This window comes from Lactobacillus sp. ESL0259, from assembly GCF_003693045.1.
In the GTDB taxonomy this organism is placed as follows: Bacteria; Bacillota; Bacilli; order Lactobacillales; family Lactobacillaceae; genus Lactobacillus; species Lactobacillus melliventris.
Genome location: NZ_REHP01000003.1, coordinates 1 through 57671 on the forward strand (window position 1 = coordinate 1; position 57671 = coordinate 57671).

At 36.5% G+C, this 57671-nt stretch carries 57 protein-coding genes and 1 other annotated feature (1 of these 58 running past the window's edge); of the genes, 36 read left to right on the plus strand and 21 right to left on the minus strand.

The window, feature by feature from the left end:
* Window positions 1-180: 180 nt before the first annotated feature.
* The 3 genes from htpX to F5ESL0259_RS00735 form a co-directional block, all read right to left on the minus strand.
* Window positions 181-1077 carry a zinc metalloprotease HtpX gene (gene htpX / locus F5ESL0259_RS00725; protein ID WP_122025507.1) on the minus strand — a complete coding sequence of 299 codons (897 nt, stop codon included), beginning with the start codon at window positions 1075-1077 and terminating at the stop codon, window positions 181-183.
* 16 nt (window positions 1078-1093) lie between these two features.
* Window positions 1094-1654: a LemA family protein gene (locus F5ESL0259_RS00730; protein WP_110445437.1), complete on the minus strand. Its 561-nt coding sequence runs from the start codon at window positions 1652-1654 to the stop codon at window positions 1094-1096.
* 107 nt (window positions 1655-1761) lie between these two features.
* Window positions 1762-2862, minus strand: a complete 1101-nt coding sequence (locus F5ESL0259_RS00735; RefSeq protein ID WP_122037147.1) for an SLC13 family permease — start codon at window positions 2860-2862, stop codon at window positions 1762-1764.
* A 188-nt stretch (window positions 2863-3050) separates the two neighbouring features.
* Between F5ESL0259_RS00735 and F5ESL0259_RS00740 the strand changes: the two genes are divergently transcribed.
* The 4 genes from F5ESL0259_RS00740 to F5ESL0259_RS00755 all read left to right on the plus strand — a co-directional run bounded on the left by F5ESL0259_RS00740 (window position 3051) and on the right by F5ESL0259_RS00755 (window position 6769).
* On the plus strand, window positions 3051-3410 hold the full coding sequence (locus tag F5ESL0259_RS00740) for an iron-sulfur cluster biosynthesis family protein (protein WP_046324134.1): 360 nt from the start codon (window positions 3051-3053) through the stop codon (window positions 3408-3410).
* Between the two features lie 177 nt (window positions 3411-3587).
* On the plus strand, window positions 3588-3728 hold the full coding sequence (locus F5ESL0259_RS00745) for a hypothetical protein (RefSeq protein WP_090094091.1): 141 nt from the start codon (window positions 3588-3590) through the stop codon (window positions 3726-3728).
* A gap of 117 nt (window positions 3729-3845) precedes the next feature.
* The gene (locus F5ESL0259_RS00750) at window positions 3846-4763 is read left to right on the plus strand and encodes an HNH endonuclease (protein ID WP_122037148.1); all 918 of its coding nucleotides are present in this window, start codon (window positions 3846-3848) and stop codon (window positions 4761-4763) included.
* Between the two features lie 47 nt (window positions 4764-4810).
* On the plus strand, window positions 4811-6769 hold the full coding sequence (locus tag F5ESL0259_RS00755; RefSeq protein ID WP_158595978.1) for a BspA family leucine-rich repeat surface protein: 1959 nt from the start codon (window positions 4811-4813) through the stop codon (window positions 6767-6769).
* Window positions 6770-6883: 114 nt separating this feature from the next.
* On the opposite strand, the gene F5ESL0259_RS00760 is transcribed toward F5ESL0259_RS00755, so the two are convergent.
* Window positions 6884-8407: an SLAP domain-containing protein gene (locus F5ESL0259_RS00760; protein WP_122037150.1), complete on the minus strand. Its 1524-nt coding sequence runs from the start codon at window positions 8405-8407 to the stop codon at window positions 6884-6886.
* 178 nt (window positions 8408-8585) lie between these two features.
* Here F5ESL0259_RS00760 and F5ESL0259_RS00765 point away from each other — a divergent pair, with 178 nt between their 5' ends.
* The gene (locus F5ESL0259_RS00765; protein WP_122037151.1) at window positions 8586-10424 is read left to right on the plus strand and encodes a BspA family leucine-rich repeat surface protein; all 1839 of its coding nucleotides are present in this window, start codon (window positions 8586-8588) and stop codon (window positions 10422-10424) included.
* A gap of 65 nt (window positions 10425-10489) precedes the next feature.
* Here the strand turns inward: F5ESL0259_RS00765 and F5ESL0259_RS00770 are convergent, their stop codons facing one another.
* Window positions 10490-12007, minus strand: coding sequence for an SLAP domain-containing protein (locus F5ESL0259_RS00770; RefSeq protein ID WP_122037152.1), 1518 nt, complete (start codon window positions 12005-12007; stop codon window positions 10490-10492).
* A 207-nt stretch (window positions 12008-12214) separates the two neighbouring features.
* A complete protein-coding gene (locus tag F5ESL0259_RS00775; protein ID WP_122037153.1) occupies window positions 12215-13738 on the minus strand; it encodes an SLAP domain-containing protein in 1524 nt (507 codons plus the stop codon).
* A gap of 162 nt (window positions 13739-13900) precedes the next feature.
* Between F5ESL0259_RS00775 and F5ESL0259_RS00780 the strand changes: the two genes are divergently transcribed.
* The 3 genes from F5ESL0259_RS00780 to F5ESL0259_RS00790 all read left to right on the plus strand — a co-directional run bounded on the left by F5ESL0259_RS00780 (window position 13901) and on the right by F5ESL0259_RS00790 (window position 17643).
* A complete protein-coding gene (locus F5ESL0259_RS00780; RefSeq protein ID WP_122037154.1) occupies window positions 13901-15223 on the plus strand; it encodes a replication-associated recombination protein A in 1323 nt (440 codons plus the stop codon).
* Between the two features lie 321 nt (window positions 15224-15544).
* A complete protein-coding gene (locus F5ESL0259_RS00785; protein WP_046324141.1) occupies window positions 15545-16624 on the plus strand; it encodes an AEC family transporter in 1080 nt (359 codons plus the stop codon).
* A gap of 20 nt (window positions 16625-16644) precedes the next feature.
* Window positions 16645-17643 carry an NAD(P)-dependent oxidoreductase gene (locus tag F5ESL0259_RS00790; RefSeq protein ID WP_046324142.1) on the plus strand — a complete coding sequence of 333 codons (999 nt, stop codon included), beginning with the start codon at window positions 16645-16647 and terminating at the stop codon, window positions 17641-17643.
* 43 nt (window positions 17644-17686) lie between these two features.
* Here F5ESL0259_RS00790 and F5ESL0259_RS00795 read toward each other — a convergent pair whose 3' ends face one another.
* Both F5ESL0259_RS00795 and F5ESL0259_RS00800 read right to left on the minus strand, forming a co-directional pair.
* Entirely contained in the window at window positions 17687-18373 is a 687-nt protein-coding gene (locus F5ESL0259_RS00795; protein WP_122037155.1) for a response regulator, read from the minus strand.
* A gap of 1 nt (window position 18374) precedes the next feature.
* Window positions 18375-19970, minus strand: a complete 1596-nt coding sequence (locus tag F5ESL0259_RS00800; protein ID WP_122037156.1) for a sensor histidine kinase — start codon at window positions 19968-19970, stop codon at window positions 18375-18377.
* A gap of 169 nt (window positions 19971-20139) precedes the next feature.
* Between F5ESL0259_RS00800 and F5ESL0259_RS00805 the strand changes: the two genes are divergently transcribed.
* Complete coding sequence (locus F5ESL0259_RS00805; RefSeq protein WP_147446411.1) at window positions 20140-20511, plus strand: hypothetical protein; 372 nt, start codon at window positions 20140-20142, stop codon at window positions 20509-20511.
* A 69-nt stretch (window positions 20512-20580) separates the two neighbouring features.
* On the opposite strand, the gene F5ESL0259_RS00810 is transcribed toward F5ESL0259_RS00805, so the two are convergent.
* On the minus strand, window positions 20581-20982 hold the full coding sequence (locus tag F5ESL0259_RS00810) for a hypothetical protein (RefSeq protein ID WP_122025529.1): 402 nt from the start codon (window positions 20980-20982) through the stop codon (window positions 20581-20583).
* Between the two features lie 215 nt (window positions 20983-21197).
* Here F5ESL0259_RS00810 and F5ESL0259_RS00815 point away from each other — a divergent pair, with 215 nt between their 5' ends.
* Window positions 21198-22100 (plus strand): alpha/beta fold hydrolase, encoded by a 903-nt coding sequence (locus F5ESL0259_RS00815; protein WP_158595980.1) that lies wholly within the window; start codon window positions 21198-21200, stop codon window positions 22098-22100.
* A gap of 64 nt (window positions 22101-22164) precedes the next feature.
* On the opposite strand, the gene F5ESL0259_RS00820 is transcribed toward F5ESL0259_RS00815, so the two are convergent.
* The 3 genes from F5ESL0259_RS00820 to F5ESL0259_RS00830 all read right to left on the minus strand — a co-directional run bounded on the left by F5ESL0259_RS00820 (window position 22165) and on the right by F5ESL0259_RS00830 (window position 25586).
* Window positions 22165-22914: an amino acid ABC transporter ATP-binding protein gene (locus F5ESL0259_RS00820; RefSeq protein ID WP_122037159.1), complete on the minus strand. Its 750-nt coding sequence runs from the start codon at window positions 22912-22914 to the stop codon at window positions 22165-22167.
* Complete coding sequence (locus F5ESL0259_RS00825) at window positions 22914-24539, minus strand: ABC transporter substrate-binding protein/permease (protein ID WP_122037160.1); 1626 nt, start codon at window positions 24537-24539, stop codon at window positions 22914-22916. Before F5ESL0259_RS00825 ends, F5ESL0259_RS00820 begins: the two co-directional genes overlap by 1 nt.
* 414 nt (window positions 24540-24953) lie before the next feature.
* Window positions 24954-25586: a DNA-3-methyladenine glycosylase gene (locus F5ESL0259_RS00830; RefSeq protein WP_122037161.1), complete on the minus strand. Its 633-nt coding sequence runs from the start codon at window positions 25584-25586 to the stop codon at window positions 24954-24956.
* 44 nt (window positions 25587-25630) lie between these two features.
* On the opposite strand from F5ESL0259_RS00830, the gene F5ESL0259_RS00835 reads away from it, so the two are divergent.
* The gene (locus F5ESL0259_RS00835) at window positions 25631-25990 is read left to right on the plus strand and encodes a DUF488 domain-containing protein (RefSeq protein ID WP_122037162.1); all 360 of its coding nucleotides are present in this window, start codon (window positions 25631-25633) and stop codon (window positions 25988-25990) included.
* Between the two features lie 6 nt (window positions 25991-25996).
* Here the strand turns inward: F5ESL0259_RS00835 and F5ESL0259_RS00840 are convergent, their stop codons facing one another.
* The 3 genes from F5ESL0259_RS00840 to asnA form a co-directional block, all read right to left on the minus strand.
* Window positions 25997-26764, minus strand: a complete 768-nt coding sequence (locus F5ESL0259_RS00840) for a TerC family protein (RefSeq protein ID WP_122037163.1) — start codon at window positions 26762-26764, stop codon at window positions 25997-25999.
* A gap of 116 nt (window positions 26765-26880) precedes the next feature.
* On the minus strand, window positions 26881-27585 hold the full coding sequence (locus F5ESL0259_RS00845; RefSeq protein ID WP_122037164.1) for an NAD-dependent protein deacylase: 705 nt from the start codon (window positions 27583-27585) through the stop codon (window positions 26881-26883).
* Between the two features lie 121 nt (window positions 27586-27706).
* A complete protein-coding gene (gene asnA / locus F5ESL0259_RS00850) occupies window positions 27707-28720 on the minus strand; it encodes an aspartate--ammonia ligase (protein WP_122037165.1) in 1014 nt (337 codons plus the stop codon).
* Between the two features lie 59 nt (window positions 28721-28779).
* Window positions 28780-29018 (minus strand) — a binding site (T-box leader).
* A gap of 122 nt (window positions 29019-29140) precedes the next feature.
* Between asnA and F5ESL0259_RS00855 the strand changes: the two genes are divergently transcribed.
* Window positions 29141-29617, plus strand: a complete 477-nt coding sequence (locus tag F5ESL0259_RS00855) for a hypothetical protein (RefSeq protein WP_046324153.1) — start codon at window positions 29141-29143, stop codon at window positions 29615-29617.
* 28 nt (window positions 29618-29645) lie between these two features.
* Here F5ESL0259_RS00855 and F5ESL0259_RS00860 read toward each other — a convergent pair whose 3' ends face one another.
* Window positions 29646-29948 (minus strand): nucleoside triphosphate pyrophosphohydrolase, encoded by a 303-nt coding sequence (locus F5ESL0259_RS00860; RefSeq protein ID WP_046324154.1) that lies wholly within the window; start codon window positions 29946-29948, stop codon window positions 29646-29648.
* A gap of 136 nt (window positions 29949-30084) precedes the next feature.
* Between F5ESL0259_RS00860 and F5ESL0259_RS00865 the strand changes: the two genes are divergently transcribed.
* Window positions 30085-30726 carry a nitroreductase family protein gene (locus F5ESL0259_RS00865; RefSeq protein ID WP_122037166.1) on the plus strand — a complete coding sequence of 214 codons (642 nt, stop codon included), beginning with the start codon at window positions 30085-30087 and terminating at the stop codon, window positions 30724-30726.
* 48 nt (window positions 30727-30774) lie between these two features.
* On the opposite strand, the gene cls is transcribed toward F5ESL0259_RS00865, so the two are convergent.
* On the minus strand, window positions 30775-32238 hold the full coding sequence (gene cls / locus F5ESL0259_RS00870) for a cardiolipin synthase (RefSeq protein WP_370448794.1): 1464 nt from the start codon (window positions 32236-32238) through the stop codon (window positions 30775-30777).
* 17 nt (window positions 32239-32255) lie between these two features.
* Window positions 32256-33188: an alpha/beta hydrolase gene (locus tag F5ESL0259_RS00875; RefSeq protein ID WP_046324156.1), complete on the minus strand. Its 933-nt coding sequence runs from the start codon at window positions 33186-33188 to the stop codon at window positions 32256-32258.
* A gap of 69 nt (window positions 33189-33257) precedes the next feature.
* Between F5ESL0259_RS00875 and F5ESL0259_RS00880 the strand changes: the two genes are divergently transcribed.
* Window positions 33258-34061, plus strand: coding sequence for a ribonuclease H family protein (locus tag F5ESL0259_RS00880; RefSeq protein ID WP_122037168.1), 804 nt, complete (start codon window positions 33258-33260; stop codon window positions 34059-34061).
* 4 nt (window positions 34062-34065) lie between these two features.
* Here the strand turns inward: F5ESL0259_RS00880 and F5ESL0259_RS00885 are convergent, their stop codons facing one another.
* Complete coding sequence (locus F5ESL0259_RS00885) at window positions 34066-35031, minus strand: DUF1002 domain-containing protein (protein ID WP_122037169.1); 966 nt, start codon at window positions 35029-35031, stop codon at window positions 34066-34068.
* 138 nt (window positions 35032-35169) lie between these two features.
* Here F5ESL0259_RS00885 and F5ESL0259_RS00890 point away from each other — a divergent pair, with 138 nt between their 5' ends.
* From F5ESL0259_RS00890 to F5ESL0259_RS00915, 6 genes are all read left to right on the plus strand, one after another.
* Window positions 35170-36015, plus strand: a complete 846-nt coding sequence (locus F5ESL0259_RS00890) for a glycosyltransferase family A protein (protein WP_122037170.1) — start codon at window positions 35170-35172, stop codon at window positions 36013-36015.
* Window positions 36012-36668, plus strand: coding sequence for an alpha/beta fold hydrolase (locus F5ESL0259_RS00895; protein ID WP_122037171.1), 657 nt, complete (start codon window positions 36012-36014; stop codon window positions 36666-36668). The genes F5ESL0259_RS00890 and F5ESL0259_RS00895 overlap by 4 nt, the downstream gene beginning before the upstream one ends.
* A gap of 155 nt (window positions 36669-36823) precedes the next feature.
* The gene (locus F5ESL0259_RS00900; RefSeq protein ID WP_046324161.1) at window positions 36824-37804 is read left to right on the plus strand and encodes a ribose-phosphate pyrophosphokinase; all 981 of its coding nucleotides are present in this window, start codon (window positions 36824-36826) and stop codon (window positions 37802-37804) included.
* 140 nt (window positions 37805-37944) lie between these two features.
* Window positions 37945-38628 (plus strand): TetR/AcrR family transcriptional regulator, encoded by a 684-nt coding sequence (locus tag F5ESL0259_RS00905; RefSeq protein WP_122037172.1) that lies wholly within the window; start codon window positions 37945-37947, stop codon window positions 38626-38628.
* 11 nt (window positions 38629-38639) lie between these two features.
* The gene (locus F5ESL0259_RS00910; protein ID WP_122037173.1) at window positions 38640-39470 is read left to right on the plus strand and encodes a hypothetical protein; all 831 of its coding nucleotides are present in this window, start codon (window positions 38640-38642) and stop codon (window positions 39468-39470) included.
* A 49-nt stretch (window positions 39471-39519) separates the two neighbouring features.
* Window positions 39520-39993, plus strand: coding sequence for a nucleoside 2-deoxyribosyltransferase (locus tag F5ESL0259_RS00915; RefSeq protein ID WP_110445466.1), 474 nt, complete (start codon window positions 39520-39522; stop codon window positions 39991-39993).
* Window positions 39994-40054: 61 nt separating this feature from the next.
* Here F5ESL0259_RS00915 and F5ESL0259_RS00920 read toward each other — a convergent pair whose 3' ends face one another.
* Window positions 40055-41059 (minus strand): CAP domain-containing protein, encoded by a 1005-nt coding sequence (locus F5ESL0259_RS00920; protein WP_122037174.1) that lies wholly within the window; start codon window positions 41057-41059, stop codon window positions 40055-40057.
* A gap of 125 nt (window positions 41060-41184) precedes the next feature.
* Here F5ESL0259_RS00920 and F5ESL0259_RS00925 point away from each other — a divergent pair, with 125 nt between their 5' ends.
* From F5ESL0259_RS00925 to F5ESL0259_RS00995, 15 genes are all read left to right on the plus strand, one after another.
* Entirely contained in the window at window positions 41185-42207 is a 1023-nt protein-coding gene (locus F5ESL0259_RS00925; protein WP_122037175.1) for a helveticin J family class III bacteriocin, read from the plus strand.
* 167 nt (window positions 42208-42374) lie between these two features.
* On the plus strand, window positions 42375-43460 hold the full coding sequence (locus F5ESL0259_RS00930) for a D-alanine--D-alanine ligase family protein (RefSeq protein ID WP_110445481.1): 1086 nt from the start codon (window positions 42375-42377) through the stop codon (window positions 43458-43460).
* 25 nt (window positions 43461-43485) lie between these two features.
* A complete protein-coding gene (locus tag F5ESL0259_RS00935) occupies window positions 43486-44259 on the plus strand; it encodes a transcriptional regulator (RefSeq protein WP_122037176.1) in 774 nt (257 codons plus the stop codon).
* Between the two features lie 124 nt (window positions 44260-44383).
* A complete protein-coding gene (locus F5ESL0259_RS00940; RefSeq protein ID WP_122037177.1) occupies window positions 44384-45508 on the plus strand; it encodes a YibE/F family protein in 1125 nt (374 codons plus the stop codon).
* On the plus strand, window positions 45505-46275 hold the full coding sequence (locus tag F5ESL0259_RS00945) for a YibE/F family protein (RefSeq protein ID WP_122037178.1): 771 nt from the start codon (window positions 45505-45507) through the stop codon (window positions 46273-46275). Before F5ESL0259_RS00940 ends, F5ESL0259_RS00945 begins: the two co-directional genes overlap by 4 nt.
* Window positions 46262-47080, plus strand: a complete 819-nt coding sequence (locus F5ESL0259_RS00950) for an alpha/beta hydrolase (protein WP_122037179.1) — start codon at window positions 46262-46264, stop codon at window positions 47078-47080. The genes F5ESL0259_RS00945 and F5ESL0259_RS00950 overlap by 14 nt, the downstream gene beginning before the upstream one ends.
* Window positions 47081-47256: 176 nt before the next feature.
* Window positions 47257-47520 carry a hypothetical protein gene (locus F5ESL0259_RS00955; protein ID WP_122037180.1) on the plus strand — a complete coding sequence of 88 codons (264 nt, stop codon included), beginning with the start codon at window positions 47257-47259 and terminating at the stop codon, window positions 47518-47520.
* 180 nt (window positions 47521-47700) lie between these two features.
* On the plus strand, window positions 47701-48234 hold the full coding sequence (locus tag F5ESL0259_RS00960) for a hypothetical protein (protein WP_122037181.1): 534 nt from the start codon (window positions 47701-47703) through the stop codon (window positions 48232-48234).
* Window positions 48235-48361: 127 nt separating this feature from the next.
* On the plus strand, window positions 48362-50911 hold the full coding sequence (locus F5ESL0259_RS00965; protein WP_122037182.1) for a sigma 54-interacting transcriptional regulator: 2550 nt from the start codon (window positions 48362-48364) through the stop codon (window positions 50909-50911).
* Between the two features lie 191 nt (window positions 50912-51102).
* Window positions 51103-51510, plus strand: coding sequence for a PTS sugar transporter subunit IIA (locus tag F5ESL0259_RS00970; RefSeq protein ID WP_122037183.1), 408 nt, complete (start codon window positions 51103-51105; stop codon window positions 51508-51510).
* Between the two features lie 15 nt (window positions 51511-51525).
* Complete coding sequence (locus F5ESL0259_RS00975; protein ID WP_122037184.1) at window positions 51526-51990, plus strand: PTS sugar transporter subunit IIB; 465 nt, start codon at window positions 51526-51528, stop codon at window positions 51988-51990.
* A gap of 12 nt (window positions 51991-52002) precedes the next feature.
* Entirely contained in the window at window positions 52003-52770 is a 768-nt protein-coding gene (locus F5ESL0259_RS00980; RefSeq protein ID WP_122037185.1) for a PTS sugar transporter subunit IIC, read from the plus strand.
* Window positions 52760-53584, plus strand: a complete 825-nt coding sequence (locus tag F5ESL0259_RS00985) for a PTS system mannose/fructose/sorbose family transporter subunit IID (protein WP_187156878.1) — start codon at window positions 52760-52762, stop codon at window positions 53582-53584. The genes F5ESL0259_RS00980 and F5ESL0259_RS00985 overlap by 11 nt, the downstream gene beginning before the upstream one ends.
* Before the next feature lie 10 nt (window positions 53585-53594).
* The gene (locus F5ESL0259_RS00990; RefSeq protein ID WP_122037187.1) at window positions 53595-54500 is read left to right on the plus strand and encodes a serine hydrolase; all 906 of its coding nucleotides are present in this window, start codon (window positions 53595-53597) and stop codon (window positions 54498-54500) included.
* A gap of 94 nt (window positions 54501-54594) precedes the next feature.
* On the plus strand, window positions 54595-55089 hold the full coding sequence (locus F5ESL0259_RS00995; RefSeq protein WP_122037188.1) for a PTS sugar transporter subunit IIB: 495 nt from the start codon (window positions 54595-54597) through the stop codon (window positions 55087-55089).
* Between the two features lie 105 nt (window positions 55090-55194).
* Here the strand turns inward: F5ESL0259_RS00995 and F5ESL0259_RS01000 are convergent, their stop codons facing one another.
* Complete coding sequence (locus F5ESL0259_RS01000; protein WP_122037280.1) at window positions 55195-55551, minus strand: aggregation promoting factor surface protein; 357 nt, start codon at window positions 55549-55551, stop codon at window positions 55195-55197.
* A gap of 238 nt (window positions 55552-55789) precedes the next feature.
* Here F5ESL0259_RS01000 and F5ESL0259_RS01005 point away from each other — a divergent pair, with 238 nt between their 5' ends.
* A protein-coding gene (locus F5ESL0259_RS01005) for a M1 family metallopeptidase (RefSeq protein ID WP_122037189.1) crosses the window boundary here: on the plus strand, window positions 55790-57671 show its 5' portion. 650 nt of this gene lie beyond the right edge of the window; only the first 1882 of its 2532 coding nucleotides appear in the window; its start codon is at window positions 55790-55792; its stop codon lies beyond the right edge, outside the window.

The following is a 57671-nucleotide window of genomic DNA, read 5'->3' on the forward strand; positions in this document are numbered from 1 at the left end:
CCATCAATAGATCTATGTGATGTGATATGTAATTTCTCTTGAATTTCTTTTGTACTAAATCCTCTTTGATACAAATCTACTGCTTCTAATTTTGTTTTTAGTAAATATTTAGACATAAGAAAACCCCCGAATTGGAATCTTTGTCCAATTCTAGGGGTTAACTTCAAAAAGGTTGTTTTTTTACATTTTTTCTAAACGTTTGATTCTGTCCGCTGTTGGTGGATGGCTATCAAACAAATGGGTAAAACTGCGTTTTTTACGCATAGGATCTTCAATATACATTCCCGCACTGCTGGGATCAGCTTTTTTCATTGGTGCAGAGCCGTCAATTTTTTCAAGCGCCGAAATTAGCCCTTGAGGATTGCGCGTTAGCTCTACTGAAGAAGCATCAGCAAGGTATTCGCGGTTACGTGACAATGCCATTTGCGCTAAACTGGCACAAATAGGCCCCAAAATTAAGACAAACGCTATAGCTATTACCTTAAAAATGACAACGATAGTGCCACCACTATCATGATCACTATCACGATCATCATCAATCCACCAGATATAGCGGCTGGCAATCCCAGAAAGATAAGAAATGACTCCTACCAGCACTGCCGCGATAGTAGAAACTAAAATATCGTAGTTTCTGATATGAGAAATTTCATGACCCAAAACTCCTTCCAGTTCCTCCCGGTTCATCATATCGAGTAAACCTTGAGTAACTGCAACTGCTGAATGGTTCGGATCCCTTCCTGTCGCAAATGCATTAGGGCTGGCGTCATCAATAATAAATACCCGTGGCATGGGCACACGACCAACTAGTGCCATATCTTGCACAACGTGCCATAACTCTGGATTATCTTGTTCATGAACTTCTTGGGCATGATTGAGGCTCATAACCATGTTTGCCGGATTGGGCAAGACAATTAGCATGTAAATTATACTAAAAATCACTGCAATAACTAAACCTAAAATTGGTCTGTTGCTAAAAAGGTAGCCTAATCCCGCACCTACAAGTGCCAAGATAATAACAAACAATCCCATAATACCCACAGTTTTGCGCTTATTGCGGGCAATTTGTTGAAATAACATAAAACTGACCTAGTATTTAAAATTTTACTTTAGGTACTTCTTTTTCAGATTCACTGGTTTGCAAGTAGTCAACTTTCTTAAAACCATGAATGTGAGCAACAATATTGGAAGGAAAGGTTAAAAGTTTTTGATCGTATAAAGCAGCAGATGAATTATAAAGCTGCCTTGAATAGGCAATTTTATTTTCAGTATTAGTCAATTCCTCTTGCAATTTCAAGAAGTTTTGATTGGCTTTAAGGTCAGGATAATTTTCTGATAAGGCAAAGATGGACTTAAGCGCATCAGAAATTTGGTTAGAAACTTTTAAGGTTTGTGCATGGTCATCGCTGGGAATGTTAGTTAACTGATTACGCAGCTGCACAACGTTTTCCAGTGTTTCTTTTTCGTGTTTGGCATATCCTTTGGTGGTTTCGACTAAATTAGGGATCAAGTCATTACGCCGCTTTAATTGGACGTCAATTTGGCTCCAGGACTCATCGGTGTAAACCTTGGCTTTTTGTAAGCCATTGTATACCGCAATATAGATTGCAATTAATAAAATAATAATAATTACAATTATCCAAGTTAAACTGTTCATAGTCTTCCTCCTTATATATCTCTTAATTATAACTGATTAAGAGACTTTTGAGTATAAAAAAGGAGCTTATACTACCTTTCGTTAGCAAAGCTTTACTAAATTGATTATTAAATTAATAAAAGTCCCCAGCCTACAACTGTCAAGACCAGCAAACCTATGAACTGCATTACAGTCCATTTTTTGAAAAATTCTCCCCTTGAGACTGTCGCATTTTGGGTAAAAGTTTTGAGCACCAGCATATTTGCCATTGAACCAATCGGTGAACCAAAGCCACCTATATTGGAACCTAAAAACAATGCTTTAGCATAAGGGGTAAATTTACCAACTAAAATGGTTGCAGGAACATTACTGATAATTTGACTTGAAATAATTGACGTGAAGTAAGCTGAAGTTTCTGAATTGATCATTGTATGGATAATGCTGACGATCATCGGAATTTGTTGAATGTCACTAATGAAAATAAAGAAACACGTGAAAGTTAATAGTAGAGCAAAATCAACCTTAAGCAAGATTCTGGGGTTTATTAATAATGCCAGGATAATTGCAACAATTAGCGGAATTACCACATTAATAACTTTAAATACGCCCAAGAAGAATAGTGCAAACACTGCTGTAGTAATGATTGTTGGTCTTAAGCTGATATTAATCTGTTTAACATCCTGCCGCGGAATTTTTTTGCGGGGGATAAAGTGAAAAATAATCAGCGTAATAACCAGTGCCATTATTAAATAGGGCAAAGACCATGAAAAAAATTGGACAGCGTTAACAGAATATTTACTAACTAAAAAGATGTTATGAGGGTTACCCCAAGGAGTAAAGGCAGCCCCAATGTTTGCACCCATACCGATTAAAGTAACGGGTAAAATCTGGGGTAAATCACATCTCTTAGCAATATTCAAGTATAGGGGAATCAATGTAAGCGCTGTTATGTCATTGCCCAAAAACATTCCCGCGATAATTGCTAAAGCCGTAAATAAAATATTTAGTTTTTGCATATTATCAGCAATACTGGTCAGTTTATACGCGAGCACATCAAGGACGTGTAAGTAGGCGTATATTTGAATAATGATTAGCATCGCGGCGACTGAAAAGATCGTATGTAAGTTAATGTCTTCAAACCGCGGTCTAGCAAAAAAAAGACTGATAATCGTTATTACAAAAGTAATTTGCAGGATTTTATCGCTAAAAACCTTTTTCAAGACGGTCATAAAATGTCCCCTTTCACAAGTTATAATCATCTGTAATCGCTATATACATTTTGACCTTTTTTTCCCTTATTAGCAATAATAATTTTTTAGATTAAGGGATACTTTTACTATAAACATAATTTTTGACACTATAACTTAATATATCCTATACTTGAGAAAATTGCTAAGGATTAGGAGGAAATATTAAAATGAGTAATTCCGAAACAGTTAAAATGAACGTTAAATCAGGTGCTGCTGATAAAATTAAAAAGAGTGTAAAAGAGGGGCAAGTTGTTTTATTATCGTTAAACGACGGCTCTAATAAATACTCTAATATTGCTGGCAGTTGTGCTGCCGGAACCCGTTTTCAATTTGTGGTCTTGGATAAGCAAGATCCAGACTTTTCAATTAAAGTTGAAAATAATGCGGGCTTTGACTTATACACCAGTCCTGCAGAAATGCAATATTTAGGCAATAACTTGGTAGTTGATGAAAAGAATGCAGCAATCAGCTTAGCTGACGACAGTGGCGTGATTGATGCTGCTATGACCGTTAGTGAAAATAATTAGTGTGATAAACTGATAATATTTAGTAAATATTATCAGATTTTAAGCGGTTCCAAAGGAACCGTTTTTTGATATTAAAAATCACAGTAAAATGATCTAGTACGAGCAAATCTTGCTTCATTATAGCTTAAGTGGTAAACTATATGAGATTTTCGAAAATCTGAAAGGAAGTATAGTACTATGCGTAAAGGTGAGAATTACAACACCGGTTGTGAACCAAACCAAAGACCTAAGAACAAGAAAAACGGCAAGAAACGTGTTGCGCACGTGGCAGCAGTTGTTGCTTTCTTGAACAAGGCCAAAGCAGACGAAAATAAATAGTTTGTTTTTAAATAAGACTAAAAGGTGGATGACATTACGTCCACCTTTTTTTATTATCTTAAATTGAGTAGAATTGAGTTAAATATTAATGTCTTATTTTAAGGAGAACATTCAAAAGTGAAGTTTCAATGCAGTGCGTGCGGTTTGCGTATCAATGCCAAACATTTTAAACAAGCAGGTTTGGTTAATCCCAAGTTAACCAGTATCTGTGATCTGTGCATTCAAAGAGGAAAAGTGCCGGAGAATTTTGCCAATAGCGCAGTTAAAGTTTTCGCGCAATGCCTGCTGTTTACCTTTGTAGGTAAGGATGAAGACAGTGGCAATACTTCTTTTTTGGTAGCTAAAAATGACCTGCGCAAGCGCTATGAGGCCTTCATTCAGGATTATGACGGCAATGAATTAGCCCAGCAGCAACTAGCAACACATGATTTTAACCAGGCCGTAATTGACAGCGAGACGGGTCAAACTGACTTTGTGCCCAGCAGCGAGTTTACTTTTGCCGAAAACCTAAGTAAATTAGGCTTAAACGTCGACTTTAAGCTCAATGAAGTGGATTATATTGACCGTGAGCGTATACGGGCCAAGTACCATTACCGCTGCCAATATTGCGGCAGGCGCGGCCGCAGCGTCGATCACAAAGATCCAGTTTCACTGTCACATAATAATGATTTTGACAACCTGATTTTATCTTGCACGGAATGCAACCGTATTAAGTCCAACATGCCCTATAAATTATTTGTCAGTTTGAATAATGAAATTCCTGAAGTTAACCAAAAACTGGTCAAATATGAAGACGCTCTTGCTACTTTGAAGGGTGAATTTGAAGAAAGACGCCGCGAATTAGCCGCTAAAATGCACCTGAAAGGCGTTGTTAATGATCCTGAACTTGACCAGATTCGTAAGCAAAACAAAAAATTGCAGGATGCAATTGATAGCTTGGAGAGCGATTATACTGACTTGCGTTCTTTACGCGAGCAGCATTTTATGACTGGCTGGAAACTGGCGCAAGTAAACGCAAAAGAAGATATTATTTAGTTTTTAAAAGGCTTACAATGAAATTAAGAGCAAAAGGAGGTCAGAAAATGAAGTCAACTAAATTCAAGCAAAATATTTTAACAAAAATAGGCATCAGTATGGCTGCCGCAGTACTAGGCATGATGAATGGCGTTAATCTGGTGCAGAATGTTGTGGCAGCTTCTGCAGCACCTGCTGCTAAAGATCAAACTGCAAAAAAAGCACTGGCTGCAACCAGCACTAGCAATAATCAGCTAGGCTTTTGGACTGGAACGGATGGCAGCTGCACTTGGCAATATGATGTCCTTACTAATACGCTGACTATTAGTGGTGCTAAAGGAGCACAATTGTCAAGCACACCTTTTACTAAAGAATTCAAATGGGCTGGAAGTATTGAACATATCGTTTTTGAAAGTCCGTTTAAGTTGTCTGCAAATTCAAAAGAAAAATTTGCTAATTTGAGATATTTGTCTGATATTAAGGGTTTAGAGAACGCTGATACCAGTGAGGTAACCGATATGTCAGGTTTATTTGCCGGTGATATGAACCTTAATAGCTTAGATATTAGTAAATTTGATACCGGTAAAGTTACAGATATGAGTAACATGTTCTTTAAATTAGGTATGGATAATGCTACTGCTACAGCAATAGATTTGAGTAAATTGAATACCGCAAATGTAACCACTATGAACAGCATGTTTGCGGCGGCCAATTTTAAAAAGCTGGATTTAAAAAACTTTAATACTAGCAAAGTAACCGATATGGCAAATATGTTTTCCGGTACCAAGGCAGAAACGATTAATGTAGATAGCTTTGATACCAGTAAAGTACAAAATATGAGCGGAATGTTCAATAATTGCCTGATTAAACAGCTCGACTGCTCAGGCTTTAATACCAAAAACGTAACGGACATGAGCAATATGTTTTCTCATAGTATGGACATAACAACTCTAAACTTGAGCAATTTTAATACTAGTAATGTTCAAAATATGAAAGCTATGTTTTTTGGAGATTCCAATTTGACCAGTTTGGATTTGAGTAATTTTGATACTAGTAAAGTAACTAATATGTCAGGTATGTTTTCAAACGATACAGCATTAAAACAACTTAATTTAACGGGCTGGAATACTGCCAATGTTACTGATATGAGCACTATGTTTGCACGATTAAAAAATATGGTTAGCTTGGATATTAAGCACTTTAATACCAGCAAGGTAACTGATATGTTTGGCATGTTTGAGGGTGCTGAAAATTTAATTGATTTTGATATTAGTAATTTTGATACCAGCAAGGTCACTAGCACCAGCTATATGTTTTCTGGTATGAAAAAAATTACCAGCTTAGATTTAAGCCATTTTAATACTAAGTCCAATAAAAATTTGTCTGAAATGTTTAGTGATGATGACAACTTAAAGACGGTTAATTTGAAAGGCTGGAATACCAAACGGGTCAGGAGTATGAGTCGCATGTTTAAAAACGACCCGCAGCTGGTCAATATTAATTTAAGTCATCTTAAAACTAATAGTCTCACTGAAGCTTATGAGATGTTTAAAAATGATCGGAGTCTCAAAACTGTTGATTTACATAATTGGAACACCCGTAAATTAACTGAAGTAAGTGAGATGTTTGCTCAATGTCCTAATCTGACTAAAGTTAATTTACATGGCTGGCACATGCCTAAACTGATTGATGCGACTGATATGTTTATGCAGGACAAGAAATTAGCAGGGGTTGATCTGACTAATTTTAATATTCATAACAGCAGGATTTTAAATCAGGCAGGCAATCCTAAAGGATTTGCTGTGAAGCTGGGCCATTACCGTTTGCGTAAAAGTTCAGGTGTAGGTCAAGGATTTAAGCACATTCAAGCTGTAGGTAAAGGTACAATTAGAAATCCTAAAGGCAAAAAATATACTGCAAAGCAATTATTCAAGCTGTATAATCATTCTGCCAAAAAGAGCCCTAAAGAAACCTATGTCATGTATAACGGTAAAAAACCACAGTTACCAAAATCATTTCATTTTTGATCTTAAGTAAAATAAAAGGATTAGCTCATTGATATGATCCTCGAAATTATCTTAATTTGGGGGTCATATCACATTTTAGAACTAATCCTTTTTTGTTTGTCTTTCTAGTAAGCTTTAGGCGAATTCAGGGAAGTTTAAAGTTTTTATCTGTTTTTTAGTGGTTTTTAACAGCCAGATTGCCTGATCTACTTGCGCCAGCGTCGCTTTGCTCGACCGTAAGACAACAGCAGCATTAGCTAAAGCATAGTCATAGCTCTGCATAAGTCCATCATAGTGAACACTCTCGTTAATAGTTTGCTGTCCAGAAACAAAGTCTTTCTGGAGCTTCACTTTATCGCTGTCGGTTGCTACTTTTTGTTTCTGCTCGGCTGCTAACGAAGTGTTTACAGGAGAAAGTTTTATACCCCAGCTAAATTTCACATCACTTGCTTTGACGAAACTGTTAGCTGCTATTATTTTTTCACTGGTGGTGAGAATGGTTGGCCCATATTTTTTGTCAGTCGCCCGGGCCTTCAATTGTGTGCCATCATTATTGATAAGGGCTTTTCTATCTAAATTGTTACTCAGAAGGTGGTAATACAACTCAGCTTTGTTTGTAGCCGCATTCCAAATATAGAATAAGCCGTCAACATTAAAGTTAGACTGCTTTGCAGTGTTAAAACTAATTCCAACGGGTTTTCCTGTGGCGTCATAAAGCTTAACGTTTGCAGTAGTCTTTGCAGTAACAAAACTATAGGTTAAATCAGAGTAGTCAGTCGTTGGTAAGTAATTTCTCAGGTTGATACAGTTTTCATCTATGTATTCATTATGATGATTATGCAGGCGGAAAATATAGCCTTCAAAATCTTCTGCCCAAGGTTCAACGGCTAAATCAACTTTTATTTTCTGCCCCTTTTTTAAAATATGTTTGGTTTTCATTTCGTTTAAAGTCTGAGTGGCTGTCTTTTTAAGAACGGTGGCCGTTGTAACCCCATTGTAAGTTAAAGGATAACCATCTAAACTTGCCACATTATAGGCTTTGACATAGCGATTTTTACCAATGGCATAATAGTTTTTCCCTTTAATTTTTGTGAGTGGCAGATAGAAAATATGCTCATCGTTATCTGATTTAAAGTATTTACTATAATAGTATTTTGGTCTTGACTTAACTTGCTTAACTTTGCCTTGATATTTAACGATAGCTCGCTTAGGTAAAGTGTGGCCACTCTTGTTACCGGCTTTAGTATAAACAGCTGATTTTTGTAATAAAACTAATTTGCCCTTTTTACTGTTTTTACCGTTAACTTCCTTGACATCTGCGGCATTAATGTAGCAACCTTTACCAATATTATAGAATTTTTGGCCCTTAATTCTTTTAGTGCCGTAGTATTTCATAACATCTGCATTAAAGCTATAGATATACTTATAACCACTGGCATCATCTTCCGCATATGGCAAATATTTTTTCTTGTTTTTAATTTTATGACCATGTTTATTATAAAGATGGGCACCATAGATTAAAGTAATTTTACCCTTTGCGGTCTTTTTACTGCTTTTAGCAGCCGCTACTGTTTGTATTTGATCGTAATTTGCTAAAAGCGGAGTGACGACCAGTGTCAAAGCCGTGATCGCCAAACAGATTTTTTTGGTAAGTTTCATGATTTACCTCCTTACTAATCTTTCCTACTAAATTTATTATAACCTAATATAGGGGTAGTACTACATGTCTTACAGTAAAAGAATAACAGTCTGGCAAAGTTTAACTTAAGTTTTAAATTATTAATTAGATTTAAGCAAAATGCCCTTATAATAATGGTAAGAGAAAAGAGGTCACAAGATGAAGTTACCAAATTTAATCAAGTTTAAAAAAACTGGGATAGGTATTGCAACAATGGCATTAGGTTTAGTCGTAACGGTGCAAACTAACTTAAATGTAGCTGCAGCAGCAACTCCTACTGTTGTCCCAATTAGTGCGACAGGTTTGCCATCTGATGCCGGTCTTTGGACTGGCACTGATGGCAGCTGTACGTGGAAATACGACGTTATTAGTAGAACTCTACGGATTAGTGGCCCGCAAAAGAGCAGTCAATTATCCAGCACACCATTTTTAAAGCAGTTTAAATGGTCTGGTAATATTGAGCATATTGTGTTTGAAACACCGATTCAAATGGCTCCGAATTCGGCAGAAAAGTTTGCCGGTCTTGAGTATTTGGAGGATATTACAGGTCTCGACAAAGTTGATACTAGTCAAGTGACAAATATGGCTTTGCTTTTTACTAATGACAAAGCACTAGCTAAAGCTGATGTTAGTCACTTTGATACCAGCCAAGTGACTAGCATGGAACGAATGTTTGACAACACAGCCTTAACAGAAGTAGATTTGAGCAGTTTTAATACCAGCAAAGTCACTAATATGAGCGGTATGTTTAGAAACAGCCCGATGAAACATCTTAATCTGAAAAGTTTTGCTACCAGCCGAGTGACCAATATGGCAGAGATGTTTGCGGATAGCCATGTGGCAGAACTTAATCTGGCTAATTTTGATACTAGTAATGTCACTAACATGGCTGGTATGTTTGCTGGAATAAAAGTTCCTGAACTAAATCTTAAGCACTTTGATACCAGAAAAGTTAATAATATGTCCGATATGTTTTCCAGTACCCAAAATTTGTCAAGTCTTGATCTGAGTAATTTTGCTACCAGTCAAGTGACTAATATGGCGGAAATGTTTTCGGGCAGTAAAGTTATTCACTTAAGCTTGGCTAATTGGGACACCAAAAAAGTCACCAGTATGAAAAATATGTTTCAAGGGTGTTCTAACTTAACTAAACTTGACTTAAGTGGCTTTAATACTGGTAATGTTACAGATATGTCGGGGATGTTTGCAAAATTCGCTCACTTGGATCAGCTAAATTTCAGTCACTTTGATACGAGTAAAGTTAAAGATATGAGAGAAATGTTCGCTCACAATCCGGCTGTTGCTAGTTTGGATTTAAGTAGTTTTGATACCAGTAGCGTTACTAATATGATGTCGCTGTTTTCTGGAGACAGTTCTTTGACCAAACTCAATTTAACTGGTTGGAACACCAAGAACGTACGCTGGATGAATTATATGTTCAGTGGCAACAGCAGTCTAAAAGACATTGACTTGAGTCACTTTAATACTGCCAACGTTACTGATATGCTTAGGATGTTTAAGGGCGCAAAAAGTCTTGAGCAGCTTGACCTGCATACTTGGGATACCCGCCAAGTTACCAGGGTCAGCGAAATGTTTATGGACTGTGATAATCTTGTTTTTGTTGATCTGCGTGGCTGGCGATTACCAAAAGTGTATGATTCAACAGAAATGTTTGCTAATGATCAGAAGCTCGCTGGAGTTGATTTAAGCCATTTTAATATTCATAATAGTCAGATTTTGAAAAATGCTGGCAATCCCAAAGGCTTTGTTGTCAAGCTAGGACATTACCGGTTACGTAAGAGTTCGGGAGTGGGCAAAGGCTTTAAACATATTCAAGCAGTGGGTAAGGGCACAATTAGAAAACCTAAAGGCAAAAAATATACGGAAAAACAATTGCTAAAGCTGTATGACCATTCTGCTAAAAAGAGTCCTAAAGAAACTTATGTCATGTATAATGGCAAAAAGCCCCAACTTCCTAAAGGGTTTAAACTTAAGTAAATAAATGCAAAAAAAGCTAGTTCGTTTTAAGTACGAATTAGCCTTTTTGTTTTATATTAAAGAATTTAATCGCCCTGAGGGACAGACATAGTTGTCAGCTGCTCTTTTGCCGTTTTAACGTACCAGACAGCTTCATCTACCTGAGCGATAGTTGCTTTATCAGATCTTAACATAGCAGAAGCATTTCTTAAAGCACAATCATAATTAGACATAAGATCATCATAAGCGCTATTTTTTGCTATATCTTTTCCTTCATTAAAAAGTGTGAGCAGTTCCTGCTTGTCAACTCCTGTAGCAATCTTTTGCCCATTTTCAGCCTGCTCAATCGTATTCAGAGCTTTCAGCTTTAATCCACTAACGTATTTCACATCGTTTACCTTAATAAAGTTATTGCCATAAATTAGTGCTTGCTTTTTTGCAGGGTAAGTTGGCTCTGAATTTGGTGCTGGTATTGGCTGGCTGTCACCAATCACACTCTCGTTGCTGTAATTTAAACAATGATAAAACAATTCCGCCTTGTTTTCCTCGGGTACCCAGAGGTACATTAAGCCGTCAACTGTAAGATTACTGTATTGCGGCTTTATGATGCGTTTACCAATTGCCTTGCCAGATGTATCATAAAGTTCAACGCTGTTATTTGCTAGTGGAGTAACGTAGGTGTAAACCAAGTCACTATAATCAATAATAGGCAGATTTCTTTTCAGCTTAACATTGTCCTCATCAACATATTCATCCGGGTAATCATGTAATCTGTATATATAGCCCTCGAAGCCATCACTTTCATAAGGAATAACAGTTAAATCAAGTTTAATCTTTTGTCCCTTTTTGAGTTTGCGCTTTGCGGCAGAAAAATTTATTGTTGTAGTATAGGTTTTTTTAGTGACTGTGGCATTTACAGTGCCGTTGTAACGAGCAATGTGACCATTAATGTAACCGACATTGGCTGCCTTGATGTAGCGATTATGCCCTAAAGAATAATAATATTTCCCTTTAATTTTATAAGTAGGTATGTATCGGGGTTTGAAGTATCTGTCTATATCTTTAAGATAGTAAAAATATTTGGGTGTTTTAGTAGCAGTCTTAGCTTTTCCTTGATACTTGACAATTGCATTAGTTCTTAATTTCTTACCGGTTGCTTTGCCAGTCTTGGTGTAAATCAGTGAATTGTGATTTATTACTAATTTGCCTTTTTTAATATTGCGACCTTTTACTTCTAAAATTGCGACATTTTTAACGTAATAGTTATGTCCAAGGTTGTAAAATTTTTGCCCGTTAATTTTTTTAGTGCCGTAGTATGGATAACTGGTCCTGCCGTCACTATATTCATCAATTTCCATATCAGTAATCACGTACCCCTTGGGGTCAGCAGCAAAGCCGTTAGGAACGGTATAACCGTGATCAATATTCAATTTTATTTTATGGCCTGCTTGAGTATAAACATAATCGTTTTTAAGCAGCGTAACTTCTCCTTTAGGTTTCTGAGCAGCTTCTACTGTTTGGGAGTTAGCGGTATATGGTAATAATAGACTGCTGGCTAGAGTCAGTGCTGTTAAGCCAATGCCAACTTTCTTGAAAAATTTCATTTTATGACCTCGCAAAAAATTACTTAAGTTAATATCATTGTAACCTAAACTGCTGCTTAAAATTGTTTTATTATATAAATTACTTAAACTTTTGCGTAGTTTTCAATATTTTGGTAAGGGTAAAATGATTTTCAAAACATTCAATAAATTTAAGCAATAAAAATAGAGCTAATCCACCATAAAAGTGGACTAACTCTATTTTTTAATTTAACTCCATTCAGCGAAGTTTAAAGTACTTAATTGAATTTTGGTTGTGTCAAGTAGCCAAATTGCCTGTTTTACTTGTGCAATCGTTGCTTTTGGAGATTGTAAAACAGAAGAAGCAATCATCAAAGCATTATTATAATTACTTACTGCACTTTGTTGCTCACACTTAACATTCTTGTTATTCTTATTTTCCTCAAATTTTCTTTGCAATTCTTGCTTATCCTTATCTGTTGCTACTTTCTGCTCGCTTTCAGCGTCTTTAGCAGTATTGAGAGGGGTAAGTTTAATTCCACCGGCAAAAGTAACATCACTAGCTTTGACAAAACTGTTAGTATAGCGAATCTTATCTTCTGTCGATTCAATTAGTTTATTGTTTTTGTCAAGCTCTGGTTTTTTAAGATCAGTGCCGTCGTTATTAACGAAATAGCTTCTGTCTGTTCTGTAGGTTAAAAAGTGGTAAAACAATTCTGCTTTCTTTTCACTAGGTACCCATAAGTAATAAAGACCATCAACGGTCAAGGGGCTTTGATTACGATTCCTGTAACTGATGCCTGTTGTAGTGCCGTCAAAATTATAGAATTTAGTATTTGTCGTCGTATTAGGCTTTACATAGGTGAATGTAAGCTCATCGTAACTTGATGTTGGCAAATAGTTTCTTAATTTAATGTAACCTTGACCAACATATTCGTTAGGATAATCGTGCAGGCGATAAATATAGCCTTCAAAGTCTTCTGCCCAAGGTTGAACCGCTAAATCAACTTTAATTTTTTGACCCATTTTGAGAACGTGCTTAGTAGAATCATTGGTTAAAGTTTGAGTTGTCGTCTTTTTGAGAACAGTAGCATAGGTAACGCCATTGTACATAAGGGGATACCCATCTATACTATCAACGTTATTTGCTCTAATATAACGATTTTTCCCTATTGCATAACAGTCTTTACCATTAACAGTTGCTGTCGGCAAGTAATAAAAAGTTGCCTTTTGCTCAGAAACGTTAAATTTTGCAAAATAATATTTTTGATTAGATTGGGTTTGCTTAACCTGGCCCTGATAGTTAACGACTGATTTAACTGGTAGAGTCTTGCCTTTTAGTTTACCTGTTTTAGTATAGATCGCAGATCTGTGATTCAAAACCAGCTTACCAGTCTTAGAGCTTTTACCATTAACGTTATTAACATCACCGTCATTAATATATTCTCCTTGACCAATTTTATAGTATTTTTGCCCATTAATCATTATTGTGCCGTAATAATCTAAGGAGTCGACATCAAAAGAAGAAACATAGCAGAAACCATTAACGTCTGGTTCAATTACAGAATAATTCCCGTTTTTTCTTGCTTTAAGTCTTTGACCATATTGATTATATACGGGTGCGTCATTGACTAAAGTAATTCTGTTTTTAGCTAGTTTTTGTGCTTTTGGCGCAGCTTGCACTGTTTGAACATGATTTAGACTTGGCAGCAGCGGACTAATTGTCAACACTGTTGCGGCTAAGCCAATACCAACTTTCTTGAAAAATTTCATATCTTCACCTCATAATATACAAATTCTTTACTTATATCATTGTACCGCAAACTAGTTAATAAATTTATCTCAAACAAGCGTTCGATTATTTTTGCTTGCTAACAAATGCTTGTATAATTAGGTTAGTAAGTGTCTGAAAGTAAATAAAAAGAAGATGACATGATGAAGCAAGAATCTTTATTTGCAAATAATGGACAAAATGAACCTTTGGCTAACCGTGTACGTCCCCAAAACCTAGCTCAGTTTGTAGGGCAAGAACAGCTGCTGGGACCGGGGAAAATATTGCGGGAAATCATTGATAATGACCAAGTTTCTTCAATGATTTTTTGGGGACCACCGGGAGTCGGCAAAACGACTTTGGCGGAAATAATTGCCCGGCAGAGTAAGGCGAGTTTTTTCAACTTTAGTGCAGTTGACAGCAGTATTACTAAAATCCGCAAGATTATGAAGCAGGCTGAAGCAGAACACGAAGTAGGGCAAAAAACGCTGGTATTTGTAGATGAAATCCATCGTTTTAACAAAGCACAACAAGATGCTTTTTTACCCTATGTTGAACGTGGCAGTATCACGTTAATTGGTGCCACGACCGAAAATCCTTCCTTTGAAGTTAACTCGGCGCTGCTTTCACGCTGCAAGGTTTTTGTCTTAAAACCGCTTGAAGTCAAAGACATCATTAAGTTATTGCAAAATGCTTTGCATAACCCCAATGGCTTTGGTAAGTTAACCGTTAAAATCAGTGAGCAGGAGATTAAAGCCATTGCCAAATTTGCCAATGGTGATGCCCGGACGGCTTTAAACACGCTGGAAATGGCAGTCTTAAACGGCAACAAAAATGGTAATACAATCGCTGTGACTATGGATAGTCTGGGACAACTAATCACGCAAAAGTCAGTCTTGTATGACAAAGACGGAGAAGAACACTACAATATCATCTCCGCTTTGCATAAATCAATGCGTAACAGCGATGTAGATGCAGCGATTTATTGGCTGTCGCGGATGCTTGAAGGTGGAGAAGATCCACTTTATATTGCACGCAGACTAGTGCGCTTTGCCAGTGAAGACATTGGCTTGGCAGATACTAATGCACTGAATGTCGCGGTCAACGTCTTTCAGGCTTGCCAATTTATTGGAATGCCGGAATGTGATGTCCATTTGACGGAAGCTGTGATTTATCTGTCACTTGCGCCGAAATCAAACGCGGTTTATAAGGCTAGATTAGCCGCTGAAGAAGACGTTAAGAAGACAATTGATGAACCAGTGCCGCTGCAGATCCGTAACGCGCCGACTAAGTTGATGAAAGATTTGGGCTATGGTAAAGGTTACCAGCTGGCGCATTATGCTAAAGACAAGTTAACGACAATGAAAACTATGCCGCCAAGCTTGGCAGGCCACGAATATTATTTGCCAACCTCGCAAGGTCATGAAGACCGCTTTAAAAAGAGGCTGGAACAGATTAAAGAATGGCATAAAGAACACGATAATTAGCCTGAAACTTTTTCTAAAGTCTGGTTTCATTAGTTTAATTGCCAAAAGAATATGAAACGACGCTAAAATTGATTAGTTAGATTATAATGTGACACCGCTATTCAAGCATCGACTAAAAGCAGGCAAACCACAATTTGAATGGTTTGCCTGTTTGCTATGAATTCGAATTTGTCCTGATTTTGGGATTAACATTAGATGAGCAAGTCACAGCTTTTTAATTTACATAAGTTACAAAAGGTTACTTTAGTTTGATAAAGTTATTAATTTCACAAATAAGTAGTATTATCAATGTGAAAAGAATAACTAATAGGAGGAAATAAAATGAATATTGCGCAAGCAATCAAAGTAACCTTTTCGAATGTTGCGATTGTCAGTTCAATAACGTCAACAATTTTCATTATTCTATTGGGCTTTTACCTGCGTAAACGCGGTATTTTTACCGAAAAGTTTGGTAAAATATTGTCCAAAATAGTTTTGACAGTTGCGTTACCAGCATTGGCTTTTAACTCATTCATGCAACCAATTAGTAATGAAACTTTATCACAAGGGATGAATGTTTTAATCTGGGGAATTGTAATTTATATCATTTTGATATTCTTGACCCCGTTGTCTTATGTTAAATACCCTAAAGATAAAAGGGATGTTTTGGCAGTATTGACCACATTTGGTTCAACTACTTTCTTTGGTATTCCAATTGTAGGGGCAGTTTTTGGTCCTAAGGGTATCATGTACAGCTCTATCTTTAACATTGGTTACCGAATCTTTTTATATTCATATGCGTATATCAAGATGTCCGGACTCAAGATGAAGGCCAGCAACTTAAAGAAGATGTTTGTTAACCCAGTCGTAATTGCTACATTCTTGGGTTTGATTTTATGGTTATGCCAAAATTACGTACCTCAAGTAGCTGTTAAACAGGCAGTTAACGGTGTAATTAATGCCAATGCCCCAATAGTTCACGTTGCGTTTTACCGTATTGACCAAACCGCAATTTGGCTATATAAACCAATGCAATACTTAGCAAATCTGGCTTCACCTCTTGCTTGGTTATCAATCGGTTCTACTTTAGGTTCAACTTCATTCAAAGAAGCTGCTGCCAACAAGACTTCATGGTACTACAGTTTTAACAAGGTTATATTAGTGCCATTATTGAACTTACTGCTCCTAGTTATTTTATCTGTAACTAATATTTTACCTGTTAGCTACATTGCATTAGGAACAATTATCATCATGATGGCTACACCAACTGCAGCTGTTGCATCATCTTATGCAATCAGTTTTGACCGTGAGCCGGTGTTATCTTCTGATGCATCATTTATTTCAACAATTATGGCGGTTATTGCCATGCCAATATGGATCGCTTTTCTGGGCGTTCTCAGTCAAATTGGTATATTTCATTAATTAGGAGGGAAATTTTTAAAATGTTTAAAATAGTAGCCTATGGCGTTCGCGAAAATGAAGTTGATTATTTTAAAAAATTAAATAAATATAATTACGAATTGCAGCTGGAATCCGACATGTTAACCCATGATAATGTTGAAACGGCTAAGGGAGCAGATGCAGTTTTACTCAGAGCCAACTGTGTAGGTGATGCAACCAACTTAGCTAAATTCAACGAGTGGGGCATTAAATATGTTTTCACGAGAACAGTGGGATATAACCATATTGATCTCAAGGCCGCTAAAAAATATGATATGAAAGTTGCCCGTGTTCCGGCTTATTCACCATACGCAGTGGCTGAATTAGCTATGACTTTAGGAATGATGCTCTTTAGACATACCGCCTTAGCTACCACCTTGACTAATAAGGGAAACTTTTCAGTTTCGACTGCCACTTTTTCAGGTGAAGTTCATTCAAGTACAGTAGGTATCATTGGTACTGGTAGAATTGGAGCTACGGAAGCACAACTGTATCATGGCATGGGGACCAATGTTTTGGGCTATGATCCTTATCCGAGTGATTTTGCCAAACAATACGTAAAGTTTGTAAGTCAAGACGAATTACTAGCTCAATCAGACATTGTTTCAATTCATGTGCCTTATTTCCCAGGGCAAAATGATAATTTGATAGATGAAGCTTTTCTAGGTAAAATGAAGAACAATGCGGTTCTGGTCAATACTGCTAGATCGCAACTGGCTGATTACCCTGCTGTGATTAAGGCAATTAAAGATGGTCAAATTGCCGGCTTTGCCAGCGATGTTCTGCCTGATGAAGCAGAAGTTTTAGGCCATAATTATAATGGCAATATCACTAATGATTTAACCAGACAATTAACAGAATTGTATCCTAAGGTTTTATTAACACCTCATATTGGTTCATATACCAGTCCTGCTTTAACAGACATGATCAACGTCAGTTATGAGAACTTCCACCAGGTATTAGAGACTGGTCATACTGATAATGATGTGAAACTTGACTAAAGTTTATCTAATAAAAAACAAGCTACGACAATAGCTTGTTTTTTTATTTATTCAATTTGTATATTTTAATTGGTCGACCAACCTTTAAATAGTGCACTTTAGCTGAAAGCTTGCCGGTTCTTTCCAGATAGTCCAAATATTTTTTGGTAGTAATGCGTGATAATTTTGATTGTCGAGCTACATCTTGATTGGAAAATTCACCAGCAAGTTGGGAAATAGCAGTTTTAATTTTGGTTAAGGAAAAATCTGAAAGCCCTTTAGGCAACCCGGTCTCATCATTTAAGTTATTCATATCTTGGGTAATAAAAATATGATCAAGTTCACCTTGTGACACCGTGTTGTTTTTTTGCAATACTTCGTTATATTTTAAAAAATGTTCAATTGCCTCTTTAAAACGTTTAAAAGAAAAAGGTTTGAGCAAGTAGTCCAAAACACCATATTTTAAAGCCATATTGATGTTGGTACTGTCTTTGGCGGCAGAAAGCATAATGACATTGGGATGGAGATTATGCTGAATAAATTGTTCCAGTAATTCGGTGCCAGAAGTTTTAGGAAGGTAAACATCAAGCAGAATTAGATCAGGGTTGATTTTTTTAGTAATTGCTAGTGCCTTTTTGGCAGTAGCAGTTTGATAAACAGTCAGGTTTTCCGGCTTAATAATTCTCATTAAATATTGTTTGTTAATCGAGCTGACCATCGGGTCATCTTCAACTATTAAAATTGTTAACATTTTATTCCTTTTCGTTTTTTTCCTGCAAAGGCAATTCTATATAAAAATTGCTACCATGAGGTTTACAAGATGAAACTTCAAGATGGCCACTATAGGATTTAATGATTTGCAGCACCAGAATAAGCCCATAGCCGTGATCCTTGCCCTTAGTTGAATACTTCTGTTTAAATAAATGCTTTTTAACTTCACTTGAAATGCCAGTACCAGTATCAGCAACTTCAATAATTAAGACTGAGCTTTCACTATCGAAATTAATTGCCAAGGTGATTTTGCCGCTATCTTTAATTGCTGCAAGCGAATTATCAATGAGGTTGCCCAGTATTTTAATCAGGTCTAAATTTAATTGCTCAGTTACAACCTTTTGCGGTAAATTGGAGTCTGGCGTAATTTCCAAGTTGACTCTTTGCTCTTGCGCCTGGTTCATTTTTCCAGTTAAAAAGCCAACAAGCGCAGGGGATTCGAGCTGTTTATTCAGTTGACCAAATTCTTGCTGGTAATTTTGGTTTATTTTTGCAATGAATGAATTAACTTGATCATACTGCTTTAATTCAATCATGCCGTAAATTGCCTGCAATTTATTTAAAAATTCGTGTGACTGTGCCCTTAGTGACTGAATGTATTGTTGGCTGCCGGCAAGCTGTTCGGATAACTTCTGGTATTTGGACTGATCCTGCAGTAGAGCTACTTGACCAAAAATCTGCTTATGGTATACCAGCTGGCTGACCGAAACAATATATTCTTTAGCATTGATCAAGACAAGTTCATTTGTCTTAGGTAATTGTTGGCTGTCTGCAAATAATAAATCAATTAGATTTTTATCCAGGGCTTTTCCCACCATTAAGGAAGGGAAAGATTTTTTAGCCAAATAATTAGCTGTAATTAAAATTTTGTGATTATTTACAACAATAAGCGCTTCATCAATACTGTCATTAATAGCATATAATTCTGTGAGCTTAAATGCAATTTCGTTTGGTTCCATATCAAACAGCGTTTTTTTAATGCGTCTTGATATTAATAAAGCCAGCAGTATGCCAATTATTAATGAAACTAGAGAGCCAATTACAACTGATCTTTGGGCGACTCGAATAACTTTATTTATTGATTTGTCAGTGAGACCAACACAAACTATTCCGATTTGCTGCTTGTGTGCAAAAATCGGGCGGAAAATCCGGTAGCCAGTTCCCAAAACACCCATACGGTGAGAATAATGCGTCTTACCAGAACTTGATTTTTGAGCATCAGAAGGCGAACTGAATTTTTTGCCGATATGATTCTCAGAGGGATGGGAATAGCGGACGTAATTATTGTCAAGTATCACAATAAAGTCTACTTTAGTTTCTTTTTTAACTTGTTCGGCATATTTTTGGATCGGGTTATATGTTGTAGGTTTGACTTTTTTTCTTAAAGCAATTTGTACCTGCTCATTATTGGCGACAATTTTAGACACACTATTAATTTCTTCTTTGATGATTTGTTTTTGATTTTGCGCTACTTTGTATGAGGTGATGGTTCCAGCAGTTAGAATAAAAACAATGGTGGTAAAGAAAACCAGAAAAATAGTTTTTGTTTGCAGCGTAAAACGTGTTTTTTTAAACATATATCTGCCTTTGATATTGGATAACTTAATATCTCTTTCATACAGCTGAGACCCCTTAATTATTATTAGAATAATATTTTTGATAAAATCACATTTTACTTATACTATAAAATATGATAAAATGATTAAAATAAATTAGAAGAGAAAGGCTGTGGGAAATGAGATGAAAATGAAATTAGCAAGAGTTGCTTTACTGTGGTTGTGTATAATTGAAATGGAGGCTTTTTTCTCCAATAAGCCGAATTATAACTTAATATGGTCAATTAGTGCATTCATCATAACAATAATTGCTACGGCTTGCTTTGAAGTAAAAGAAGAAACATTTACTAAGCAAGTCGAAAATGATTTATTTTATTTTATGGCATTACAAGGTGCACCTATTAGTTTTGAAACTTTATATTTGTTGAATATGACAGATGAACAAGAAGATCACCCATTATTGATACTCTTAATTATTGTATTAAATCTAATCTGTGTGATTTTATTTGACTATTTAATAAATCGGGCTAAATTTTACCAAGCTGAAGGTAAAAATGAATAAAATTTAACAAGATTTGAGTACCAGGCAACTATACTGCTTGGTATTTTTTCTAGCATAAAGTACGTTAGACTATTTGATAGTCCCTGGCTTTATTTCTGGCTTATTCGAAAACTTTTCAATACTAATCAGCTTTTTCTTTAGTTTAGAGTGAAACAAGTATGAACCTTTATTTGATAAAAAAGCGACACCATTCTCTTTACCATTATTTGCTTTTAAGCTAAACACACTGTCACTTATGCGTTTATATGTGCCTCTTTCAAATTGATGTCCGTCGACATTTATAGCATATTCGGGGTCCAAACCAAACGAAATTTCCACATGAGGATTGGAAGGATTTAGTGGCATTGCATTATTAGTAAAACCCCCAAATACAGTGGGCGGGTTTCTAGTATCATAGAGCAAAAAGCCTAAAGTGATAATAAATAAGAATCCAAAAATGTAGGTAGTAATTTTGTAACCATTTTTCTTCATGAGTTTTTCTCCGATGGTGAGGTAAAAGTAGAGGGTTTTCTACTAGCGTAATGCTTGTTGACTATTTATCTACATATAATAATAGAATCTAATTTTTGTCAAACTTAATTTGGAATTTACAAAATAGCGGCATTAATAATATACTTAAATAAAGTAGCAGTGTATGCATAATAGCAATCGATTATATGAATATAGGCCAAAAAATGAGTACATCAGTGATAGAAAACGTAGAAATTAACGGGACTAAACTATATTTTTCAATTAGTTCAAAGCAAGGCCGGAAACCAATCATTTTATATTTGCATGGTGGTCCAGGGGATGCCTGCATTCCCTTAACGAAAAAATTTAATAGCGAACTAGAAGATCATTTTATTTTTGTTAATCTGGAACAAAGGGGCAGCGGACTATCGTATTACAAGTTTTCACCTGAAGAAGACTTGTCCATTGACACCATCTTGGCAGATATTCATCAGTTTGTGCTTTATTTATTAAAACGGTTAAAACAAGATAAATTGATCATTATGGGTCATTCTTGGGGCACGGTTTTAGGGCTCTATTTTATTCAAAAGTATCCAGACCTGGTTACGCAATACATCGGAATTGGTCAAGTCGTTAATATGAAAAAGAATATTGCTTTACAAAAAGCTTTTTTAAGAACAAAAATGAAAAATACTGCCAAACTTGACCAACTTGATTTTGTCCATGAACCAATTAAGGCCAGCCTCAAATTAACTAAAATGATTGTGGCTTATGGCGGCTCAATTTACGGCGCTAAAAACTACCGCAAATTAATTGGTCCTTTTATATCTGCTAAAGATTATTCTTTTAAGGACTTAATTCATCGCTTGCAGGGCTCGAAACAATCAATTCAGTATTTCTGGGAAGAATTAATGGACGTTAATTTTGAAAATGTTCTGCATTTTGCCGTTCCCATCACTTTCTGTGAGGGCAGGCATGACCACCATGTGTCCTCGCAATTGACTGCAGAATATGCTGCTAAAATTACTAGTCCGTGCAATATAATTTGGTTTGACCATTCCGGTCATTTCCCGCAGTGGGAGGAGCCAACTAAATTTAATCAGGAAATTATTAGGCTTTTAGAGTCACAAGCAAACTAAAAAACTGGCAAATCACGTTATTAACAGCGTGAGTTTACCAGTTTTTATGTTTAATTAGACCTTATTAATTATTCTGAAAATTACTCAAAAACTTGACGGTTTTTTCATTTTGCGGGTGATTGAATAATTGATCTGGCGTGCCTTGTTCGGTAATGACGCCATCGCTGATGAAAAACATTTGGTCGGAAATCTCTTTAGCAAATGCCATTTCGTGCGTTACGATAATCATCGTTAAGCCTGTAGTAGCCAGGTTCTTCATGACGCTTAAAACTTCTCCGACCATCTCAGGATCCAAAGCACTAGTAGGCTCATCAAATAACAAAATTTCTGGATCCATGCAGATAGCACGGGCAATCGCAACCCGTTGTTGTTGGCCACCTGAAAGCTGGCTGGGACGAGCATTAATGTATTGTTCCATACCTACTTTTTTCAGATTGGTAAGCGCAATTTTACGTGCCTCGTCTTTTGACCGTTTCAATACTAATTCTTGACCGACCATACAATTAGCTAAAACGTTCTTATTTTCAAACAAGTCAAATTGTTGGAAAACCATGCCGACTTTAGCCCGATAAATATTGCGATTATAGTTTGGTGCCAAAACATTTTCACCGTGAAAATCAACCTCGCCGGCGGTAGGCTCTTCTAGCAGGTTAATGCAACGCAAAGTAGTTGATTTACCACCACCTGAAGGACCGATAATGGTGGCAATTTCACCTTTATTAATGTCAAAAGAGATATCTTTTAAAACTTGGTGTTCACCGAATGTTTTCTTGATGTGCTTTAAACTTAAAATAGTTTCGTTTGTTTCAGTCATTAGTTCTTAGCCTCCATGTCTTTAGGTGTGCCCACTTGAACTTGGTTTGCCATTAAGTTGTAATTCTTACTTCCTTGGAGGTGTTTTTCAATTAAGTTGAAAATTCTTGTGATGGTAAAGGTCAAGATGAGGTAGATAGCAGAAATTGTCAGGTAAGTTGGGAAGAACTTGAATGTCTGACTAGCAACAGTTGAACCAACGAAGAACAACTCTGATACGGAGATGATGCTCAGGACTGAAGTATCCTTGATATTAACGATAAATTCGTTAGTAATTGAAGGAAGGCAGTTCTTGATCGCTTGTGGCAAAATAATGTGCCACATTCTTTGATTATGAGTCATTCCTAGCGCACTGGCTGCCTCAAACTGACCTTCGGGTGTAGAAATAATGCCTCCGCGAATAATTTCGGCTAAATACGCTCCAGTGTTGATGGAAACGATGATTAGTGCGGCGACAGTTCTGTCAATATTCAGGTGCCAGAATTGGGCAATACCATAGTAAATCACAGCTGCTTGCACCATCATTGGCGTGCCCCGGAAGACTTCGATGTAAACTGAAAGTAGCCAGTTGACAAACTTGAGCAGCCATCTTTTACCGGTAGTAGTTGGTGTAGGAATGGTTCTGACGATACCAACTGCCAGACCGATAAAGAAACCTGCAATGGTACCAACTGAGGCCAGAAGCAGCGTCATGCCGATACCATTTAAGATCATGCCGCCATATTGGCGCCACATTGATACTAACCACGGTTCTGACTTAGTCTTTTTACCTTTTTTGTTATTATCAGTTTTGGGCTGCTGCTTAACAGCTTCAGTCATTAGCTTAGTTCTTTTTGCTTCAGGAATAGTAGCTAATATCTGATTAACACTCTTAAGCAGTGCTTTATTGGGCTTGGCGATACCGATTGCAGTGACAGATTCATCTTTAGTAGCGTGGAAACCAGCCATTTTGCTGACAGGAATTGACTTAATGTCAGGATCAACCATCTTAAAGGAAGTTGATTCAGTGTCCTCGGCAACATAGCCATCAATAGTACCGGAGATTAAACTTTGCCGCATTGCCGCAAAATCACGCATAGCCGGTTGACGCTTAGCGCCTTTTAACTGCTTGATCAGGTCATAGTGGAAAGTGCCTTGTTGCGCAGTTAATTTAGCACCTTTAAAGTCGGTTAGTTTCTTAGCATTAGCGTATCTGCTATTAATCTTGGTAATTACCACGAAAGTACTGTTTCTATAAGGCTGAGAGAAATTAATGGCCTTTTCCCGCTCAGCTGTAGGGCTCATGCCGGCAATAATCAAATCAGCTTTGCCGCTGGTTAGAGCAGGAAGTAAACCATCCCATTCGGTCTTAACTACTTCAACTTTTCGATGCAATTTTTGCCCAATGATTTTAGCAATCTTGACATCATAACCATTGGCGTATTCTTTTGAGCCTTCAATTGGCACAGCACCGTTGGCATTATTAGTTTGTGTCCAATTGTAAGGCTGGTAATTAGCTTCCATAGCTACTTTTAGTGTGCCCTCATCTTTTTTAGCATCAGCTTCAGTAAGACTAAAATTAGCCGCTATGCTCAAACAAGTGAATAAGGCAACTAGGGTAGCCAACCACTTATATCTTGACTTCATTTTGAAAACCTCCACAAAATATGTTTCAAATAAAGCCAATACAATAAAAGCGTAAATAAAAACCTCGCTGTTAATCAAAACAACGAGGTTCATAATCTATTTTTAAAACAAATCATATAGCGCTCCCTGGGGACTAACCAGGACAGTCTGCAAAATATTCTCTTGCAGCCCAACAAGAAAATTGAAACGAACAATATTCTTATTTCGGCGGTAATTCTTATCCTGAACTTCACAGTGTTCGCTCACTCAGATCAGTTTTGTAATAACCGCGACCTCTATTGCATTGGAAATTATTTAACTTAGAAAAATAATAGGCTATTAAAAGCAACTTGTCAATGATTTTATTTAAAAAATATTTTATAATTATCTCATTTATTTTCTTTTACTATTTTAAAAGACTTCGAAAAGCTACTGTTACTGCCAGCCATTGCCTCTTTGATAAGCGCTTTTTTTCGTTCTGGAAACATAGGGGTTGCCAGCTACATAATAACGCAGTTTTTTATTGGCCCATTCTAGTTCAGACTGGCTAACGCCAATTCTGGCACTAGTTTTAATTTCCTTAGCCAGCTTTTTGTGACTGTCATCTAAATCAATTTTAAAAGGGGAGTCAGTTAAGAAATGTAAATTCCATTTTTTATCATGAATGCCAAAAGCCTGCATCATTTTCGCGGGACCATTAGTTAAAAGGACACCGTCTTTGCCCCCGCGATTTTTAATCATCTGCTCTATACCCCAGACTGGTTCGATAGCTCTGATTAAAACTCCTTGCGGCTCATTATATTCTTGCGTTGCAACATCAAAAAAGAAATATTGTCTTTGAGCATAAATATAGATGGTTCCGCCTTTGCGATAAAGACCTTCATTAGCTGGGCTGCGATGACCGCCGTATGAATGAGCTGCGCGATCTTTGACCCCTAAATATGCTTCCGCTTCTACAATGTAGCCACCTATTATATTCTGACCATCATTATATGTTAATGGTCTGCCGATTAAGTCTTTAGTAATAGCAGCAGTTGGTTTATTAGTAAAATAAGTTGAGTAATTCATTTTTTCTTCCGTGTAGTAAACTTAAATTAAAAGGGGATATTAGCATGACAAAGATAAAATTAGTACGCATTTACGATCATGAGCAACCGCTCGGCTACCGCATTCTAGTTGACCGTCTGTGGCCACGAGGTAAAAGTAAAAAAGATGCAAATTTAGATGAATGGGCAAAAGAAATTGGTCCCACCACGGAATTGCGTAAATGGTTCAATCATGATGATACTAAATATTCTGAGTTTCGGCAAAAGTACCTGAATGAATTGGATCACAATCCTGTGACTGCAGCTTTTATTGCCAAAGTTAAAGCTGAGCTGACTGAACAAGATGTCCTTTTTCTTTATGGTGCTAAAAACAAAGAGCACAACCAGGCAGTTGTGCTCAAAGAATACGTTGATCAAAGACTATAATTTGCGTCAACTCTTTTTAACACGTAAAAAGTGAAAAGCAATGGTTAAAATTAGGATACTGAACACGATTAGTGCAAAGGTCGTATCAGGTAGTTCGTAGCTTAGAGGTGGCAAAGACAGCAATAGTTTAAGAGCAATGATGCCGATTAAAATATAAGCCATTGGCTGCAATTCAGGAATAATATCCATCAATTTGATGATGATTTCGGCGACGCCCCGCATACACAAGATACCGATCATGCCGCCAATTAATACTACTACCGGATTACTGGAAACCGCTAGGGCAGCTAGCACTGAATCAATTGAAAAAACGATATCCATTGCTTCAATTGAAATAACGGTCCGCCAGAAAAGTGACAAAAAATGTTTGCCCTTTTTAGGGGTATGCTTAGTAATTTTTGCACTTTCAATCTTTGCGCTAGTGGCAGCCTTTTGGGGATGCCTTTGGTCGTAGAAAAACTTAAAGGAAAGATAGAAAAGATACAGACTGCCCGCTAATTTTATCTCCCAGAAATTGATTAAGTAAGTACCAATGCCAATCACGATAAAGCGAAAAATGTATGCACCCCAAAGACCATAGAACAAAGATTTTTCCTGTTGCTTTTTATCAGGCAGAACCTTGGTTTGGGCTGCTAACACAACCGCATTGTCAACGGAAAGCAAGCATTCCATCAGAATCAGGGTTAAGATGGTGAGCCAATCTTTACCACTGGTTAACACGTGTATCCAGTTGCTGCCACTAAAAAAGGGAGCATACATTTTAAAAATTGTCATTTAAAGGCTCTTTTCTTTTTCAGATAAATTTTAATTACTGTATCGAAATTTAACAAGTAATAATTAGTGCTTGGGTAAAAAGCAAATAGAATAGCTTAAAGAGCCTGCTTAAAAATTTAAAGCTGCTTAAAAACATCTAGAGCATCCGCAATGATGGCAGAAATGCCTTCTGCCGGGATGGCTGTTTTATTAATTGCCCAAACTTTCGCTCCAGTTTGCCTGTAAGATAAAAGTTGAGCAAAGGGATAGACCACAAAACTAGTGCCTGAAATAATTACTAAGTCAGAATTTTGCATGGCGTTGACAGACTTTGCCAAACTGTCACCATTAATGGCTTCACCGTATAAAACAATTCCTGGTCTGATAATACCGCCACAATTTTCATGACGGTAGGACTTCGCATATTCAGCGTATGAAACTGATTTATGACATTTAGTGCAGTAGATATTATAAAGGCAGCCGTGAAATTCAGTGACGTGTTTATTGCCAGCTTTGTTGTCCAAGCCATCAACATTTTGGGTGATTAAATCGCCTTTTTCATTGCAGATAGCGGCAATTTTCTGGTGGATTTCGTTTGGCTTGGCGCTAGGAAAGTACATATTATCCATGACGAACTTGTAGAAAAATTCAGGTCGCTGATAAAGCGTTTCTTCACTCAGAATTGTTTCCGGACTTTCAGAGACGCCATCATAAATACCGTTTTTAGAGCGATAATCAGGAATACCGGAATGAGTTGATACCCCAGCACCTGTCAGAAAAGTAATGTGGCGTGCCTGATCAATATCATTTTTTAACTCAGTTATCTTGTTAGAATCAATCATAAATTTGCCTTCCTTAAAACTAGATTTTCTACTGTTAGTTTACTACAAGATTTTGCCTGTGAGATAGGGTTATTGCAATAAAAACCATGCTGTCAGAAATTGCTAGCATGGTTTTTATTAATTATAAAATTTGAATGTCATGTTCTTTGCATTTAGTAATCATATCGTGAGGCCAAACACTGGCTTGAACTTCGCCAATGTGAGCTTTACCAAGCAAAAGCATGCATAAGCGAGATTGCCCAATTCCACCACCGATGGTATAAGGCAATTCTCCATCAAGCAACATGCGGTGAAATTCCAATTTTTCACGGTCCAGACAATCAGCTTTCTTTAATTGTTCGTGGAGACTTTCTGGACTAACGCGGATACCCATAGAAGAAATTTCAATTTTTTGTTTCAAGGGTTCATACCAGAAAATCAGGTCACCGTTTAGTTGCCAATCATCATAATCTGGTGCACGACCATCATGAGGTTTACCACTTCTTTTGAGCTTGTCGCCGATTTTCATAATAAAGACGGCTTTTTCTTTTGCGGTTATCTTGTTTTCCCGTTCTTCAGGACTAATATCCGGCCAGCGGTCTTCTAATTCTTGCGTGGTAATAAAGTAAAGTTTTTCTGGCAAACGGTAAGTAGAAGCAGGATAGCGGGAAGCGCACCCAGCTTCAATTTCCTTAATTGCTGCAAAAATTTTAGTAACGGTGCTTTTCAGGGTTTCCTCTGTTCTTTCCTCTTTAGCAATGATTTTTTCCCAATCCCACTGATCCACATAGAGCGAGTGGAAGTTGTCTAAATCTTCATCGCGGCGAATGGCGTTCATGTTAGTGAAAAGTCCTTCGTGCATGTTAAAGCCGTATTTTTTCAGTGCCATTCTTTTCCATTTAGCAAGTGAATGAACGACTTCAAGCGTATCATCTGCAGGCAGATCCTTGGCATCAAAGGCAACTGGACGTTCAAACCCATTTAGGTTATCGTTAAGCCCTGTATGCTTTTCGACGAAAAGTGGGGCAGACATCCGTTGTAAATGTAATTTTTTAGCTAAAACTCTTTGAAATTCTTCACGAATATAAACGATAGCTGCTTCTGTATCACGAATTGTGAGAGTGGGGTGATAACCTGCGGGTAAAATTAAAGTCATTGTTTTGACCTCCTATAAATTAAGGAAAAGAAAAAGCCCTTTATCCCGTTTTTAATAAAAACAAGGACGAAAGGCTTTTTCCGCGGTACCACCTTAATTGCCCCAAAGGGCCAACTCATGAAGCACTATCATGCTTCACCAGCGTGGTAACGTACTGGAGACGACACAACCTACTTTTACATGAATTTCAGCGTGCTGCTAAAAGTGTTTTTCAATAACTCAGGGTCTAACGGTTTTCCACTGTCACCGATTCACTTAAAGAAATAAGTTATTTACTCGTCTTTTTCACTGCATTTAATTTGATAATAATTCAATCATAATTTTAATAAAAATGCAAGTAAAATATCATTAATGTTGATTAACCGCTCTAAAGACTGTGAGTCTGTTATAATAGATGAAAATACAATTGAGGAGAGTCATATGATAGTTTTTTATCTAATTCTGGATGCCTTACTTTTAGGCTACACCTGTTATAGTTGGTACTGGCAGGCAAATATTGATTTAAAGGGACATTATCGCTCCTCTTCAATTATTTGGGCCGTGATTTTTATCTGGATCGGTTTTACCTGGCAATTAATTGAAAAGGGAGACCCGGGTTTAAGTATATTTTTAGCGATTTTCTTGATGATCGGTATAATTGACGGCTTTACAGGTCTGGCACCAAAAAGGGCCGTAGTTTCAGGTTACTTTCGCCGAACGATTTCATATTCGGAAATTGCAATGGTAACTTTAATTAAAGTACCTAATCCAAAGAAAAAACAGGTAATTTGTATTTTGACAACCCAAAAGAACAGACAATATTACCTGCGCTTTTCCAACGGCGTTGCGCAAATTGTTGAGGCGCTCAAAAATCACATTCATCATGATATTCATATTGAAATTCAGGATATTTTTTAAGTCACGTAAAAGCGTGTCTTTTTTTGAATTATTTTTCTTCCCAGTTCATTTCCAAATATTTAGTAAAGCCGCCCTTAAGAGCGCGTTTTTTATTGACCTGATTTAAAAAAGTGTCCTGGTCAACGTTTTTAAATTTGAGATAGGCTAAGATAACTTCGTAAACGTCACCTAGCTCTTCAATTAAATTAGTTTCAGTTTTAGCAGCCAGAACTTCGTTAGTTTCTTCAATTAGTTTTTGCTTTAATGCTGGTTCAATTTCTGCTGGAGCAAGTTTGCGATAAGTAGCATAATGAGCAAATTCTGGAATTTTATCTCTGACTAGTTTTTTCATTTTAATAGACCTTTCTTAGCTGTAATAATTTATATATTATTATACTGCTAATAATTATAAATAATATGTGAAAGCGGTAACAAGATGTAGTAAAATTAACGAGTAGAGATATATTTAATAAAGAAAGTGTGACGAAATGCGTAATAACGATTTTAATGATGTGGTTCAAAATCGTCATTCTGTGCGCCATTTTGATAAGAGTGTCAAGATTCCGCGTTCAGAATTTAAGGAAATGTTTGAAGAAACAATTACAGCACCATCAGCTTGTGATTTACAAGCTTGGCATTTTGAAGTAGCTGATACACCAGAAAGCTTGGCTAAAGTAAAAAAATATATGATGAAATTTAATTATCCTCAGGTTGATAGCTGCTCTGCTGTTGTACAAATATTTGGCTATAGTGATGCTTACAAGTCCTATCATGAAATGTGGAATAAGAATTATGAAGAGGGCCAAATCACTAAAGAAAAATTGAATGAAATTTTAAGTACTTTTTTGCCATTGTATGAAAATGGCAGCTATGAAATGCGTGCAACAGATGCAATAGTCGATAGTTCTTTAGCTGCAATGCAATTTATGCTTGTTGCTCGTAATCATGGTTACGACACGAACCCAATTGCTGGTTATGATGTTTCCAAAGTTGCGCAAACTTTTAATCTTGATCCTAAACTTTATGTGCCAGTTATGGCAATTGCTATCGGAAAAAGTAAGGAAACTGCAGATTCTTTAATTAAAACAACTCGCTACCCAGTTGAAAGTGTTTATCACTTTGCGGAATAATTAATAGCGCATTTTAAAAGCCTTCCGTTGTGGAAGGCTTTTTGTTAATTATAAAATTGGTGAAAGCATCCGTGAGAAACTTTGCAAAATCTTGAGCCAGCGACCTTGTTTGGCTATATCCTCGGGTGTTAATAATGATGAATCTTTCATATCATCTGCAAAAGACTGTGCGACTTCACTGGTGAAATTTTTATCATAAAAAACGGCAACATCTTCAAAGTTAAGATCATAGGAGCGATAGTCTTGATTCATTGAACCAACCGTAGAAAAAGTATCGTCAACTACAATCGTTTTGGCATGAATAAAACCTTTATTATAAATATAAATTTTAATACCATAACGAGATAGTTCATTGGCATACCATTGTGTGGCGCGGTAAATAAAAGGGTGATCAGGTTTGCACGGAATCATAATTCGCAAATCAATTCCCGACATAGCAATAGTTTGCAAAGTCGCAAACATCGCGTCGTCAGGAATTAAATAGGGTGTCTGAATCCAGAGTCTCTTTTTAGCTAAAGACATTAGGCGCATAATACCATTACGCATATTAGCATTGTAACGATCGGGCCCATCCGAAATTATCTGTGTAGCTACGTCGCCGGGATGAATTTCATTTTCATCTAAATTAGGAAAAAGGACAGTATTAAATGTGATTACTTGGTTTTCCTTTTGGATAGAAGCATTCCAATCCATGACAAATCGTTCTTGCAAAAGTAGAGAAGCTGAACCGACAATTCTCACCTGACTGTCACGCCAATAACCAAACTTTTTCTTGCGACTGAGATATTGATCACCAATATAAAAACCGCCGGTCCAAGATGTTTTACCGTCAACTACAACAATTTTGCGGTGCAAGTGGTAGTTAATCCGGTAACGGGTAATCATATTACGTGAAGTAATAAAAGGTAATACCACGCCACCGGCTTTTCTTAGTTGGTCAAACCAGGCTTTAGTTGCTCCCATCGAACCCCAAGCATCATATAGTAAGCGTACAGATACGCCTTCTTGTGCCTTTTGAATTAGCAAATCGAGGAAATCATTGCCTATTTCATCATTATAAAAGGTGTAAAATTCAACATTTACAGACTGTTTAGCTTTTTTGATGTCACGCATCATGTCGTGAAACATGATTGCACCATCGGTATAAAGCTTAACGTGGTTATTTTTACTTAATGGTGACTCACCATCGTGATCAAAAAAGTGGATAACCATCTTAGCCTTATTTGACGTATCAGATGTACTGATTTTTTTAGGAGCAGCAGTAATAGATTTTTGGACATTTCGCAACCCAATATGATGTTGTTTGTTAATAGCGAAAATATTTTCCTGCGAAATTCCCCGACCGAAAAAGCCGTAAATGATCATCCCTAAAACTGGAAAAACCAGCAAGATAATCAGCCAGGCCCAGGTTGTTGAGACAGAGCGTCTTCTGTGAAAGACGATGTAAAAGGCTAATATAGTATTAGTAATAATGATGATGCGTCCTATGTCACGGAGCAGAATCACGCTTATTTCCTCCAAAAATCAAATTACTTTTTAAGACCAATAAATTTATCAATAATGTCGATAACAAAGGGATTATCATGCATCCAGCTGTGTTCTGCGTACTTTTTACCGCGAATCTCAACTTCATGATAAGATTTGGCATAAGGTGCTAAAACGTAGCGGATGCTTTTAGCAGAAGTCACGGAAATAAATTTATCGCTGTTGGTGTTGTCTAAAACATTGCCATAAATGTTTAGCACTGAAATATTGGGATTAAATCGTTTGCGTCTGAGCAAAAGATACAGGTAGTGCAAGTTAACTACAGCTGGACGACCCTTTTGGTTAAAGGCATTAACGTTGGGAATATCTCCTAAGTAAACTACCCCGTCAAAGGGACCAGCGATAAAAGCACATTTGACCAAGTGAGGGAACTGCTTTTTACGGGATTTGCGCATCTCTGTGCGTACGATGCAGGGACAGGCAAGAGAGTGTGCAATTGCCGAATAGTGAGAAAAATGGTACCTTTGAGCTAAAAATGGTAATGTAAAACGCAAGTAGTAATCAATCGCATAAACGCCAACGAGACGCTGGCGAAAAACAACTTGTACAATGGGATTTCGATCACCTGTCCAAGTACCTTCGAGCTTGAAGTTACCCAGTAAGTCAGTAGTTACTTTGAGATACTTCGAAGTTCCTTTATCTATCAGAGCCTGCTGGACCATTACCTTGGTGGTATAGTCGCCGCCACGAAAGCCATGAAAATAAATTATCGGTACTTGTTCAAAGTCACCTTTTTTTGGTTCAATGGTGGCGTTATCTTCAATTCTTTTTTTATGTAAACGCAAAAAAATACGAGTTGGTGCAAAAGTTGCCAAAGCAGCGAGAAAAAGCATACTGAGCCTGCTGGGCTCTTGTGCAAGATCACGTTTGTGGTTTTTTTCCACTTCTTCCTTGTATTTTTTAGTATTGAAGAACATAATACCACCTTAAAAATAGAACTACATCTATTTTAGCATTGACTAGACAAATTAGTGAAAGGAGAACATATGAAATTTTATGCAGTAAAAAAGGGCCGCAAGCCAGGCGTTTATCGCACTTGGGATGAAGCCCGAAAACAGGTTGATGGCTATTCTGGAGCTGAGTTTAAATCTTTTAGCAAGATAACGGATGCTACAGAATATTTGGATTGGGATCACGAGACGGTTCAACAGGTCTTTCAAAAAGACGAGGACTCTTTAAAAGAGGCAATTGCCAAGATTCAAAGAGAAAGCCGTAAAATCAAGGAGAAGCCTTCTGCTGCGGCAACTTCTCCCCAAAAGAATAGAGCATTAAACAAGGCAACTAAAGCGCATCCGTCCAGCTTTTTTGCCACAATCTATACGGATGGCGGCACCCGCAATACCGGTAACTTTAAAGGCGGCCATGTGCGTGCAACGGATAAAGCTGCATGGGCCTATCTAATTGAATGGCAAGAAGAGGGCCAACAAAAGTCTGCTTATGATTCAAACGGTGAGTTTGGTGCGACTAACAATAAGATGGAATTAACTGCTTTGATTGAAGCTCTCAAGAAATTGCTTGAGTTAAACTTTAACCACGAGCCACTACTGTTTGTACTCGATTCTCAATACGTGCTAAATCCCATTACTAAAGGCTGGCTTAAAGGTTGGAAAAAGCGTGGCTGGACCAAAAGCTCTAAGAGTCCAATTGCGAACCTTGAATGCTGGCAGGAGTTGGATCAGCTCTTAGGTGAATTTTCTCAAACTAAATTCGAATGGACTAAAGGCCACGCCAATAATCGCGGTAACGAATTCGTTGACCATACATTAAATAAATTTATGGACCAAATGTAATTAGTTAAAATGTAGTGACTATTAAACCGCCAAACAGGTGACTGAAAAATGAAGTGATGCTGTGCCAAATTTGTTCAAACCAATTGCGGTTTTCAGGGGTATTTATTTTATCGAAAATGTCTTTTGCATTCTGTTTAATGTTTTTTGATAAAGCATCGGCCTGGTCCCTAAATTTATGATTTTTTAAAGCACCAGAATCACGCACTTCAATTAAGATGTTGATTATTTGTTGTTTCTGATTGTTGTTAATGACATCGCCAAGATGATTGATGTTAATTTGGTTGTTAACGATGTCGTGAATTTGACTGTTTGAAATATTGTTACCGATTTTGCCCATTTCCTGCTTTGCACCTGCAACAGCATTGTTAAGTTGCGCATCACTATAGCCGTCTTTATCTTTATTTTCTTTAGTAATTTTACTCAATGTGTTTATTTCATCTTGAGCTGCATTAACTTGGCTTTGGTTTAAGTTTTCCCCGGTTTTGCTGTAAGCGGCGTAGACACCGGCTAAAGCACCGGAGCCATCAATAGGAACGGCACTAGTAACGTAAATATTAGCGTCAGAAATACCGGCAGTTAAGGCGGCATTTTTATATTGATCGGATGTGATTGTGGTAATATTGTTGCGCCCTTGATAGTCAAGGATGTGGACGTTAATACCATTACCAGAAGCAGTCTTTTCAATCATCGCACTAGACCAGACACCAGAATTAGTAGTAAAGTTAGCACCAGATGGGTTAAGGTATTTGACTAAGTCGGCACCCGTGACGGTAATAGTTTGATAGCTAGCGCCCTTTAGAGGTTCGCTGAGAGTTTTTAACGTGCCGTTTTTTTGCGTTTCAGTCAAAGACGTTCCCAGGCAAACTACGGGCAAATCATCTGCTTTAACTGTTTGCTTAATAGTGCCACATAAAATGGTACTAAAAAATAACATTGTAATAATAGCTAAAATAGTTTTTGCTTTTTTCATATGTAATTAGCTCCTTTTAACTGTCCTTAATTATACTAAATGATAAACGCAAAAGTTTAAATTATAGTTATGTACTACTTACTTTACGTTATTTTTAATATTTAAGATGGTATAATAACAAAAGTGAAGGAGGAAGCTATGACTGCGCAACCTGAATTAACTGTCATCATGCCAGTTTACAATGTTGAAAGATACTTGACTCGAGCACTTGATCATTTGGCACAGCAAGATGATCCGAATTTTAAGTTGTTAATTGTCAATGATGGTTCAACGGATAATACTAGAAAAATAGCTGAGAGCTATCGTGAACAATTCCGTTACTTTAAAATAATAAATAAGCATAATGGTGGCCTGTCTGATGCGCGTAATGTTGGTATTGCAAACGTTGATACACCATATTTTACTTTTCATGATGGTGATGACTGGGTAGATTCTGGTTACACAGCTTTTTTTGTCAATGCCTTTCATGATCATCCTGATGCTGCAATGGTTTCCTGTGGCTTTTGGCTTGATTACGAAAATAAGCCGGGCTCAGTTCCTGTAACTAAAAAAGTTGTACGGGGGATGAAAGGTAAGGCTAGAACCTACCAATTAATCAGTAATCCATTTGGCTCTTTATGTGATAACCATTGCTTGGCTACTCCTGTTAAAGGCTATACTTGGAACAAAGGATACAAATTGGCGGTTGTACGCCAGAATCATCTTAGTTTCAAAAAAAACCTGGCCTTTATGGAAGATCAAATATTTAATGTCCAATACTTAGCTTTAACAGAAGGCTTTTATTGTGATAGCAAGCCTCTATATCATTACTGGCAACGTAAAGACAGCATGGTTCATCACTTTAATTCAAAAATGATTCCTGATAATTTTAAAGCGAATTACATTATTGTAAAAATTATCATCCGTAGCTTGTGGCATGAACATAAGAAGGAAAATGGTTCTAATCAGAAGTTGATTGAGGCTAGTGAGAGAGACCAAAGATGAGAGAAAAAGTAAATGGTAATGAACTTTATTACAGTAAATTAGGTAAGGGCGCGCCCCTTCTTTTATTGCACGGACACCATTTAGATGGTGGCATGTTTGATCAGATAGTGGCTCCTTTGTCTCTTTATTACACGGTTTATGTACTGGATATGAGGGGTCATGGTCTGAGTCAAGGAGAAGCAGCAGAACACTATCAGACTGAAGTCGAAGACCTTGCGGCTTTTATTAAGCAGGTTCATATCAGAGGCTGCTATTGCTTTGGCTTTGATGCAGGCGGCTTGGTGGCAATGATGCTGGCTAGTCAAGACCAAGATGTCTTTAAAAAGCTGATGATAGCAGGGGTTTTTGTTAACGGTAATGGCATCAGGTCGTACCACTATTTGACTGAAGGCTTTCTGCGCTTCTTACGCATGAACCGGGACAGTAAAGTAGAATTATCAGAGAGCTTTATGTCAGTTGATAGCTTAAAGGCAATAAAGATACCTACCTATTGTGTAGTAGGTGAAAAAGACTGGGTTAAAGTAGAGCATGTTCGCTGGTATAGCCAGATTATTCCTCAAGGGCAGCTTTTGGTCATGCCCAGACAAAAACATGAAAGTTATGCCGTAAGGAGTTTTAAATTACTAAACTTAATGGAAGACTTTTTCCAATAGGTCATTAAATTTTTTAGAAATAAGAGTAAATTCGTATAGTAGAAGCCGAAAGTATCTTCGGCTTTTTGTTTGAATTATTACTTTTCTAGGCACTGATGACTTTTTTGGTTATAATAGACTTGCAAAGATTGTATTTTTTAAAAAACGAGGTAGCTATGAACAAGGAAGAACTTCTTCAGTTAATGCACCCAATGAAGCTAATTGGGCTGGGCGGAAATCCCGCTTTAAATGAAAAAATTGCGCAAATATTGAAAAAGCCGTTAATCGAAACTGCTGTGCAGCATTTTAGCGATGGCGAAATCCAAGTTAATATTGGCGAAAGTGTCAGGGGGTGTGATGTTTTTGTCATTCAGTCAATTCAAGATCCTGTAAATGAGAACTTTATGGAATTAGAAATTGTTTTAGATGCATTGCATCGGGCTTCAGCGCATAGGGTTAATGTAGTAGTACCATATCTGGCTTATTCACGCTCAGATACTAAAACTCGTTCACGGGAACCAATTACTGCTAAACTCATAGCTAATTTATTACAAATTACTGGTATGGATCATTTAATTGCACTTGATTTGCACGCTTCACAAATTCAAGGCTTTTATAATGTCCCGGTTGATCATTTGCATGCTATGCCGCTTTTAGCGCAATATTTTATTGATAATGGTATTGCTACCAAAGAAGAAGATGATATTGTAGTTGTTTCACCGGATCACTCTGGCGCTAAACTTGCCCGCAACTTTGGTCAGTGCTTTGATGCTCCTATCGCAATTGTGGATCAGCGCCGTGCCCGTTATGATGCGGATGTGCATGATATGATCGGTGATGTTAAAGACAAGAAGTGCATTATTGTTGATGATTTAATTGACACGGGATCACGCATTTCTTCTTCAACCAAGTCTGTTTTAGCAGCTGGTGCCAAGAAGGTTTATGTTGCTGCCACACACGCACTGCTCTCACAAAACGCGCTTGAAGTTTTGAATGAATTACCAATTGAACAAATTGTAGTAACTGATACAATTAAGCACAGCCATTATCCGGACAGAATGGTCCGTATTTCTGTTGATTTGCTTTTGGCGCGAGGAATTAATTATGTATATAATGATCGCTCAATGCATTTGTTAAGTGAAAGTGATTTAAAGTAAAGACATATTAAATGGCTTGCTGATAATATTTGTTTTTTAATCTAAATTATAAGCATATAATATACCGGTGCCTTTTTTGTTTATTTATTCTATATCATTGGTATAATTAAGGCAAAATGTATAGGAGCTGAGAAAACATTATGGCACGACGTAAAAATTATAAAAGAAGACGTACAATTTTAAGTAATACATTTCACTTAATTAGAGAAAATGGAATGGATAGTGTTTCGTTTCAAATGATTGCAGAAAAATCGGGGATTTCTAAATCTTTGCTGCAATCTTATTATCCCCATAAATCTGGCTTAATTGCAGATGTTGTCCGCAACATTCTCAATACGTTAGACAAGCAAGTGCAAAAATTTAGTGCTACTAAAGAGGACGAAGTATGTGCTCGCACCAAAGCCTTTATTTATGCAATTGAAATGTTGGGAATTTATGATGAAGGTCTTAAGCGGATCATTACAGAAGTGTTTAAGAGTAACGAATCGTTAGATTTTTGGAGTAAGACCATTAATGACTGGTTAAAGGAAAAACAGCTATTTAACCACGTGGACTTTGATGCAAAAGAAGTACGGCTGGGAATTGCTTTTGTCGTAACAGGCATCAGTCGTCTTTATTATGATAATAAAGAATATGACGTTTCTCCTGAAGAAATAGCAGATTATGGTACAAAATCATTTATGTATAGTTTCTTACATTGTTCAAAATCTACTATTGATAAAGCGCTCAAAGAAGGTCATGAGATTATCGAATCTACCGATGTTAAAACCATTCATCATGCTATAGATACAATGTTTGATGAAGACAAGGAGATTGTCTGTTAGAAAGGAAAAATATGGCAAATGGCGCGCGAGATGGTTTGCACAGAATAAATAGAGAGCAGAACGAGAATTATAAAAAAGTTCTGTCCTTTATTATCTTTCTGATTGTGTCGCTAACCATGATTACCGCTACTTTCCTAAATCCCTTTTTCATGAAAGGGCAAATTAGAAGCAATAGTAATGAGGCTGTAGTTGTCAGGCAGATCAACAAGCACTTTGATGCTTTAGCAGAAATAATTGGTGCTAATAAAAATGGCAACGCTAATTTGTTGACTACGAAACAAACACAGCCAATTGCCGACCATATTATTGACTATACGTTGGGTATGCCATGGTTTAAATTCAGTAATATGAAATTAGCCAAGCAAATTTTGCATGACATTGATTTAAACGTTGATCAAGGCGTATCTAGTGATGCCCAGTTAGTACAAGAAAAACTAAAAGAACAGGAAAATAATGCCCCATATGACGTAATAGATGCTTTTAATTTGAATACTATTACACTTGGGGGCAATGTCGCTTTTATCTTGTTAATCGTTAATGTAATCATACTGATAATGGCTATTATTAGTTTACGGTCATTAATAAGTGATATGAAGTTATTTTTAAATTCAAAAATGCTGACCCACGAAGTTACCGCGTCTGGTATGTGGGCCGGGTTTTGGTTAATATTAATTGCGGGCGTATTGGCAGTTATACCCGTAATTTTTAACGTTGAAAGCTTAGCTGTACTAGGTTATGTATTAGAAATAAGCAGCAGTATTTTCCTGGATTTTGTAATTATCGGAGTTGTTCTTTATATCCTGAGTGCGATTCCATGGGAAATTAGCTCGCCAAACAATTAGTTTGCTTGGCTTAAAAAGCAATTGGTCATTTTTACCAAAGGAAGCTCATATGAAAATTTATTTTGCAAATGCTTTGTTTTCACAAGCAGAAATCAACTATAACGCGCAATTAGCGGCAAAAATTCGGCAAATAGATGATGCCATTGATTTATATTTGCCCCAAGAAAACGCGTCAATTAATGATAAGGAAGCTTATGCCGATTCTAAAATGATCGCCCAGGCAGATACCGCAAAATTACTTAATAGTGATTTGATGGTAGCGGTTCTAGATGGACTTAGCATTGATAATGGTGTCGCCAGTGAAATAGGCGTAGCTTATGCAAAAGAGATTCCGATAATTGGCTTATACACTGATACACGCCAACAGGGTGCTACTAACCAGGAAAAACTGCACGCTCTAACTCAGATTGCTGAAAATCAGTTTCATTATGTTAACTTGTACACTACGGGTTTGATTAAGCTTAATGGAACTATAGTTAATAATGAAAAAGATTTGTTGACTGCTGTTGCACGCTACCTCTAGAGTTTTACTCAGTTCAAAAAATATCTAAAACCTCGAAAAAAACAGCTTTTCGAGGTTTTTATTATTGAATTGATTCAGAAGGATTTTTGAGTTGAAACAACTTAAAGGTGTAACTGGTTAAGCCCGTGATTTTTACTTCATATTCATGACCAACAACCAGCGGGATTGATCCAGGATAATAAGTGATAATAGTTTCAAAATTGCCATAGCCAGTATAACTATAATTATGGACATTTTTAGCCTGATAAGTTTGGGCAGTATCCTTATCAGTAATGGTAATTATTGGATTGCCGTTAAAGCTTTGATCTGAAAGATAGACAGACCAGGCAATATTTTGACCTTGCAAAAGCTCGATTGGAAAAACGCCGCTGCTGGGATAAGTTACCATTTCTTGGCTGGGAGCACGAAAAACGTCATCAGGATTAAAAACTTTTTGAACAGAATAGCGGTAGCCATTCTTACCGTACGCAGCGCCTGCTCCAGTTGAAGTTAAGCGTGTTGACAATAGCCATGCTCGGTGACCAGTGTCAGCGCCGGTTAAGTTATATTGGTCGGTTAGCAGATCAGTAATAACATCACCAGCTGTTTGATCACTAGTATTGAAATTAAGGTTAGCTTTGCTTGAAATATTGCGCGCTAACTGCCAAACGTTTTTGTTAATTACTTTCGGACGCTTTTCAAAAGGCAGGCTGTGTTGGTTAATCCGAGGGTTAGCATTAAGTGCGGCCAGCACAGCTGCAGTTTTTTGTGCAGCAATATTATCCTGAAAGTTTTCTCTAACGGGAGTCAAGCCAAATAGCTGTCTATAATAGTTGGTGTAAGCTAATTGACTATTAAGGTAAGCAGGAACGAGTGCGCCTTGTTTAAATCTGTTTTTAAACTGGGGCTTGCTCAAATAAAGATTATTAAAATTAAAAGTGGTAGTATCAAGCTGTGCATATTCCTGTTGTAAATGGGCTATCTTATTTATTTCGTCAGGAGTGAATTCTGCCGCATAAACTTTAGTGTTACTAAATGGAAAAATGAAAAGTAAGCACAAGAGGGCAGTATAAATTTTTTTAATCATTTAAAGAGCTCTCCTTTCTTTAATATAAATTATAAGGCAAAATTAAATTAAGTATTATTCAGATTGAAAAAAGATAGTGATATTTAATAATTTGTTGCACAGGACTTTTATGAGGGAAAAGTATTTTGATTAATAATGCAAATATGCAACTGGCAAAAAATATTAGTATTACTTTAAATAGTAACTTAGATGATTGGGATGGGGTAACCGGTCCGGTAGACAAAGACTTGCGGCAAGTAGTAGTTCAGAAAACTACTATCAATAATGGCTATGCTTATGCTTTGCAACATGTAGCAGGAGATACTTTTGTTTATCGTGGTCAAAATAACAGTAATGTTTCTTTTAATAAGCAATTACCAGTTTTACATCTAACTGGAACGGCTGCTGGTCATACACAAACTTTGGAGTATGCCGGAAGAAAGGGGCAGTGGTTTATTGGCACCAAGCCAAATGATTTGAATCCAGGTTGGTCTAGCTGGTCTAAACAAATTGCACGTATTGCAATTCCACGATATTTTAAAGTTACTGCAAATACCAAAATGCGGCCGCGATTGTCCAATTTAAATTATGCAGGAGCTGATTTTGGTATCAGTTGCAGTAGAGATCAATTCGCACGTATGGAAGTTGCTGTTTCTCCTAATTTAAATTACTTTTTAATAGCTTACGGGGATAATGACTTTACCGGCTATTTTGCACTTTATCATTTAAACGATATTAATAATGCTCTTGATCAAGCAGCAACGTTAACCAAACATGTTGATATTACTACAATAAGATGTTTAGCTGCCTTTAAAATACCAGATTTGTCTGGTCGCATGGGATTAGTAGGGTCGCTGCAGGGATTTGCCATTGATAATAATCGGGATATCTATATTTCCAGTCAGTTTGCAGACGACAGACTGGGCCAAAACCGCAAAATTGTTAAAATTCCTTGGAATGCAGTCAATCCGTCACATTGGGAACTAATTGATTTGTCTCAGAAAAATCAATTAGAGCTAGCCGGTTATTATACTGAGCTAGAAGGCATACAACTGATTGCCAGTAATGATATCTATTTGACTGTAGCCTATCATCAGTCGTTTGATCCGGTTAATCCTGGCAAGCATCCCACAAAAATAAATAAGCTTTATGAAATAACCTGGGAATAAAACGGTATTTTTTAATATAGTATAAATTTTTTGTTTATGATTTTGTCTTATACAAGGCTTTTTGCTTATAATAAAAATAATCCTAAAAAATTGTCTAAATTACAATTCTTCGGGTTTTTCTTGCCGTATAATAAAAAGTTAAGAAATAATGCTAAGAGGTAAAAATAATGACTAAGAAAACACAAGTTGGTTTAATTTTTGGTGGAAATTCATCTGAATATGAAGTCTCAATCATGTCAGGCCACAATATTTATAATGCGATTGACCAAAATAAGTTTGATGTTCACCCAATTTGGATAACCAATGATGGCTATTTAGCAAGCGAAGAGGATTCATTTAAAGTTTTAAAAGATCCTAAATACACTATTGAGAATCCACATGAAGTAGCCAATATTTCAAACTTAATTCAACTGCAGAATTTACCGGAAATTGATGTTTTCTTTCCAATTGTGCATGGTAATTTAGGTGAGGACGGTTGTCTGCAAGGACTGTTCAGAATTTTGAATAAGCCTTTTGTTGGCGATGATGTGTTAGCTTCTGCTGTAACCATGGACAAGGAATTTACCAAAATTTTAGCACAACGTGTTGGCGTCCCTGTTGCTGACTGGATTGCGATTAAACGCTTTGAATATGAAGATGATGCTAATGCCAAACGCGACTATGATAAAGTCAGCGAGAAACTAGGCTCTGACCTTTTTGTCAAGCCATCAAACCAAGGCTCTTCAGTTGGCGTTCATCATGTTACCAATAAAGAAGAATTTGCTGATGCTTTGGCTGACGCTTTTAGATATGATGATAAGGTCTTAATTGAAGAAACCATTCACGGTACAGAAGTTGAAACTGCTGTTTTAGGTAATGACAAGCCAATTGTTTCAGGCGTGGGCCAAATTATCAATGCGGCTGGGACTTTTTACAGTTATGAAAATAAGTATGATGCTGACTCAACTACTACTTTGCAAATTCCGGCAAAATTACCTCAAGAAATTGTAGATAAAGTTAGAGCAAATGCTTTAAAAGTATATCAAGTTACAGAATGCAGTGGCTTGGCTCGGGTTGATTCGACATTACGTGCCAGTGATAATAAAGTTATTTTGACAGAAGTTAATGCGCTGCCCGGTTTCACTAATATTAGTATGTATCCTAAGCTGTTTGAAGAAGTAGGTATTTCGTACTCTGAACTGATTACCCGTTTAATTGGAAAAGCGCAGGAGCGTTTTGACCATAAGAAAAACCTGTTACATAAAATTGGTTAATTAATTGTGCTAGGGAGTATATCTGATGAGTGAAGATAAGCATAATTTTGAAGAATTAACTGCGCCTTCGGCAACGGCTAAGCACCTGCACATTAGTGTTGCTACATTACGTAAATATTCTTTAATTGTAGAAAAAGTTACTGGTAAGCCTGATTATTATGCCAGAACAAAGCAAAATGCGCGTTTATATAGCAAGCAGGATGTGCAGGATCTGGAAGATTTTCACAAATTGGCGCAGGATAACGGTTTAACCTTACAGGAAGCTGCTCAGCAGGTTTTTGCAGTTACTGCTAAAAAAGATAAGCCTGAAAAAACTGAAGATGACAAAAAGCAGGAAGTAATGTCTACTTCTCAGATGGTGAAACTACTGAATGCTTTACAGCAAACAATTGGCCAGCAGAATACGGCACTGAGTAATCTGCAAAAACAATTGGATCATATCGAAAAGCAGAATAAACAGTTATTGGAAAAGCAAAAAGAATTGGAAAAGCCTGTCCCTAAAACTACTAGTTCAGCAGATGATTTTAGCGTTTTGCCTGATATTTCAGGAATCGTGACTAATGATGATATAACAGATGTTGGCGAAATGCCTGATACTAAGCCACTAACTGCAGCTGAAAAGCGAGCTCAGGTGGCACAAGACGAAGAAAAGTCAAGCGAGCAAATGCATGAGGAAATTTTGGCTAAAGCTAAAGAAAATGCCGAAAAAGGTGCCAGTGCCAATACTCACCGAACATTAGCAGACATGCAGGTTGAGCCGGAAAAGACCCATTGGTGGCAACGGTTTCTCGATATGTAGGTATATAAGAAACGACTTTTGGTTAAAAGCCGTTTTTATAATATTTAAATTTTGCAAACTTAGCTTAAAATTTATGTTTAAGGGCTGCTTTTAAGTTACAGTAGGTAAGTGTAAATCGATTGGAATGATTTGGTTGAAAAAAATAAAAAAGCGCTACTTATTTGCGGTATTAACTGCAGCTATAGGCTTGATTCTAACAGCTTGTACCTATTTTGCGACGGATATTTATTCTAAAAATGATGTAGCTGTAATCACCGATACTAAAATTAAGGATACTTTAGAAGAAAAAAGTACGGATGTCTATGGTAATAAAGATGAAATCAGAAAGCAGGTTCTTCATTTAAAAGTCTTGTCAGGCAAGTTTAAGGGCCAAGCTTATAAAACTACTAATATGTATTACCCCTCGCAATTAGTTACGCAGAAATTTCGCGCGGGTCAGAGAGTGTTGGTCAATGTTAAACATGGTGAACCAGTTATTCAGGATCCCAAACGAGACTGGGTTTTGGTTTTAGCATTGACTGTAATGTCAACGCTGATGGTCGCAGTTGCCGGTAAAAAATCATTTAACTTAATTGCATCAATGATACTCAGCTGGATAATTTTTTATATTGTTATCATGCTGGATATCAAACTTAACGGTTCTTATATTGTCCTGCTGTTTGGTTTGGCTGATATTGTTTTTTCATTCTTTAGTTTATTGGTTGTTCAAGGCTTTAACCGTAAAATGCTGGCAACGTGGTTGGCGACGATTCTAGGTACTTTTGTTTCTTTTGCATTGTGCTACTTGATTATGCGCCTGACTGGTGAATCGGAGATCAAATACGAAACGGGAGATTATGCTACTCAAGATCCTCGCGGCATCTTTTTAGCACAAACCTTGCTAGGTATTTTAGGGGCTGTAATGGATGAAGCCACTGATATTATTTCCAGTCTTTATGAATTAGTTCAGACTAAAGCAGATTTAACTGCCCAGCAATTGATTAAAAGTGGACGTACTATGGGTCAGGAAATCATGGGGCCTCTGATTAATGTTTTGGTATTAATCTTTATGTCTGAAGAATTGCCAATGACAATTATCTATTTGCGCGATAATAACAGTTTGCGTTCCACCTTTGGTTTTACTCTTTCACTTGGTGTCACGCAGAGTATTATCTCAGCGATTGGTATAGTTTTAACAGTTGTCTTTGCCACTGGCTGCAGCCTGCTGTTTTTAGAAGAAAAAAAGCGAAAAGCGGGGACTGAAGAATGAGTACATTAACGGCCTTACTGATCGTGCTGGCAATCTTAATGACAATTGTAGGTGGAGAAACGGGCATTCGCAGTTTCTTTAGCGTTTTGATCAACACTTTATTACTAATCTTAGTAGCCATCTTGATTTCTTGGGGTATCAACATTCCTCTTTTGATTTTGATTTTTGTTCCTTTAAAATTGGTAACTATTATTTTCTTAGGCACGCATGATTATCAGGTTGCTAAAAATTCATTTTATTCTTCTCTAGTTGTTTGTTTAGCAGCCAGCTTAATCATTCTGGGTTTTGAATGGTTAGCGCAAGCTGCCGGACTTGGACCAGAAGCTGGTGAAATTTTGGTTGGCTTGTCGCAAATGCCGGGATTAAGTTATCCTTTGATTGCAGTAGCAGTTGCTATCTTTTCCACACTTGGCGCAGTGGCAGAAGCTGCTGTATCAATGAGCTCAGGTTTGCTTGAAATCAAAAAGCATAATCCAGCAATTTCGTATGAAGATCTGAGAGCTAGTGGAGCCAAAATCGGTAATGACGTCTTGGGAACAGCAATGAATACCATTTTGTTTGGGATGTTTGGCAGCTTCCTTTCATTATTTTTATGGTATATTCGTTTGAATTACACTTTAGGCGAAGTACTAAATGAAAAAATGTTTGTTAATGAAGCTTTAATTATAATGTATTCTTTAATTGGTGTATTATTAACAGTACCATTAGCAACAACCTTTTTAGCAAAAAACATGGTAAAAGTGGGGGAGAAAAATGAAAGTAAATGATTTAACATTAACTAATTTTAACCAGCGCAAGTTCAACGTGCACACATACACTTTGGGGTCAATTGGCGAGCTGGTAACACCAAAACACCCCCTGGCAATTGTCGTTCCCGGAGGTAGCTTCGATCATTTGTCTCAAAGAGAAAGTGAACCTGTAGCGCTGGCTTTCAATAACTATGGTTTTAACAGTGTGGTTATGGAATATAACCTCGTGCAAGATGAAGGCGATATTTACCCGGATGCAGGGCTGGACGTATTAACTACTGTTAAGTACTTTCGCGATCATGCGCAAGAATATCAGATTGATCCCAACAAAATAGTCACGATTGGCTTTTCCGCGGGCGGACACGTAACTAGTTTTGCCAATAGCATGGCTAATTCTTCAAAGTATCAGAAAGAGTTTGGCTTTAAGAGTGAAGAAGTTTTGCCAAATAAAACTATTTTGGGTTATCCTTTAATTAACTTGACCAAAATTGGCTTTGATATCCCGGCAGATGAGCAGGATAAAGTTCCGCAAGATGAATTTATCAAGGATAGCTCTTTAGGCGTAACCACTAATACGCCAGCAACATTTATTTTTCATGCCTGGGATGACCCCGTAGTTCTTGTCACCAATACGTTTGAGTATGCAGCAGCTTTACATGATAATAAAGTTCCGTGTGAAGTTCATATTTTCAATCGTGGTGGTCACGGTTTTTCTTTAGCACGAAAAGATATGGTAGTTAAAGGCAGGGAATGGCAAGAAAATCCGCACGCTGCCCATTGGTTTGAACTGGCACAGGAATGGTTAACAAGTGAATGGCAATAAAAGGGAGTACAGATTCTGTACTTCTTTTTGTTCGGATTTAGAAGTTTTAATTATAAAATTATAATAATACTCATATTAGAAATAAAAAATTTAAATTATTTTAAGCAAAGGCCTTGCATTTATTTCCAGAGGGTATATAATACCGGTATTTAAATCGAAAGAAAGGACATGATTTTTTGAAGCTAACGAAGATAAAAATTTTAACGGCAGTTAATGGCTTACTAACTCTAAGCAGTCTAATCATGTTATTCTTTGGATTATGCAATCAAGTTAATGAGTCAAAGAATCTGCTAGAAGAAGAACAAGCAATTTCGCTGAACAATAATAATATGATTATTTTGGCGGCTGTAGTTGCTTTGATGGTCTTCGGCTATGCATTCTTTGCTACTTGGTTAAAAGGTGAACCCGCAAAAGTTCATTTATTAAGACACAGAGCATAAGATGATTAGAAAAACTGAGCTGTACTTCAATGGTTGAGGTACAGCTCAATTTTTTTGCCTAAAATAACTTAGATTATCTTTTTTAATTGCCTTGCTATATAGAGTTGCTTGTTTAACTAAACATATTTATGATGGGCATAAGTAACAAAAAGCCAGTAATAAAGGAAGGTATTATTGATAATGTGTACAATAAAAGATGAAGTTTATGATCCGTTTTTACCTACTTTACTAATTTCTCTGCATGAGGAGTATGTAAAAGAAATTTTAACGGGACAAAAAATAATTGAGTACCGTAAGAGTTTTTTTAAGGACAGTTTTCAAGCCTTTGTTTATACTACAGGCAATAATGGCGGGATACAACTTTTTATTAAGTGTGCACCTTTGATTCGCAGTAATGCTGCTACATTAGCCCAGATAGGGCAAGAAATTCAAAAAGATGATTATGCAGAAATTTACGACTATTTTATGCCTAAAAATGATGGCTGCATTATTCCTATTTTAAAATCATGTGCTCTTAAAAAGATTTCACTCAAGCAGTTAAGAGCCGTTTTGCCTGAAATTGTTGTCCCGCAAAAATATTTGTTTTTAGATCGACCTGATAAAAAAGACTTGCTCGATTTTTTATTAAAGCAGGAATATGATAACTTATTCATTAATAAATGGGATGAACGGTATGCAAAAATTAGGCAAATAGTTGAAGAAAATAAAAAATGATGGTTATTTTTAGCTAACGTTTTGGTATACTAATGCACAATTGCAATTAATTATTTATAATGAACATAAATTTATGAACATAAATAGTGTTTAGAAAGTTCAATTAGTGTTCAAAAAAGGATAACATATGAAGGCAATAGAGCATTTATATAGATTTTTGGAAGAAGATAAAGATGAAAAGCTAACTACTTCTCAGATTGCTGCTAAATTTGGTTTAAGTAGAAGTGTTGTAAGTGGATACTTAGCTCAACTTTATAAAAAACAATTAGTAGAAAAATACGGCACTCGGCCTGTTTATTGGAGAATTAGGGAAAAGCCTACTGCCTTTAGTCAAATTATTGGTTATAATGGCAGTTTAAAAAAGGCGATTGGCGCACTTAAACAAGCTATATTATATCCACCAAATGGCTTGCCAATACTGATTACTGGATCAAGTGGAACGGGAAAGAGCCTGTTAGCTAAAAAAACTTATCAAGAAGCAGTAAAGCTTGGAAAAGTCAATGACAAAGGCAAGTTTGTCACTTTGAATACTGCAGATTATGCTAATAATCCTGAGTTGCTGTCGTCTGTTTTATTTGGTTACAAAAAGGGAGCTTTTACAGGGGCTGAAGAAGATAAATTAGGTCTTTTGGACGAAGCCAATAATGGCTACTTATTTTTAGATGAAGTACACCGTTTGTCAAAGTCAGATCAAGAAAAACTATTTTCTCTTTTTGATCATGGTACGTTTTATCCTCTAGGTGAAGTAAATCAACCTCATAAGGTAAATATCAAGTTAATATTTGCTACAACTGAAAATCTGGACAAATATTTACTAAAAACATTTTTGCGTAGAATACCGTTACATATTGTCTTACCTGATTTTATCGATCGTCCGGTTATAGAAAGAATTGCAATTACTATTCAATGTTTTAAACATGAAGCAATAGAAACTCAACGTAAATTCTTAATACCTGATGAACTGATAATAAATTTAGCTAGTCAAAGTTTTCCAGGAAATATTGGCTCGTTAGAAAACAAAATAAAGCTTATTTGTTCACAAGGATATACTACGTCTCCTAAAAAGGAGACTATTCCGATAGAATATCCATCTTCTCATAATTATCTGGTTCCAATTGATAGTGAATTTAATGTTACTGAATTGTCACAAATGACTAAACATCTGCAAGATAGTCTACAGAGTATTCAAAACGAACTGATAGAAGCAATTTCTAAAAGTTCTCCCATCAGTGACTGTAAGTTAATAATATTACGTGCACTTCGTTCTCTTTCACGTCCCATAAGTACTAATGTAAAAGAATCAATCGGAAAAAATATTAGCAAAATTATTAAAACAACTCTTACCAACAAATATGGTTTAAAACTTAATTTAACTCAAAATGAATTTAAAGCTTTAATTTTTGCATTTAACTTAGCCAGTGTCCAAGAGCAAAATTTAAAACATACAAGTGAACTAAAGAAACTTTTAGAGCAGAAGTATCCACGGTCATTTTATGTTTATCAACAGCTGTTAGCTAAAATAAATCCTAAAATTGTAGATAGTTATTACCTTTGGTTTATATTGTTATTTGCCGATTTAATAGAAAAAGTAGAAGCCATTAATTATACTTGCATACTGCTGGCACACGGTGAGTCAACGGCTACAAGTATTCAAAAAATTGTTAACAGTCTGGCAGGAAACTATATTTTTGAGGCTTTTGATATGCCAATCGATGCTACTGTTGACAATATTAATAAGTGTGTAAAGGAATATTTGCAAATCCAAAAAGCAAACGATCATGGAATCATTTTATTATTTGATATGGGTTCCTTGAACCAGATGTTTGTTAAAATAAAACATTCTTCTAATAAGAAATTATTAGTAATTAATAATTTAACTACAGCTTCTGCACTTGATGTTGCTATTAGGGTGCAAAGAGGAGAAACATTTAAAGAAATCACGGCAAAGGCGAAAAACTATGGTAACTATATGGGAGTCCAATATTTTGAAGGACTTTCAGATAAAGACAATATTATAGTTTCATGTTTATCGGGTGCCGGTATGTCACAAGCAATTAAAGATATTATAAATAAAACCCTGTCAACCAATAAGCAAATTATCACGATGGACTATCGAAAATTGCGTGAACTTATTGATAATAATGATAAAAGCTTTTTTAAAAATACCCAATTAATCATCACTACTACAGATTTTAATATCAATTTAGATCTGCCTTTGATTAATATATACAATATACTGGATCAGAAGGGTTTTGCGGAACTAAAAAATTATTTATTAAATTCAGGAGAAAAAAGCAAAAATGTAGATAACTTACTTGAACGATTTTTAAAATTTCTCACAATTCAAGGTATAAAGGAGAGACTGCAGTTTCTCAATCCTAATACTGTCATTAATGAAGTCCAGTCTGTTGTGGCCAAATACCAAACATATTATGGTGTAAAGTTTAGCGGTAAAATTAAGTTAAATTTGTACATGCATCTTTCTTTAATGATTGAAAGGATTTTACTCAGTGAAAGTAAAGAAAAGAGCAATGATATAATTTTTAAAAATGATAAGGAAAAAGAATTCGCTTCTATTTCAAGTACGATATTTAAGCCGATTGAGATGAAATACAATATCAAAATTAATAAATTTGAAATTTCATTAATTTTTGAACTATTAGAAGAATATCTTTAAGGTAAGTAGTGTTTAAGGAATACTTAAGCACTATTTTTGTTTTGCTGATTTAGCAGTAATTCTTAGACTTGGCATTATTTTTGCTAATAGTACATTGAAAAGGAAAGGGGGAAGAAGAATAAACAGGTGAGAAATTATTTATTAGTAAAGCTTTGTTTTATTAGACATTTTCTAAAGAGGAGCACAAGTAAGTGAAAATATATTTATTAAGTCATGGAAAATTGGCGAGTGGGATGAAAAATACAATTGAATTACTAGCAGGAGATCAACCTAATCTGGTTGCTTTTGATTCATACTTGCCGAATGGCCCAGATCTGACAGTGTTTTTACAGAAATTGGCTCAAGAAAAAGAACAGTTTATTGTAGTGACTGACTTACTTGGTGGCAGTGTAAACCGTCTGGCGCTTGAAAAATTAGTTTCAAACAATATTTATTTAATTAGTGGTATGAATACTGCTTTGGTTTTGAGCTTAGTTTTACTTGATGCTAAATGTACTGTTGATCAAATTCAGAAAATAGTAGATACAAGTAAAGATACTGTTCGCCTTCTTTTACCAAGTCAAAATTCTGCCACAAATGAAACTGAAGAAGATTTTTAAAGGAGAAGTAGATAAATGATTTTATTATTACGAGTTGATCACCGTTTGTTACATGGACAGGTAGTTTTTTCCTGGTGTTCTCAATTACAACCAAATTGTATTTTAATTGCAGATGATGAAGTAGTTAAAGATGACTTGCGCAAATCTACTTTACGCTTAGGGAAACCTCAAGGGGTAAAGCTGGTATTCAAAAGTGTAAAGGACGCAATTGAAGCGATCAATTCCGGAAAGACTGACAAATATCGATTACTCATTGTTGTACCAACGATTGAAACTGCTGTGACATTAGCTAAAAAAGTGCCACAAATTACTGCCATCAATTTGGGAGGAACAAAGGCCTTACCAGGAACTCATCCGTTATCAAAAATGGTAAATGTAACAGATCACGATGAGCAAATTCTTAGAGAAATATCTTCAGCGGGTAAGGAGGTTAATATTCAAGCAGTCCCGAGCGATCCTAAGAAGATTTTATTTAAATAGGAGGAGAATGGAATGTTACAAGCATTTTTAATTTTTGTTGTAGCCTTTATCGGCTATTTGGAATGTGGTGTAGGTAATTCAATGATCCAGAGACCAATTGTAATGGGCCCTCTAGTTGGGTTGGTTCTTGGTGATTTACATACTGGATTAATTGTCGGAGCGACTTTAGAGCTTGCTTTTATGGGTAATATCACTATTGGCGCTGCCCTACCACCCGAAATAACAGCTGGGGGAATTTTAGGAACAGCTTTTGCAATTAAAACCGGTTCAGGTGCGGCAGCTGCTTTGGCACTGGCGATTCCAATTGCTACTGTAGCTTTGTTATTAAAAAATTTTTATTATCTAACCGTACGTGTTTTCTTCTTACATAAATCTGATGATTATGCAGCTAAAGGTGATGTAGCTGGCGTTGATAGAATGCATATGATTAGTTTTCTATCGTACGATATCTTAATGTCTCTAATTTTAGCTATTTGCTTTTACGCAGGTAGCGGTGTGGTTAAATCATTTTTGGCAATTATTCCGAAATTTATTATCGACGGAATGAATATTGCTGCAGGCATATTACCGGCTCTTGGCTTTGCACTCTTGGCAAGTATGCTTATTAATAAGAAAGTGGCACCGTATCTATTACTTGGCTTTGTGTTAGCAGCATACCTAAAAGTTCCAGTTTTAGGAGTTGCTTTAATAGGGATAGTTATAGTCGCTTTAAGTATTGTTAATAGAAATACGAATCAACCTGCTTCAATTAATACGGAGGATAATGACGATGACTTCTAATACAAACAAAAAGAAATTAACCAAACACGATATTAATAAGATTTTTTGGAGGTCTTTTACAATTAACGCAGCCTTCAACTATGAACGGCAGATGAGTCAAGGGGTACAATATGCTTTAGGTCCAGCTTTAAAAAAGCTCTATCCGGAAAAAGATCGGTTGGCAGCAGCATTGAAAAGACATGCTGAATTCTTCAATACTACACCAATGCTTGGACCCTTTGTTTTCGGTATTACTGCAGCTATGGAAGAAGAAAATGCAAATGATCCTGATTTTGATGAATCGTCTATTAACTCGGTTAAAGCCTCTCTTATGGGTCCGCTTGCTGGAATAGGAGATTCTGTCTTCTGGGGCACTTTACGTCCACTTGCTGGTGGAATTGCGTGTTCATTAGCATTAACAGGTAATTTGTTTGCACCTATATTGTTCTTACTAATTTTTAATATTCCAAATGTTTTAGTGAGATACTATGGTGTCCATTGGGGATACCAATCAGGCATGAAAGCTCTGAATAAATTTGAAAAAATGGGTATTACTGATAAGGTATTCCAAGGAGCTGCTACTTTAGGATTGCTAGTTATTGGAGCAATGATCGCTTCAATGGTCACGGTGAAAACAGGCTTAACTATTGGTACGGGCAAATCTGCTATCAAATTGATGTCAGTTTTAGATGGAATAATGCCCGATATGCTGGGAGCTGTTGCAACAGGTATTGTTTACTGGGCAATTAAAAAAGGCCATAAAGTAAATACTATTCTGCTTTGGATTATTTTAATCAGCGTGGTAGCGGCATTCTTTGGTATTTTACAAGCATAAGAGGCTTAACATGACAGTTCTAAATGATTTTTTGCAATATAGTCAAAATAAACATTTTCGTATTATCAACGCTCAAATATATCAAAATGACCAGTTAGTTGCTGAAAAAAGGGCAGTAGATCCAATTACGCGTTTGAATGTCTATTCTGTTTCGAAGAGCATAACTTCTATTGGTGTGGGGCTTGCTTGTCAGGAAAACTTACTGAAATTAACAGATCCAATTTATCAATTTTTTCCGCAGATAAACTTCTCATTACTCGATCCCAAAATTAAAAAAGTTACAATACGTGATTTATTAACAATGACTGCCGGCCTAAAAGATCCTTTGTTTTTTGCAGATGATCCGGAACGCTATCTGGTAAAAGACTGGATTCGGTACTATTTTACTCATGCAGAATTTGTACATGAACCGGGTAAAAACTTTTTATATTCTACTTTTAATAGCTACATTCTTAGTTGTATTGTTGAAGCTGCTAGTGGAGCTACTCTGGTCAATTATTTAAAGCCACGCTTTTTTGAACCAATAGGTATAGGCAATCCGGACTGGTTGAGTTGTCCAATGGGGCATTCAATGGGAGCACATTCTCTGATGCTCACAATTGATGAAATGTCAAAAATAGGATTGTTCTTATTGCATAAAGGAAAGTGGCAAGGGAAACAAATACTTAATTCACGGTATTTGGAAGCTGCTACAAGTAATCAGGTTACAGATGCTAAAGGTAGAACTCACTTTGGCTATGGTTATCAATATTGGATTAATCCTGATCATCAATCTTTTCGAGCTGATGGCAAATTAGGTCAATTCATTATTGTTTTGCCCCAAAATCAATTAGTTGTTAGCATTCAATCTCTTGAGCAAAAAAAGCTATTTCCTGAGGTCTGGGAGCATTTAATCCAACCGTTGGTTAAAGATTAATTTGACAATTTTTTAATAACGTCTTATTGTTAGCAAAAGCTATCTAATAGGCGTTTTTTGTTGGTATTATGAGTTGGAGAAAGTGTGTTTTTAAATGATTAAAATGCTAAGAATTGACGAGCGTTTAATTCATGGACAAGTGGCAATGGTTTGGTCTAAAGCCTTGGGTATAAAGAGGATTTTGGTAGCCAACGACAAAGCAGCTGATAATTATCTGCAAACAATATCTATGAAACTGGCTGTACCATCCAATATTAGATTTGATCTACAGAATATGGCTAAATCAATTAAGTTTCTTGACAGTCCAAAATCTGAATCTCAAGTAATAATGGTAGTTGTAGAAAATTTTAGAGATGCACTGAGCATTGCTCAAAATGTACCAAAAATTGATGTGATTAATATCGGTAATTATGGTCTTTTATCGGTAAATAAGCATAATCAAAAGCAAAAACAGTTGGATACCTGTGTCAAAGTAGATGATATAGACCTTGAATATATCAAGCAGATAATGAAATTGCCTTTTCAGTTTGTTTCGCAGTTAACCCCCAACTCATCCAAAAAAGATATCAAAAAAATGAAAATAGATTAATGTGGTAAATGACCTAAGCTATTAAATAATTTCAAATAAAAACGCAACCTAACAATTAGTTAGGCTGCGTTTCTTAATGGGATATTTGTATTAAAGAGGAATCTTCTAATACCAGTGATGTGTTAGCCAGAAATTCTTGGCATTAACCCATGAACCATAACGACCGTAAACATATCTGTCAGCGGTTCTTTCTTGGTTCTTCTTAGAATAATCACCTTTTAGGTAAGCAATGTTTAATTGGTATTTGCCATAACAAACACCATTACGTGCGTAATAATTGCCACCCGATTCACGCATTGCAATCCATCTCTTGGCTGCACGTTCTGCTTTTGACATCTTGGCAGCCTGTACTGTTTGCGTACATGAATTATTATTAGTAGTTTCCAAAGCAGTGACGAAACTAAATGATAGCGCCAGTGCTGTAATTAACTTAAGTATTAAACTTTTACTTTTCTTCAATATATTCAATCCCCACAATTAACTGTATTAATTCTATGGATAATAATACACAGTCAATGTGTCATTGTTGTTACAGAAATAACACGCAACTCTTACAAAATTTTTGAAAAATTTAATAATTCTACTAGTTTTGAAAAATTCATATCGTAATAAAGTCAATTATTACTTACCTGAATGTTTTAATGTTATTTTTATTTATGTCTGTTAAAATTGGTAGTAACTATTATTTTAGGAGGTAAATATGGCTGCTAAACATTTTTATGAAACTTTTCACCCTGAACACTATGATTTATTCATAGACATCAATCGGGAGCAGAAAAGTATTAATGGTACTTCGACAATTACCGGTGAAGCAATTGAGAATACTATTTTAATTAATCAGAAATATATGAAAATTGCTTCAGTAACAAGTGCGGGCAAGGATGTACCGTTTACTGTCAATGACGAAAAAGAAGCAATTGAAATCGAACTGGGTCAGACCGGCAAAGTCACAGTTGAGATTAAGTATTCGGCACCGCTGACTGATTCTATGATGGGAATTTATCCTTCATATTATCAAGTTGATGGTGTGCAAAAACAAATTATCGGTACTCAATTTGAAACTACAGCTGCACGTCAGGCTTTCCCATGTGTTGATGAGCCAGAAGCCAAAGCTACTTTTTCTTTAGCACTTAAGTATGATGAGCATGAAGGTGAAACTACAATTGCCAATATGCCGGAAGTTAAAGTCGAAGACGGCGTGCACTATTTCGAACAAACCGTTAGAATGTCCAGCTACCTGATTGCCTTTGCCTTTGGTGAATTGCAATCAAAGATTACTGAAACCAAAGACGGCGTTCAAGTGGGAGTTTTTGCGACTAAAGCACATCAAGCTAAGGAATTAGACTTTGCTTTGGATATTGCTAAGCGGGCAATCGAATTTTACGAAGAATTTTATCAAACTAAGTATCCACTACCTCATTCTTGGCAATTAGCGCTGCCTGACTTTTCTGCCGGAGCAATGGAAAACTGGGGACTAGTCACATACCGTGAAGTCGCAATTTTGCTTGATCCTGATAATGCAACTCCGTACCAAAAAGCTTATGTGGCAACTGTTATCACTCATGAATTGGCGCACCAATGGTTTGGCGATTTAGTTACTATGAAGTGGTGGGACGATTTGTGGCTCAATGAAAGTTTTGCCAACATGATGGAATATGTTTCAGTTGATGCTTTAGAGCCAAACTGGCATGTTTGGGATAATCTTTACCAAATTTCGGAAGTACCAGCAGCTTTAAAACGTGATGCTACTGATGGTGTCCAATCCGTTCACGTTGATGTGGAACATCCAGCTGATATTGATTCAATTTTTGATAGTGCAATTGTTTACGCTAAAGGTTCAAGGATGCTGGTTATGGTACGGGCACTCTTAGGTGACGATGCTTTGCGTAAGGGACTTAAGTATTACTTTGAACAGCACCAATATGGCAACGCCACCGGTGATGATTTATGGAACGCCCTTTCAACTGCTACTGATTTAGATATTGGCAAGATCATGCATACTTGGCTTGATCAACCGGGTTACCCAGTAGTTTCCGCCAAAGTAAATTCAGCTGGTCACTTGATTTTGAGTCAAAAACAATTCTTCATCGGTGAAGGTAAAGAAGTTGGACGTAAGTGGGCTATTCCATTGAATGCGAACTTTAAGGCACCACAAATTATGTCTGAAAGAGAACTGGATCTAGGAGATTATCAAGAGTTGCGCAGTGCTGCCGGTCACGCTTTACGTGTAAATGTAGGCAATAGTTCGCACTTCATTGTTAATTATGATGAAACCTTAATGAATGATATTATGGCTGAATTTGCCCAGTTGAAGCCGGTAGATCAATTACAATTACTGCAAGACTTAGGCCTTTTAGCAGAAAGTAAACAGATTTCATACGCTGAGATTGTCCCGTTACTGCCAAAATTTGCAGATTCTAAGTCATATATTGTCATTAGTGCGTTATCTTCCAGTGTTCGTTCATTGCGTAAATTTGTTACTCCGAATTCACATGCAGAAAAAGATTTAAAGGCATTCGTTAATAAATTGACCCAAAAGCAAGTCGAGCACCTAGGCTGGCAGGCGCAAGCTTCCGATACAG

Coding starts and splice junctions, on each gene's coding strand:
- F5ESL0259_RS00755 (WP_158595978.1), top strand. CDS start 4,811: ATGAAGTCAACTAAATTCAAGCAAAATATTTTAACAAAAATAGGCATC.
- F5ESL0259_RS00965 (WP_122037182.1), top strand. CDS start 48,362: ATGAAGGCAATAGAGCATTTATATAGATTTTTGGAAGAAGATAAAGAT.
- F5ESL0259_RS00810 (WP_122025529.1), bottom strand. CDS start 20,982: ATGAAGAAAAATGGTTACAAAATTACTACCTACATTTTTGGATTCTTA.
- F5ESL0259_RS00995 (WP_122037188.1), top strand. CDS start 54,595: ATGATTAAAATGCTAAGAATTGACGAGCGTTTAATTCATGGACAAGTG.
- F5ESL0259_RS00940 (WP_122037177.1), top strand. CDS start 44,384: ATGATTTGGTTGAAAAAAATAAAAAAGCGCTACTTATTTGCGGTATTA.
- F5ESL0259_RS00960 (WP_122037181.1), top strand. CDS start 47,701: ATGTGTACAATAAAAGATGAAGTTTATGATCCGTTTTTACCTACTTTA.
- F5ESL0259_RS00895 (WP_122037171.1), top strand. CDS start 36,012: ATGAGAGAAAAAGTAAATGGTAATGAACTTTATTACAGTAAATTAGGT.
- F5ESL0259_RS00975 (WP_122037184.1), top strand. CDS start 51,526: ATGATTTTATTATTACGAGTTGATCACCGTTTGTTACATGGACAGGTA.
- F5ESL0259_RS00760 (WP_122037150.1), bottom strand. CDS start 8,407: ATGAAACTTACCAAAAAAATCTGTTTGGCGATCACGGCTTTGACACTG.
- F5ESL0259_RS00740 (WP_046324134.1), top strand. CDS start 3,051: ATGAGTAATTCCGAAACAGTTAAAATGAACGTTAAATCAGGTGCTGCT.
- F5ESL0259_RS00945 (WP_122037178.1), top strand. CDS start 45,505: ATGAGTACATTAACGGCCTTACTGATCGTGCTGGCAATCTTAATGACA.
- F5ESL0259_RS00880 (WP_122037168.1), top strand. CDS start 33,258: ATGAAATTTTATGCAGTAAAAAAGGGCCGCAAGCCAGGCGTTTATCGC.
- F5ESL0259_RS00905 (WP_122037172.1), top strand. CDS start 37,945: ATGGCACGACGTAAAAATTATAAAAGAAGACGTACAATTTTAAGTAAT.
- F5ESL0259_RS00855 (WP_046324153.1), top strand. CDS start 29,141: ATGATAGTTTTTTATCTAATTCTGGATGCCTTACTTTTAGGCTACACC.
- F5ESL0259_RS00780 (WP_122037154.1), top strand. CDS start 13,901: ATGAAGCAAGAATCTTTATTTGCAAATAATGGACAAAATGAACCTTTG.
- F5ESL0259_RS00875 (WP_046324156.1), bottom strand. CDS start 33,188: ATGTTCTTCAATACTAAAAAATACAAGGAAGAAGTGGAAAAAAACCAC.
- F5ESL0259_RS00790 (WP_046324142.1), top strand. CDS start 16,645: ATGTTTAAAATAGTAGCCTATGGCGTTCGCGAAAATGAAGTTGATTAT.
- F5ESL0259_RS00835 (WP_122037162.1), top strand. CDS start 25,631: ATGACAAAGATAAAATTAGTACGCATTTACGATCATGAGCAACCGCTC.
- F5ESL0259_RS00770 (WP_122037152.1), bottom strand. CDS start 12,007: ATGAAATTTTTCAAGAAAGTTGGCATTGGCTTAACAGCACTGACTCTA.
- F5ESL0259_RS00765 (WP_122037151.1), top strand. CDS start 8,586: ATGAAGTTACCAAATTTAATCAAGTTTAAAAAAACTGGGATAGGTATT.
- F5ESL0259_RS00775 (WP_122037153.1), bottom strand. CDS start 13,738: ATGAAATTTTTCAAGAAAGTTGGTATTGGCTTAGCCGCAACAGTGTTG.
- F5ESL0259_RS00920 (WP_122037174.1), bottom strand. CDS start 41,059: ATGATTAAAAAAATTTATACTGCCCTCTTGTGCTTACTTTTCATTTTT.
- F5ESL0259_RS00795 (WP_122037155.1), bottom strand. CDS start 18,373: ATGTTAACAATTTTAATAGTTGAAGATGACCCGATGGTCAGCTCGATT.
- F5ESL0259_RS00730 (WP_110445437.1), bottom strand. CDS start 1,654: ATGAACAGTTTAACTTGGATAATTGTAATTATTATTATTTTATTAATT.
- asnA (WP_122037165.1), bottom strand. CDS start 28,720: ATGACTTTAATTTTACCCGCAGGTTATCACCCCACTCTCACAATTCGT.
- F5ESL0259_RS00885 (WP_122037169.1), bottom strand. CDS start 35,031: ATGAAAAAAGCAAAAACTATTTTAGCTATTATTACAATGTTATTTTTT.
- F5ESL0259_RS00805 (WP_147446411.1), top strand. CDS start 20,140: ATGAAATTAGCAAGAGTTGCTTTACTGTGGTTGTGTATAATTGAAATG.
- F5ESL0259_RS00935 (WP_122037176.1), top strand. CDS start 43,486: ATGAGTGAAGATAAGCATAATTTTGAAGAATTAACTGCGCCTTCGGCA.
- F5ESL0259_RS00745 (WP_090094091.1), top strand. CDS start 3,588: ATGCGTAAAGGTGAGAATTACAACACCGGTTGTGAACCAAACCAAAGA.
- F5ESL0259_RS00830 (WP_122037161.1), bottom strand. CDS start 25,586: ATGAATTACTCAACTTATTTTACTAATAAACCAACTGCTGCTATTACT.
- F5ESL0259_RS00910 (WP_122037173.1), top strand. CDS start 38,640: ATGGCAAATGGCGCGCGAGATGGTTTGCACAGAATAAATAGAGAGCAG.
- F5ESL0259_RS00890 (WP_122037170.1), top strand. CDS start 35,170: ATGACTGCGCAACCTGAATTAACTGTCATCATGCCAGTTTACAATGTT.
- F5ESL0259_RS00950 (WP_122037179.1), top strand. CDS start 46,262: ATGAAAGTAAATGATTTAACATTAACTAATTTTAACCAGCGCAAGTTC.
- htpX (WP_122025507.1), bottom strand. CDS start 1,077: ATGTTATTTCAACAAATTGCCCGCAATAAGCGCAAAACTGTGGGTATT.
- F5ESL0259_RS00930 (WP_110445481.1), top strand. CDS start 42,375: ATGACTAAGAAAACACAAGTTGGTTTAATTTTTGGTGGAAATTCATCT.
- F5ESL0259_RS00865 (WP_122037166.1), top strand. CDS start 30,085: ATGCGTAATAACGATTTTAATGATGTGGTTCAAAATCGTCATTCTGTG.
- F5ESL0259_RS00915 (WP_110445466.1), top strand. CDS start 39,520: ATGAAAATTTATTTTGCAAATGCTTTGTTTTCACAAGCAGAAATCAAC.
- F5ESL0259_RS00735 (WP_122037147.1), bottom strand. CDS start 2,862: ATGACCGTCTTGAAAAAGGTTTTTAGCGATAAAATCCTGCAAATTACT.
- F5ESL0259_RS00825 (WP_122037160.1), bottom strand. CDS start 24,539: ATGAAGTCAAGATATAAGTGGTTGGCTACCCTAGTTGCCTTATTCACT.
- F5ESL0259_RS00990 (WP_122037187.1), top strand. CDS start 53,595: ATGACAGTTCTAAATGATTTTTTGCAATATAGTCAAAATAAACATTTT.
- F5ESL0259_RS00980 (WP_122037185.1), top strand. CDS start 52,003: ATGTTACAAGCATTTTTAATTTTTGTTGTAGCCTTTATCGGCTATTTG.
- F5ESL0259_RS00820 (WP_122037159.1), bottom strand. CDS start 22,914: ATGACTGAAACAAACGAAACTATTTTAAGTTTAAAGCACATCAAGAAA.
- F5ESL0259_RS00900 (WP_046324161.1), top strand. CDS start 36,824: ATGAACAAGGAAGAACTTCTTCAGTTAATGCACCCAATGAAGCTAATT.
- F5ESL0259_RS00840 (WP_122037163.1), bottom strand. CDS start 26,764: ATGACAATTTTTAAAATGTATGCTCCCTTTTTTAGTGGCAGCAACTGG.
- F5ESL0259_RS00845 (WP_122037164.1), bottom strand. CDS start 27,585: ATGATTGATTCTAACAAGATAACTGAGTTAAAAAATGATATTGATCAG.
- F5ESL0259_RS00785 (WP_046324141.1), top strand. CDS start 15,545: ATGAATATTGCGCAAGCAATCAAAGTAACCTTTTCGAATGTTGCGATT.
- F5ESL0259_RS00860 (WP_046324154.1), bottom strand. CDS start 29,948: ATGAAAAAACTAGTCAGAGATAAAATTCCAGAATTTGCTCATTATGCT.
- F5ESL0259_RS00800 (WP_122037156.1), bottom strand. CDS start 19,970: ATGTTTAAAAAAACACGTTTTACGCTGCAAACAAAAACTATTTTTCTG.
- F5ESL0259_RS00985 (WP_187156878.1), top strand. CDS start 52,760: ATGACTTCTAATACAAACAAAAAGAAATTAACCAAACACGATATTAAT.